Source organism: Lentzea alba (assembly GCF_047445655.1).
Taxonomy (GTDB): domain Bacteria; phylum Actinomycetota; class Actinomycetes; order Mycobacteriales; family Pseudonocardiaceae; genus Lentzea; species Lentzea alba_A.
Window position 1 is genome coordinate 115,344 of record NZ_JAJAEG010000020.1, and the last position, 57,671, is coordinate 173,014.

Genomic DNA, 57,671 nt, shown 5'->3' on the forward strand with positions numbered 1-57,671 from the left:
CCGGGCGCTCTACATGCCCAGCTTTCAAGGCCGACCAGCGCCTAGTAAGGGCCCCGAAGTCAAGCCCCAATCGCAATCGTCGCGAAGCGGCGATGACGCAACCAAAGCTCGTCCAAGGACCCGCCCGGCCACGCACGCAAGGCGACCGCCCGCACGCAAGACGACCCCTCCGCTGGAACGTGACCAGCGCACGCAAGCCGACCCGCCCACCAGGGAACCGGCGCCCGCCAACGCAAGCCAACCCACCTGCTCGGCTACCGCGGGCCGACCAACGCAAGGCGACCACCAGCCCCGCCACTGCACGCCCAGCCACTGCACCCGGCAACTGCGCACCGGCCCATNACCAGGGAACCGGCGCCCGCCAACGCAAGCCAACCCACCTGCTCGGCTACCGCGGGCCGACCAACGCAAGGCGACCACCAGCCCCGCCACTGCACGCCCAGCCACTGCACCCGGCAACTGCGCACCGGCCCATGGCCCCAGGGCGTGGACCCCGGGCCGTACACATTCCACCTGACGTGTGACACCCAAGACATGTGAACGGCCCCTGACCTCGAAAGATCAGGGGCCGTTCACACACCGTCTCAGTAGGCCTCAGCGGCCCAACTCAGTTGGAACCCTGCTGCCCGGCCTCGCCACTGGACCCAGGCGACTCAGACCCGGGCTCCGGCGCGGGCGGCGGAGGTGGCGGCGGCTCGCCGTTGGAGGTCGGGTCCGGCGGTGGCGGGGTCGACGACGTCGTCGAAGGCGGCTCGGACGTGGGCGGCTCGGACGACGGGGTCGTCGGCTGCGAAGACTTGGTCGGCCTCGGAGGCTTGGTCGACGTGGTCGGGTCCGGCGTGGTCGGCGTCGTGGCCGAGGTGTTGGTGTCGAGTTCCTGCTCGAGCTGCTTGTGGTCCTGCTCCAGCTCGGCCTTGCCGTCGGCGGTGGACACCGAGCCCAGGCTGGCCTCGACCTTGTCGAGCTTCTCGCGGGCCTCGTTGACCTTGCCCTCGCGCAGCGCGAGGCGTGCGGAGTCGAGGTCGCTGCGGACCACGGCGGCTGCTTCGATCGACTTGGCGTGCTCGGAGTAGAGCACTCGCGTCAGGCCCCAGAGTGCGTCGCCGGGCTGGGCGTCGCGGGCCACCAGGCTCACGCCGGTGAAGGCGATGGCCAGGACCGCGGCGGCGCTCGCCAGCGGGATAAGGAAGCGGTGCCTGCTCACCGGCTGCGGGCGGGCAGCCTGGATCGTGGCGATCGCGGTGTCGGTGTCGACGAGCTCGCCGAACGGCTCGGTCTCCACCTCGTGCCGCCACGCGAGCAGCAACGCGTTCAGATCGTCGTCGACCAGTGAGCCGGCCGCACCTGGCGTCGCGGACCCCAGTGCGTCCAGCAGCCTGTCATCGGCCTGTACAGCCGAAAGATCGTCTGCGACGGGTTCGTGCGGGGTTCTACCGTCCTGTCCGCGCACTTCCTCGTCGTCCTTCCCGTGCTCGTCGGCCACTCAGACCACCTCCTCCGCTGCCAGCGACTTGCGGAGCCGAGCCAGCGCACGGTGTTGCGCCACCCGGACCGCACCCGGCGTCGAACCGACCGCCTCGGCAGTTTCCTCGGCGGAAAGCCCGACCACCACCCTCAACAGCAGGATCTCCCGCTGCTTCTCCGGCAGGACGCGCAGTAGTACGGCCATCCGATCGGAGAGTTCGCCCTGCATCGCCCGCTGCTCCGGACCAGCCTCGGTCTCCGGCGCGTCGGGAACTTCGGGAACGGGCTCGGAGCGGTTCCTGGCGGCAGACCGATGTGCATCGGCAACCTTGTGCGCCGCAATCCCGTACACGAACGCGAGGAAGGGCCGACCTTGGTCGCGGTAGCTGGGCAATGCCGTGAGCACCGCGAGACACACCTCCTGGGCCACATCGTCCGCCGAAGCGAAGCTCCGCTCCTGCCTTCCAACTCTGGCGCGGCAGTACCGCACCACAAGAGGACGAATGGAGGCCAGCAGGCGTTCGATCGCCTGGCGGTCGCCGTCGACGGCCGCGCCCACTTCGGCGTCCAGTCCGTCCCCCAAGTTGGTCATCGCAGACAACAGCCCTGGTGTTACTTGTTGGCGTACCGACATGAAACAGCACGAGTCACTCACGGCGACTCGTTGCAGCAGCACTCACCGTACCGGTCTTCGCGCCGTCTGTTCATCAGTGGGGTATGGACACCCCCTGTGACCAGCCGACACGCCCGAACGGCTGCAGCCCGGCGACATTGTCACCGGGCTGGGCTAATTGCGCGACCTGAAGGACCACCCGCTGGGCAGGTGAGCCGTCTCACGCCACCGGCCCCGCTTCCCCACATGCGGCATATGAGGACGCGGGGCCGGTGCGGCGAGGTCGCGAACTACTGGACGAGACCGCGCCGGAAGCCGTGTGCGACCGCCTGAGCGCGGTCACGAACACCGAGCTTGCGGAAGAGACGACGGGCGTGCGTCTTCACCGTGTCCTCCGACAGGTAGAGCTCACGGCCGATCTGGCCGTTGCTCTTGCCCTGGCTCATGCCGCGCAGCACCTGGAGCTCGCGCTCCGTGAGCTGCACGCCGGGGTCGGAGGGCTGGCGCGGTGCCGGCACCGAGGTGCTGGCGAGCGTGTGCGCGAGGGCTGCCACAAGCTCGGGACGCGACGCGTCCCACCTCAGGTAGCCGCGAGCACCACCGGCGATCGCGGCGGCGATGCTGCCGGCGTCGTCAGGTGCTCCGAACACGATGACGTTTGCCTGCGGATTTGCGGAGACGAGCCGACGGGTAGCTTCAACCCCGGTCGGGACGGCGCGCTGGGTTCCCACCAGCACAACGTCGACCGGCTGCCTTGAAAAGCGAGCCAACAACTCGTCACCGTGCGCTACGCAGTCGATGCGGCTAACCCCGGGGACAGCCGACATCACGCGGGTGAGACCCTCCCGCACACTGCGCCGGTCGTCGCAAATAAGGACCGTGGTCACGGGGACTCCTTTCCTGCAGCCGAGTGACGTTCCATCTCCCCTATCGGACGCTCGTGGCCCAACCTTGACACGATCCGGTGCTTAATCCGTCAAGAAGTTCGCCTGAGGGTCTGCGTTCGGGGGTTCCCCGGAACGGAGCAGCCCACTCGGCACCCACGGGGAATCAAGAGCGACCTGACGGCTGACGGGATCAGCTCTCCGTAACACGCAGCTCAGAGCCTTCGTCGCCCGGTCGATGGCGGTTGCGCCCACCGTGGTGGCATGACCCACCAGGACAAGAGCGCTCGGCCAGATCAACGGATGAAGCCCCTTCGTGACACTGTGATTTAGCTCACACTCGACCAGTTCAACCCCTCTTGTCGACCCGTCGGGTGTCCCCCACACGACCAACGAGGTCCCCAGAACGAGGGCCGACTTGAGCTCGTGGCGAAGGGCCTTTCTGCTCGTCGCTACGCCGTACGCCTCCTCTGCGGGGGCCACCGCGGCGTGCGCCTGACCGGAGGCGAGCTCAACCTCAGCGGTTACCCATCCCTTCCGGACGTCACTCCTCCACGAGGCCGTCTCAACTCGTGCGAGCAACCTGCGGGCCTCGTCGAGGCGTTGAGCACCCAGCGAATCGGCGGCGAGACCGAGCAGAGCATCCGTTCGGGCACCGTCCGCGTCGATCCCGTCCGGATCGCCACCGCCGGTGGTCCGAACGCGCGCAAGGGCGGCGCCGTCGAGCGCGCGGGCGAGGTGATGAGCCCCGAGCTGGCGGTGGTGCGATGCCCGAGTCGACAGCGCCAACGACGCGATCACCGGGTCGGGGTCGTGACGGAGCGCATCCAGCACGGTGGCCGCGGCCGCGTAGTGCCCCTGACCGCCGAGGACGACGGCGGCGAGCCAGCGCACCCGCGAACTGGAGGACGACAGCGCGGACCAGACGTCGCGATCGGGTGAGTCACCGAAGGCGGCTCGGCGCAGCTCCTCTTCCACCGGCGAAGTCTGTCAGGTGACCGCGGCCTCGACGGCGGCGACAGCGTCAGCGAGGTCCTCCACGCGTTCGGCAGGAGCGGTGACCACACCCCGCCGCCACCCCGGCCCGCCCACGAACACCCGAACCTGCTGCCGGGTGCGGGGCAGCGCGGCGATCACCCCCGGATCGGCGTACCGCGGCAACTGCGCCCACAGCACCACCGCCGAAGGAGCGGTCCGGCGCACAGCAGCGGCCAGAGCGTCGAGAGGCAGCGCCGCCCCGAGCTGCCTGACGACCACACCGCGATGAGCCAGCTCGGCAGCCAACGGGTAGAGCGGAAGGTTGTGCCTCTCCTCCGGCATGCACGCCAGCAACACAGGCCGATGGTTGCGCCCGAGAGTGACCAGCGGCGTCGCGCGCACGAACGCTGCAAGCACGCACTCGTTGAGAAGGTGCTCCACCTCGACGCCGGCACCGGACAGCTGCCACCGCGCGGCAACGGCGGTGAGGGCCGGCCGCACGACCTCGTTCCAGGTCGCGATCACCCCGTCGGAGGCCAGCGAGTCGGCGAGCATCCCCTGCACGGCGATGGAGTCCATCGCGACCGCCGCCCGGCCGAGCCCACGCGCCAATCGAGACGCTCCGGGCATCTTCAATCCACGACCACCCGTTGGTGCGACGGGCACCTCTCCGTGGGTCATCGAAGATTTCGAGTCCAAAGCGAATCTGGCCGCTTCGGCCGACGACGCGCCACGAAGAAGAGCGCGCTGCATCAATTCCAGGCGGGCTACGTCGCGTGGCCCGTATTTGCGGTGCCGCCCGATGGTGTGACCGCTCGGCCCGAGCCCGTAGCGGCGGTCCCAGGTGCGCAGGGTGGCCGGAGCCACGCCGAGTCGCCTGGCCACCGCGGCCACTGAGAGAAGGGGCTCACTCGTGTGACCACCGGCAGATCTGTGCTCCGGATGTGTCATCACGAGAGCCATGTTCCGTTCACCTCATCCGGGCGGCAACTCCGGGCGGTGAGTGATCGAACACGCGTGCCGTCACCCATCAGTTGATAAGGGTCTTCAGCCTCTTGAACAAGTTTTGACGCGGTTCTACGGTGGATCATCGTTAAGCCGAATGGAGCAGTCGTCACGGAGGCGGTCTCGATGGCGGACACCCGAAGGCTCCCCGGTCCCAACGCAGACTTGTGGGACTGGCAGATGCGCGGTTCGTGCCGGGGTATGGACAGCGCGTTCTTCTTCCACCCGGACGGCGAACGGGGTCCGGCGAGATCCCGCCGGGAAGCTCGAGCCAAGGCAGTCTGCCTCGCCTGCCCGGTGCTGGAGATGTGCCGCAAACACGCGCTCGCCGTGCAGGAACCGTATGGAATTTGGGGCGGGCTCTCGGAATCGGAGCGCGACCACATCATCAAGGCGCGCAAGCGCCAGCTCGCAATCGTTTAGGCACAAAATGCCATGAGGGTGACATTCATGGACCTGAGGTCCATGAATGTCACCCTCATGGCTTTAACTCAGTGGCCGTGCCCGTGGCCGTGGCCGTGGCCACCGGCGGAGGCAGGCTCGTCCGCCTTCTTCTCGACGATGGCGCTCTCGGTCGTGAGCACCATGCGCGCGATGGAGGCGGCGTTGGCGACAGCGGAACGCGTGACCTTGACCGGGTCGATGATGCCCTGCTCCAGCAGGTCACCGAACTCGAGCTTGGCGGCGTTGATGCCGAAGCCCCAGTCACCCTCGCGGACCTTGTTCACCACGACGGCGCCTTCGAGGCCGGCGTTCGCGGCGATCCAGAACAGCGGCGCGGACAGGGCCTTCGCGACGAGCGCGACACCCGTGGCCTCGTCACCGGTCAGGCCCAGGCCGCCGTCCAGCACCTTGGAGGCGTGGACCAGCGCGGAACCACCGCCGGGCACGATGCCCTCCTCGACCGCGGCCTTGGTAGCGGCGACCGCGTCCTCGATGCGGTGCTTGCGCTCCTTGAGCTCGGTCTCGGTGGCGGCGCCGACCTTGATCACGGCGATGCCGCCGGAGAGCTTCGCGAGGCGCTCCTGGAGCTTCTCGCGGTCCCAGTCGGAGTCCGTGGCCTCGATCTCGCGGCGCAGCTGCTCCGCGCGGCCGGCGATGTCGGCCTTGGTGCCGCCGCCGTCCACGATCGTGGTGTCGTCCTTGGTCACGACGACGCGACGGGCGGAGCCCAGCTGGTCGAGCGTGGTCTCGGACAGCTTCAGGCCGATCTCCGAGGAGATGACCTCGCCACCGGTGACGACCGCGAGGTCGTCCAGGAACGCCTTGCGGCGGTCACCGAAGAACGGCGCCTTCACGGCGACGACCTTCAGGGTCTTGCGGACGGCGTTGACCACCAGCGTGGACAGGGCCTCGCCCTCGACGTCCTCGGCGACGATCAGCAGCGGCTTGCCGGACTCCGCGACCTTCTCGAGGATCGGGAGGACGTCGGCCAGGGCCGAGATCTTCTCGCGGTGCAGCAGGATGCGGACGTCTTCGTAGACGGCCTCCTGCGCCTCGAGGTCGGTCGAGAAGTGCGTCGACACGTAGCCCTTGTCGAACTGCACACCCTCGGTGATGGCCAGCTCGGTGGCGAGCGTCGAGGACTCCTCGACGGTGATCACGCCGTCCTCGCCGACCCGCTCGATGGCCTCGCCCAGCAGCGCGCCGATCGACTCGTCCCGCGAGGAGACGGTGCCGACCTGGGCGATGTTGTCGCGGCCCTTGACCGGGGTGGCCTTGCCCTTGAGCGCGTCCACGACGGCGTCGGAGGCGGCCTGGATGCCACGGCCGAGCGCGGTCGGGTTCGCACCCGCGGCGATGTTGCGCAGGCCTTCCTTGACCAGCGCCTGCGCCAGCACGGTGGCGGTGGTGGTGCCGTCACCCGCGACGTCGTTGGTCTTGGTGGCGACCGACTTGGCGAGCTGCGCGCCGAGGTTCTCGAACGCGTCGTCCAGCTCGATCTCACGAGCGATGGTCACACCGTCGTTCGTGACCGTCGGGCCACCGAACTTCTTGTCGAGGACGACGTGGCGCCCGCGCGGCCCAAGGGTGACCTTGACCGTGTCCGCGAGCTTGTTCACGCCGCGCTCGAGCGCCCGACGAGCGTCCTCGTCGAAGCTGATCTGCTTGGGCATTTAACTCAAAGCCTCTCTGGGTAGCGAAACGCCCCGGTAGCCCCGGATGGGGCGCCGGGGCGTCAGGCATGACTGTCGTCTTAGTTGACGACGGCCAGCACGTCGCGAGCGGAGAGGATGAGGTACTCCTCGCCGTTGTACTTGACCTCGGTGCCGCCGTACTTCGAGTAGATGACGACGTCGCCGACGGCAACGTCGACCGGAATGCGGTTGCCCTTGTCGTCGATGCGGCCGGGGCCGACCGCGAGGACCTTGCCCTCCTGGGGCTTCTCCTTCGCGGTGTCCGGGATCACGAGGCCGGAGGCAGTGGTCGTCTCGGCCTCGGAGGCCTGAACGACGATCTTGTCCTCGAGCGGCTTGATGTTCACGCTCACCGGGATGACCTCCACGGGTCGTTGGCAGGTTTCGTTGTTACGGCTCCTGCCACCCCGCCGTCGCGGGGGTCGGGGCGGTGCTGGTGCCGTGCAGCTAGCACTCTACCCACGAGAGTGCCAACGCTTCAACGAGACCCCCGAACCGTTCACCGGGTGGGAGCCGTATTCAGGGCATGCCCACCTTGACCCGCCGCACGCTGCTGCTCGCCGGCGTGGCGGGAGTCACAGCGTTCTCGGCCGCTGCATCCGCCCGGCCGACAGACCCTTTCACACTCGGTGTGGCCTCAGGAGACCCGACACCCGACGGAGTGGTGTTGTGGACGCGACTGGCCCCCGAACCACTCGCCGAAGACGGTCTCGGAGGCATGCCGAACCGCCCGATCGAGGTCCTCTGGCAGGTCGCCCACGACGAGAAGTTCACGAACGTGGTCCAGCAGAGCTCGACCTGGGCTCGACCGGAGGAAGGCCACAGCGTCCACGTCGAGCTCTTCGGACTCGAACCCGGCCGCGAGTACTTCTACCGCTTCAAGGCGCTCAACCACCTGTCCCGGACCGGTCGCACGCGCACCGCGCCCATCCAGTCCGCGCTGCACGTACCGCTGACCATGGCCTTCGCGTCGTGCGCGCAGTACGAGCACGGCTACTTCACGGCGTACCGCAGGCTCGCGGAGGACGAGCCGGACCTGGTGCTGCACCTCGGCGACTACACGTACGAGTACGAGAGCGGCATCCACGTCGCACCGCAGGGCAACATCCGCCGCGTCGAGGGACCGACGACGGTGACGCTCGCGAACTACCGCCAGCGGCACGCCCAGTACAAGGCCGACCTCGACCTGCAGGCCGCGCACGCCGTCGCGCCGTGGTCGGTGGTCTGGGACGACCACGAGATCGACAACAACTGGGCGGGCGAGCTGCCGGACAAGCCGCAGCCGGACTTCCTGAAGCGCCGCGCCGCGGCGTTCCAGGCCTACTACGAGAACATGCCCATCCGCAGGTCACCAAGGCTGTACCGGCGGATCCGGTGGGGCGCGCTGGCCAACTTCCACATGCTCGACACCCGGCAGTACCGGACGGATCAGGCCTGCGGGGACGGGTTGCAGCTCTGCCCGGAACGGCTCGCTCCGGAACGCACGATGCTCGGCGCCGACCAGGAGGCGTGGCTGTTCAACGGGTTCCGCGAGGCACCGGCGCGCTGGGACGTCCTCGGCCAGCAGGTGTTCTTCTCGCAGTACGACTACATCCCCGGCGACGTGGACAAGTTCCTGCTGGACGCGTGGGACGGCTACGTCGCCGACCGCGACCGAGTGGTGGCGGCCTTCGCCGATGTGCGCAATCCGATCGTGCTCACCGGTGACGTGCACGCGGCGTGGGGTGCGGAGGTCAAGCAACGGTGGGACGACCCGTCGTCGAAGACCTTGGCGACCGAGCTGGTGACCACGTCGATCACGTCCGGTGGCGACGGGTCGGAGGAGTACGGCGACACACCGCTGTGGCTGCGCGAGAACCCGCACGTGAAGTACTTCAACAACCGGCGCGGGTACACGCTGGCCCATTTCACGCCTGATGAGCTGCGCACGGACTTCCGCGGGGTGGACTACGTGACGCGGCCGGGTTCGCCCGTCCGCACCAAGGCGTCGTTCGCAGTGGAGGACCGCGTCCCAGGGCTTCACAGGCTTTAGGGGAAGCGTTCACCTGATATCCACCCTGGTGGGTGAGGGTCTCACCATGACTCGAGTGACGCGACGCGCACTCCTCATCGGGGGACTTGCGCTCACCACCGTCGGCGCGGGGTCGGCAAAGCTCACCGACCCGTTCACTCTCGGCGTCGCTTCCGGCGACCCGACCTACGACAGCGTGGTCCTGTGGACCCGCCTGGCACCCACCCCTCTCGCGGAGGACGGCATGGGCGGCATGCCGTCCCGCGTCGTCGAGGTGAAGTGGGAGATCGCACTGGACGAGCGGTTCCGGCTCGTCGTTCGACGCGGCAAGGCCTACGCACGGCCAGAAGAAGGCCACAGCGTGCACGTGGACGTGCGCGGTCTTCTGCCTGGTCGCGAGTACTTCTACCGCTTCTCCGCCGAAGGCCATCTCTCTCGTACGGGCCGCACTCGGACGGCGCTGGCGCCGTGGGCGGTGGGCAGCGGGCTCACGATGGCGTTCGCGTCCTGCTCGCAGTTCGAGCACGGCTACTTCACCGCGTATCGGCGGATGGCAGAGGACCAGCCGGACCTGGTGCTGCACCTCGGCGACTACCAGTACGAGTACAAGAAGGGCGTCTACGTGGCGCCGGGCGGCAACCCGCGTGACCACGAGGGCCCGGAGACCGAGACGCTCGCCAACTACAGGCAGCGGCACGCGCAGTACAAGTCCGATCTCGACCTGCAGGAAGCGCATGCCGTGGCGCCGTGGTCGGTCGTGTGGGACGACCACGAGATCGACAACAACTGGGCCGACGAGATCTACGAGAAGCCGGAGATCCCGCAGCCGAACTTCCTGAAGCGCCGCGAGGCCGCTTTCCAGGCCTACTACGAGAACATGCCGATCAGGAACAAGCCCGACGGCATCGATCTCCAGCTGTACCGCCGGATCCAGTGGGGCGGGCTGGCGAACTTCCACCTGCTCGACACCCGGCAGTACCGCGACGACCAGGCTTGTGGTGACGGGCTCAAGACGTGCCCCGAGCGGCTGAACCCGACGCGCTCGATCACCGGCGCGGAGCAGGAGAAGTGGTTGCTGGACGGCATGCGTCATTCGCGCGCGCGTTGGGATGTGTTGGGCCAGCAGGTGTTCTTCTCGCAGCTGGACTTCACGCCGGGTGCGGGCGAGCGCAACAACATGGACGCCTGGGACGGCTACGCGGCGAACCGCGACCGTGTCGTCGCCGGGTTCCGCCACACCCGCAACACGGTGGTGCTGACCGGTGACGTGCACGCCGCGTGGGGTGCGGACATCAAGGAACGCTGGAACGACCCGACATCGCGGACGATCGGCACCGAGCTGGTGTCGACGTCGATCACGTCCGGTGGCGACGGTTCGGAGGAACGTCCGGAGACGCCGGCGATCCTCGCGGAGAACCCGCACGTGAAGTACTTCAACAACCGGCGCGGGTACGTGCGGACGAAGTTCACCGCGCGTGAGGTGCGGGCGGACTTCCGCGGCTTGGACTACGTGCAGAAGCCCGGAGCTCCGGTGACCACGAAGGCTAGCTTCGTGATCGAGGACCGGAACCCCGGGCTTCAGCGCGTCTAAAGAATCTGGACCGTGCTGACCGGAAGGCCCGGCGTGGTCGAGATGTCCATCGGAGACGGCTTGGCGCCTGCCGCAACGAGGTGGGCGCCAAGTGCCGCGATCATCGCGCCGTTGTCGGTGCACAACCTGGGCCGCGGCACGCGGAGCTCGATGCCCGCTTCGGCACAACGTTCGGCGGCCAGCCCGCTCAGCCGCGAGTTCGCCGCCACACCACCGGAAATGACCAGGGTGTCGACGTCGAGGTCCTTCGCGGCGCGGATCGCCTTGGCGGTCAGCACGTCCGCGACGGCCTCCTGGAACGACGCGGCGACGTCGGCCAGCGGGATCTCCTCGCCGGCTCGTTCGGCGCGCTCGACCCAGCGGGCGACCGAGGTCTTCAAGCCGGAGAACGAGAAGTCGTACTTCGCGTCGCGCGGGCCGGTGAGGCCGCGCGGGAACGCGATCGCGCATCCGTTGCCCTGCTTGGCGAGCTTGTCGATGGGCGGGCCACCGGGGTAGGGCAGGTCGAGCAGCCGGGCGACCTTGTCGTACGCCTCGCCGGCCGCGTCGTCCACAGTGGACCCGATCTCGGTGATCGAGTTCGCCAGACCGCCCTCGACCAGCAGCAGCTGGGAGTGGCCGCCGGAGACCAGCAACGCCAGGCAGCGCTGCGGCAACGGGCCGTGCTGCAACGTGTCCGCGGCGACGTGGCCGGCCAGGTGGTTCACGCCGTAGAGCGGCTTGCCGAGCGCGGCCGCGTACGCCTTCGCGGCGGACACGCCGACCAGCAGCGCGCCGGCGAGACCCGGTCCGGCCGTGACGGCGATCGAGTGGATCTGCGAGAGCTCGACCTTCGCGGCGTCGAGCGCGCGGCGCATGGTCGGGACCAGCGCTTCGAGGTGCGCGCGGGAGGCGACCTCGGGCACGACGCCACCGAAGCGGGCGTGTTCCTCGACGCTGGAGGCGACCTCGTCGGCGAGCAGTTCGAGTGAGCCGTCCGGGCCGAGCCGGACGATGCCGAAGCCCGTCTCGTCGCACGAGCTCTCGATGCCGAGAATCAAACGGTCAGACACTTTGAGCTGGCCTTCCCATCGTGTACGCGTCGGCACCCGACGGCTGGTAGTAGCGGCGGCGCACGCCGAGGTGTTCGAAGCCGTGCGCCAGGTACATGCCGATCGCGGGCTCGTTGTCCGTGCGGACTTCGAGGTAGACCGGCACGTTGATCTCGTCGACGCGGGTCAGCAGGTCCTTGAGCAGCATCTTGCCGATGCCCCTGCCCTGCCAGTGCCCGATGACCGCGATCGTGTGGATGCTCGCCTCGTACGGGCTGGCGGCGAGCCCGGCGTACCCGATCAACTCGTCGTCGCTGTACGCGCCGATGTAGTAGTGGCCGTTGTCGAGCTCGCTGTGGAACGCGTTCTCGCTCCACGGGTCGTCACCGGGGAACAACGCCAGCTCGATCTCGTGGCACCTGGGCACGTCGGCGTGCTGCAGCGGCGCGAGCGTGACGGTGCCGGTGGTCATGCCCTGGTCACCCGCTTGCGCCCGGTGGGCTCGACCGCGTCCGGGCGGCGCAGGTAGAGCGGGGTGAGCGCGGCCGGGCGGGCCTTGGCGAGCACCTGGGCGGCCGCGGCGGCGACCAGGCCCTCCGGGCTCGGGTGCTTCGCCTGGAGGAGCTCCAAGCCGAGGATCTCCTGGTAGATCTCGGCACCCTCGCCGGTGGCGTGGTGCACGCCCAGGGCCGGCAGCTTCTCGGCGAGGTCCTGCGGGCGCTCGACGTGCGGACCGTCGGTGCGGCGGCCGGCGGCGTCGTACGCGGCCCAGTAGACCTCTTTGCGCCGCGCGTCGGTCGCCACGAGCAGCGGGTGGCCGCTGGCGGCGTCCTTGGCGATGGCGTCCGTGGTCGCGACCGGGTAGACCGGGCGGTTCAGCGCCTGGCCGAGCGCGGCGGCCGTGGCCAGGCCGACCCGCAGACCGGTGAAAGGCCCGGGACCAGCGCCGACGACGATCGCGTCGAGGTCGGCGAACGTCTTGCCGGCCTCTTCGAGCGAGTCGCTGATGTGCGGGGTGAGCAGCTCGCCGTGCGCCTTGGCGTTGAGCGTCACCCGCTTCGCGAGCAGGCGCGGCGGGGAGTCGGGCGCGAGTTCGACCACACCGGCGGTGACTGCGGGGGTGGCCGTGTCGACGGCGAGCACTAGCACGATTGTCCAGAGTAGTACGTGTGGCAGACCACACTTCCGATGCGTCCTCAAGGGATGGGTACGACCCTGGATTCATGTTCGCTGAACCGAGTTACCGCGAGGCCCTGCGCTTCGGTGAGAAGTCCCTGACCTACGCCGAGCTGCACCGGGCCGCGGGCACTCTGGCCGAACGGTTGCGCGGTCACACCCGCGTCGCCGTCTGGGCGACCTCCACGCTTGAAACGTGTGTCTCGGTCGTCGCGGGACTGCTCGCGGGAGTGGCGATCGTGCCGCTCAACCCCAAGATCGGCGAGCGCGAGCTGGAGCACATCCTCGGCGACAGCCAGCCTGACCTGGTTCTTCGCGACGAACCGATCATGTTCGACGAGCCGGGAACGTTCGACGAGCCTGGACCCGAGACACCCGCGCTGGTCATCTACACCTCGGGCACGACCGGGCCACCCAAAGGTGTGGTGCTGCCGCGCCGGTCGTTGACCTCGAACATCGACGCGCTGGCGAAGGCGTGGCAGTGGACGAGCGACGACGTGCTGGTGCACGGGCTGCCGTTGTTCCACGTCCACGGCTTGGGGATCGGCATCCTCGGTGCGCTGCGACTGGGCGGTTCGGTGCGGCACGTGAAGTTCTCGCCGGAAGCCATCGGCGGTGAGTTCGCGACCGGCGCCACGATGATGTTCGGCGTCCCGACGATGTACCACCGGATCGCCGAGGCCGTCGAGAACGACAGCACGCTCGCGGACCGGTTCCGGCCGGCGCGGTTGCTGGTCTCGGGATCGGCGGCGTTGCCGGCGAGCGACCACGAGCGGATCGCGAAGGCGACCGGGCAGGGCATCGTCGAGCGGTACGGGATGAGCGAGACGCTGATGAACGTCAGCGTGAGGTTCGACGGGGACCGCAGGCCCGGCGCGGTCGGGTTGCCGGTGGACGGCGTCGACGTGCGGGTGGTCGACGAGCAGGGCGACGACGTCGGCACCGGTGCGATCGGCGAGATCGAGGTGCGCGGGCCGAACCTGTTCCTGGAGTACCTGAACCGTCCTGACGCGACGGCAGAAGCGTTCCGCGACGGGTGGTTCAGGACCGGCGACATGGCGGTGCGCGATCCCGACGGCTACCTCCGCATCGTCGGGCGGCGGGCCACGGACCTCATCAAGAGCGGTGGCTACAAGATCGGCGCGGGCGAGATCGAGAACGCCCTGCTGGAGCACCCGGCGGTGGCCGAGGTGGCGGTGACCGGCGAGCCGGACGACGACCTGGGCGAGCGGATCGTGGCCTGGGTGGTGCCGGCGGGCGAAGCGCCGGAACCGTCAGCGCTCAGCGACCACGTTGCTCGACTGCTGTCGCCGCACAAGAGGCCGCGGGTGGTGCGTTACCTGGAAGCCTTGCCGCGCAACGAGATGGGCAAAGTGCTCAAGCGGGAGTTGTCCTAACAGGACTGCCGTGGGTGGCTGATGGGCTCGTTCAGCCACCCACGACGCCCCTCTATCAGCCAGCCGAGTTGCCGTTGCAGGCGACGTAGGACGGCGCGTGGTCGACCGTGAAGATCTCCAGCGGGCCGTTCCACTGCCACGGCAGCAGGCAGGCGTTGTTGGCGATGGAGATGTCCGAGCCACCGCCGGCGTGGTTGTCGTTGCACGCGGCGTAGCCGGGCGCGTGGCCCTCGTGCAGCAGCGAGAACGGGCCGTTCCACTGCCACGGGGCGGCGCACAGGTTGTCAGCGACGCTGATACCGCCGGAGCGGCCCTCGTCACCCGCGGAAGCAGGCGCGGCGGCGGCGAGCATGGCTCCACCGATGACAGCGGTCGCGAGAAGCGTCTTCTTGATCATGCGGATGTCATCGGCCCGTCACGCTCTGTCCTTAATGGACGTCACCCCATGCGTTACACATCGTCACACAGGCAGGGCACGTGAGCTCCACTCGCCGTGCGGGATCAGCTGAGCTGTGCGAACGTCGTCGATTCCGCGCTCGAGGCGGATGAGCAGATGATCTTCGCTCAGGCGTTCCGCGACGCCCTCGCCCCATTCGATCGCCACCACGGCGTCGACCAGGTCCGTGTCCAAATCAAGATCGTCTAGCTCGTCCAGGTGACCCCCGAGCCGGTATGCGTCGACGTGCACCAGCGGCACGCCACGGCCACCCTCCGCGGGCTCGTGGACGCGGGCGATGACGAACGTCGGCGAGGACACCCGGCCCTGCACGCCGAGGCCGCGCGCGAGTCCGCGCACCAGTGCCGTCTTCCCGGCGCCCAACGGCCCCGCGAGCAGCAGCAGATCGCCCGCTCGCACGACTTCACCCAGCTTGCGGCCGAACTCCTCGGTGTCCTCCACCAGGGGCAGTTCGACGGTCTTCACGCTCGCCGCCACCACTTCTTCCGACTCTCTCCGCGATCGGCCGCGCAGCGTTCGACGAGCGCGACCAGGTGGTCGTTGACCAGATCAGCCTGCTCCATCATCACCATGTGCCCGGCACCGGGGGCCCGGACGAGGGTGGCGTGCGGCATCTCCTCGGCCATCCGCTCGGCGTGCGAGAAAGGCGTGAGCTTGTCCGCGTCACCGCTCAGGATCAGCACCTCGCAGTGCCGCAGGCCCGCGAGCGCCTTGTAGCGGTCGTGCGTGCCGAGGGTCTCCAGGAACTCGGTGAGCACCTTCACCGTCGTCCCGTTGATCATCTTCTCCATCAGGTCCACAAGGGACGGAGCCACCTTGCGGTCACCGAACGCCAACGCCCGGATTCCGCTCCACGTCAGGCTTTTCGTGCCCTTGCGCACCCACTCGACGAGGCCCGGCTGCAGGCCCGCGAGACGGCCGACGCCCAGCGTCACCGGGTTGTACCGCGACAGCACGGACTTCGGCAGCCCCGCGCCGCCCACCGCACCGGCGGCCGTGCCGATCAACGCGACGCCGCGCACCCGTTCCGCGAAGAGCTCGGGCTCCTTCTCGGCGAGCGCCATGATCGTCATGCCGCCCATCGAGTGGCCGACGAGCACGAGCGGCCCGTCCGGCACGACCGAGCGGATCACCGAGTCGAGGTCGAGCGCGAGCTGGTCGATGGTGCTGTTCTCCACCGAGGACCGCCCCGACCGGCCGTGCGAGCGCTGGTCGTAGAGCACCTGGTGGACGCGCGGGTCGATCAGTTCTTCGAGGTCCCGGCGCTGGAAGTGCCAGCAGCGGCGGTCCAGCGCGAACCCGTGCACCAGCACGACGGTGATGTCGGCCTCGCCACCGTCACCGGGGTCGACCTCCTCGACGGAGATCGGCACGCCGTCGTCCGCGGCCACGGTCGACTCGCGATCGGGCCGCAGCTGGCCTAACGGCTCGTCAGCAAGGCTGTCGATGGCCTTCTTGCGTTCGTGCGACACCTTCGCGGTCTGCGCGACGGCAGCACCGGCGACGGCGGCACCTAGCGCACCGCTGACCCACCCGACGACCTTCCACACCGGCTTCACGTGTAGATCCTCCGCACCCGCGGCCGGTACATCCCGCAGACGATCTCGTAGTCGATCGTCCCGGTCAGCTCCGCCCACTCCGTCGCAGTCGGCTCCCCCCGGCGCCCGTCGCCGAACAGGACAACTTCCGCACCCTCGTCGATCGGGTCGTCTCCGCAGTCCACGACGATCTGGTCCATGCAGACACGCCCGACCACCGGGCGGCGCTTCCCGTCCAGGAGCACCTCCATCCGGCCGGAGAGTGCCCTCGGAACGCCGTCCGCGTACCCGGCCGGCACCAGTGCCAGCGTCGTGTCCTTCTGCGCGGTCCATGTCATCCCGTAGGAGACCGACTCGCCGGCGGGGATACGTTTCGTGAGCGCCACGTGCGACCGGTAGCTCATGACCGGCCTGAGGTCGTGGTCGGTCGGCACGGGGTTCAGCCCGTAGATCGCGATGCCGGGCCTGACGATGTCGAAGTGCAGGTCGGGCCTGGTCAGCAAAGCCGCGGAGTTCGCGATGTGCCGCAACGGGTTGAGCCCGTGCGACTTGGCGACCTCGTACGCGTCGTCGAACCGCTTGGCCTGCAGGTCGACCGACGGGTGGCCGATCTCGTCCGCGCAGGCGAGGTGCGACCAGATGGCGACGACCTCGTGCTTCTTGGCCTGCTCGACGAGTTCCGGCCAGTCCTGCGGCTGGCAGCCGTTGCGGCTCAGGCCGGTGTCGATCTTCAGGTGCAGCCGCGGGCGGGCGTCCGCCTCCTCGGCGGCCTGTTCGACCCGGCGCAGGTCGGAGAGCGACGACACCGACAGGTCCACATCGGCCGCGATGCCGGCGGCCAGGTCCTCGTCCGGGGCGTCGAGCCAGGCCAGGATCGGTGCGCGGATGCCTGCTTGGCGCAACGCCAGGGCTTCCTGCGTGGAGCACGAGCCGAGCCAGCTTGCGCCGGCTTCCAGGGCCGCTCGCGCCACCTCGACCGCGCCGTGGCCGTAGCCGTCCGCCTTGACGACGGCCATGGTCTCCGAGGACGGAGCAAGACCGGCTAGCAGTGCGACGTTGTGCCGCAACGCACCGAGGTCGACTACCACTTCTGAACGGGCCATAACCTGTTCATCGTGCCATGAGTTCGCAGCTCACCAGGTGTGAGCGAGCGCTCAGAGCTTTCTGATCGCGTCCGGAATCGCGCTCATCAGCCCCGAAGCGGGCACAGGCGCACCGTCGGCCCCCAACTCCGCCGCCAGAACGTGCAGATAGGCCGCGTGTCCCGCAGCCAGGAACGGGTCCACACCCCCGGCCAGCAGCGCACCGATGATGCCCGACAGGACGTCGCCTGAACCCGCCGTCGCGGGCCACGACGACGTCGCCGAGTTGACCAGCGCCCGTCCGTCCGGAGCCGCCACCACGGTCCGATGGCCCTTCAGCAGCACCACGGCGTTGAAGCGCTGAGCGGCCTTGCGCGCCGCCGCAACGCGATCCGCGCCCACCGGCCCGGCCAGCCGTTCGAACTCCCTGTCGTGCGGTGTGAGGACCAGCGGAGCGTCAGGATCGCGGGCGTCCCACAGTTCCGGGTGCTGGGCGAGCAACGTGATCGCGTCCGCGTCGGCGATCACCGGCACCCCGGCGTCCAGCACGAACCGCAGCACCTCGGCGGAGGAGCTTCCCGTTCCCATGCCGGGACCGACCACCCAGGCCTGCACGCGGCCCGCGTCCGTGATCGAACCCGTGCAGATCGTCTCGGGCCACCGCGCCCGGATCGCGTCGGCGGCGGGACCGGCGTACCGGACCATGCCCGACGTGGCCAGCACGGCGGCGCCGGTGGAAAGCACTGCGGCGCCTGGATAAGTGGCGCTGCCCGCCGCCACACCCGTGACGCCCTGGGTGTACTTGTCGTCGGACGGCCCCGGCACCGGCCAGGCGATGTCCGCCCGGTCCAGCAGCACGAAGTCCGGATCCGTTGGCCGCAAACCGATGTCGACCAGGTGCACCTCGCCGCAGTCGGCCAGCGCGTGCACCGGCTTCAGGCAGCCGAACGTCACCGTGGTGTGCGCCGAGACGTGCGGTCCGGAGATCTCACCGGTGTCCGGGTCGATACCGCTGGGCAGGTCCACGGCCAGGATCGGAGCCGTCACGGTCTCGACCAGAGCGGCGGCGTCCGGACGGAGCGGACCACGTGCGGACAGGCCGACGATGCCGTCGATCACCAGGTCGGGGTTGCCGACCTCGTCGACGATCCGGCCGCCGGCACGACGGAAGGCTTGCAGCCCTTCGGTGTGGGCCTTGGCCGGGTTGAGCAGCACGGCGGAGACCGCGACACCGCGGCGGCGCAGGAAGTAGCCGGCCCACAGGGCGTCGCCGCCGTTGTTGCCCGCACCCACGAGCAACGTGACACGGCGGCGGCCCTGCAAGAGCCTGAGGGCGTGGGTGGCCACACCGAACGCGGCTTTTCGCATCAACGAGCCCGGCGGTACCACCGCCATGAGCTCTTCTTCAGCGGACTTGACGCGTTCGGTGTGCCAGACGCCTCTCACTCACTCGACGGTAACGGACTTCGCCAGGTTGCGAGGCTTGTCCACGTCGTAGCCGCGGGCGGACGCGATCTCGGCGGCCAGCACCTGCAACGGGATCGTCGAGATGAGCGGCTGCAGCAGCGTCGGGACGGCCGGGATCTCGATCAGGTGGTCGGCGAACGGACGGACCGTCTCGTCGCCCTCCTCCGCGATCACGATCGTGCGGGCGCCACGGGCCTGGATCTCGCTGATGTTCGACACCAGCTTCGAGTGCAGGACGGCGCGGCCCTTCGGCGAGGGCATGACCACGACGACCGGGAGGTCCTTCTCGATCAGCGCGATCGGGCCGTGCTTGAGCTCGCCGGCCGCGAAGCCCTCGGCGTGCATGTAGGCGAGCTCCTTGAGCTTGAGCGCGCCCTCCAGGGCCACCGGGTAGCCGACGTGGCGGCCGAGGAACAGCACGGCCTTCGAGTCGGCGAGCTCGCGGCCCAGCGCCTTGACCTGGTCGATGGTGCCGAGCACGCGCCGCACGGCCTCGGGCATGGCCTCCAGCTCGTGGAACTCGCGGGCGACCTCGTCCGGGTACTTGGTGCCGCGGGCCTGCGCCAGGGCCAGACCCACCAGGTAGTTCGCGGCGATCTGCGCGAGGAACGCCTTCGTCGACGCGACACCGATCTCCGGGCCGGCGTGCGTGTAGAGCACGGCGTCGGACTCACGCGGGATCTGCGCGCCGTTCGTGTTGCAGACGGCCAGAACCCGGGCCTTCTGCGCACGGGCGTGGCGCACGGCCTCCAGCGTGTCCGCGGTCTCGCCGGACTGCGACACGGCGACGACGAGCGTGTCGCGGTCGAGCACCGGGTCGCGGTAGCGGAACTCGGAGGCCAGCTCGACCTCGACGGGCAGGCGGGTCCAGTGCTCGATCGCGTACTTCGCGACGAGACCGGAGTGGTAGGCGGAACCACAGGCGATGACGAAGACCTTGTCGACGTCACGCAGGTCCTGGTCGGACAGTCGCTGCTCGTCGAGGACGATCCGGCCGTTCGCGAAGTGGCCGCGCAGCGTGTTCGCCAGCGCCTCCGGCTGCTCCTCGATCTCCTTGAGCATGAAGTACTCGTGGCCGCCCTTCTCGGCGGCGCTGAGGTCCCAGTTGACCGTGAACGGCTTGGCCTCGGCGGGCTCGCCGGCGAAGTCGGTGACCTCGTACCCGTCGCGGGTCAGCACGACCATCTGGTCCTGGCCCAGCTCGACGGCTTCCTTGGTGTGCGCGATGAACGCGGCGACGTCGCTCGCGACGAAGTACTCGTTCTCACCGACGCCGACGACCAGCGGGGAGTTGCGGCGCGCGGCGACGACCGTGTCCGGCTCGTCGGCGTGCGTGAAGACGAGCGTGAACGCGCCCTCGAGGCGGTTCACGATCTTGCGCACGCTGGCGACCAGGTCGCCCTTCGTGTCGCCGTCGTTGTAGGCGAAGGACACGAGGTGCGCGACCGTCTCGGTGTCGGTGTCGGACGTCATCTCGACGCCGAGACCCTCGAGCTCGGCGCGCAACGCCAGGAAGTTCTCGATGATGCCGTTGTGCACCACGGCGACGCGGTTCGTCGCGTCGCGATGCGGGTGCGAGTTGCGGTCGATCGGCGCGCCGTGCGTCGCCCACCGCGTGTGGCCCATGCCGACGGTGCCCGCGAAGTTGTCGCGGCCCACCTCGTCGAGCCTCGTCTCCAGGTTCTGCAGCCGCCCCGCTTTGCGTTCGACGGCGAGTTCTTCACCTGTGACGACCGCGACGCCTGCCGAGTCGTAACCCCGGTACTCGAGCCGCCTCAGCCCGTCCAGCACGACGTCGAGCGCCGACTGGTGACCCACGTATCCCACGATTCCGCACACGGGAAACAGGGTAGCTAGACCACGCCGCTAACCCTAATGAGTGAGGGCGCTCCGTTTGCGCAGGTCAAAGCCTCATGTGGTGTAGACCAATCTCGGGTGTGGTGTGCGCGACAGGATCGACTACGGTTCAGCACATGGCTCGCCGCGTGATCACGCTGACCGCGAAACAGGCTCTGGAGCAGCTCAGCAGGCCCGGCCCGCACGAGGTGCTGCGCGGCGACCTGGCGCTCGTCGGCCTGCCGGGAGTGATCTTCACGCCGTCCGCCGGCCTGGGTCTGCCCGCCGTCGCGTTCGGACACGGCTGGATGCAGCCCGTTCGCCGCTACCACGGGCTTTTGCGCCACCTGGCGTCCTGGGGCGTGGTCGCCGCCGCGCCTGCCGTGGAACGCGGACCGCTGCTGTCGTCACGCGTGCTGGCGGCGAACCTCCTGACCACTTTGGACATCTGCACCGGCGTGCGGCTGGGCTCCGGCGAGATCAGCGTGGATCCCGCACGGGTGGCGCTGGCGGGCCACTCGATGGGCGGCGGCGCGGCCGTGCTGGCGGCTTCGGAGGCCTCACGGGTTCGAGCCGTTGTGACGTTGGCCGCAACGGAGACGCGTCCCTCGGCGCTGGACGCCGCGCGCTCGGTCCGGGTGCCGGGCCTGCACCTCGCGGCCGGCGAGGACCGCATCGCGCCACCCGTCGGGCACTCCGAGGCGATCGCGCAGGCCTGGGGCGGTCCGGTGCAGTTCCGGCTGCTGCCCAAGGCCTCGCACCTCGGGTTCACCGAGGGCCGGCACTGGAGCGAGCTCATGCTCGACGGCCGGGGCGAGCGGGGCTCGCAGAAGCTCGGCCGGGCGTTCGTGACGGCGTTCCTGCTGCGGGTGCTGACCGGTGAGCGCATGTACGACGAGCTGCTCGACAGTGACCTGAAGAACGCGAACCTCGTCTTCCAGCGGGAAGCGCTGCGTCAGCGCTAGGTTGCTCGGTGTGATGCCGAACCAGGGCTTTCCGCCCCAGCCAGGACAGTTCCAGGGACCTCCGCCGGACAACAAGGGCATGCGCATCGGCCTCGTCGTGGTGGTCGGGGTCCTCGCGCTGGCGTGCAGTGGCGGCGTTGTCGTCAAGGCCGTCGACCGCCTGCTCGCCGGCATCGACAAGGGCGACTTCCTGCGCATCGCCGTGGGCGGCACGCTCGCGATCGGTGCGCTGACGTTGCTCGTGGGCGCCCTGATGGTCGCGATCGGTGTGGCCGCGAGCAGGTTCGTCGTGGGAGCCGCCGCCGCGCTGTACCTGATCGCGTTCCTGCTGAGGTCGATCGACGGCGCGTTCGACGGCGAGCTGCTGGCCGCGCTGGTCGGTGTGCTGATCGCGGCCGGGATCACCTGGTCGCCTCCGCTGGCCGCCCACTTCAAGGTTCGCCAGACCGCGCCGCAGCAGCCGGGATGGGGACCGCCGCCTGGCCACGGTCATCAACAGATGCCGCAGCAGTACGGTCCTGGGCCACAGCAGGGCTACGGCCCGCCGCGCACCCGCTAGGTTGCTGTCGTGATGCCGAATCAGGGTTGGCAGCAGAACCAACCACCACAGCAGCAGTGGGGCCCTCCGCCGCCTCAGCAGCCCAGGGGCGGCAGCTTCGTGATGGCGATCATCGTCGCCGTCGGCGCGCTCGGGGTAGCCCTGTTCTGGGCAATCCTCGGGGTGAAGGAACTGCTCACCGAGGACATGCACGAAGTCGACCCGGAAGGCATCGCGATCCGACTCGCGAAGGTCGGCGGCAACGGCGATCTGCTCACGCCGCTCAGCATCGCGGGCAACGTGCTGGACCTGATCACGGCGGCGGCCCTCGTGGTCGGCGCATTGCTGATCCTGTTGCGGAAGCTGCCGGGCGCCTTCCTCGTCGCGGGATCTGTCGTGGTGGCGATCCTCGCCGCCGTCTGCCGCATCGTCTACTACATGCAGCTCGACTGGAGCGCGCCCAGCGAGTCGTTCATCGCGGCCGTGCTCACGTTGATCGTCGGAGTGCCGGCGATCCTGCCGCCTGTGACCAAAGCGCTGAAGCCCGCCGCGCAGCCGCAGTTCGGCCACCCGCAGGGCGGGTATCACCCACCGCAGCAGTTCCCTCCGCAGGGACCGCCACCCGGCTACGGGCCTCCACAGGGTCCTCCGCCGCCCGGCTACGGGCCGCCGCGCTGACCAACTGAGAACGCCCCCAGGTCCTCGGACCTGGGGGCGTTCTTCGCGTCAGGACAACCAGCTCTGGTTGCTCAGGTCGTCGTCATCGTCGACGGCCGGGCGCTGCGACCGCCGAGGCGGCGGAGGCTGGCGGACCGGCGGCGGAGGCGGCACCGGCGGTTGCTGGACGGCAGGCGGCTGGTGAACAGGCTGCGGCGCCTCGTTCGACCCGCCCACGAAGCCCTCGGACTGCTTGCGCAGGTCCATCGCCCGCCATTCCTTCGCGATCTGCTCGACCTCCTCGTCGAGCTCGGACTTCGCGATGGCCGTGTCGTCGTCGAGGCCGAAGGAGAGTTCCTTGTTGAGGTTCTTCTGCTGGCCGTCGCCACGCTGTGCCTTTGCCATCTCGCGAAGGCGAGCGGCGAGCGCCTGCTTGTGGCCGGCGAACTTGTCGTGGCTCTCCTGAGTCTGCTTGGTCGACTCGTCGAACTTGTGCTTGGCCTCGGCCATCCGCGAGGAGTGCTCGGACTGGATGCCAGAGAGCTTCGCCTTGAACGCGGCGAGATCGAGATCGCTCACCACTGACCACCCCGGTTGCCGTCATCGCCGCTGAGCACGCCCTGGGCGCCGCTCAGCGGGTTGTTGTTGTCCTCGTCGAACAGCGAACCGGTGGTGCGCCACTGGCTCGCGCCGCGCTCGGTGTCACCGCCCTGCTGACCACCGGCGCCGGCACCACCACCCATCATGCCGCCACCGCCCATCATCCCGCCGCCGCCCATCATCCCGCCGGACTGAGCACCGGACGTGGGCTGGCCGTGCGCGTCCTGCATGGTAGGCAGGTTCGCCGAACCCGCCTGGCCGGCTTCGGAGGCGTTCGTGTTGAACGAGCCGTTGTCGCCCTGGGACGGCGCGCTCCACGCGCTGTCCGCAGACGAGCCACCCAGCACGGACTCGCTGGACGAACCACCGCCGGTGAACGAGACACCGGACGTCGTCGTGCTGTCCGAGGCCGCGGTCTGCGCGTACAGCGGGCCCTCGCTGGGGATCCGCGGCTCGCCGACGTTCGGCATGATGCCGTTGTCCTCGATGTAGCTGCGGCCCATCGACTCCTGGAAGCGCTCGCCGATGTTCGGCGTGGCCTCCTGGCCCGGCGGGCTCCAGGGGTTCTCGCCCGGCGCGGGCATGGCCTGGAACTCGCCCTGCGCGGGTGCGGGCATCGTCTGGAAGTCGCCCTCGACCCGCTGCGGGAAGTCCTGCTCCGGGATGTTCAGCGGCTGGTCGATGCCCAGATCCCCGCTGATGCCACCGGAACCGCCGGAGCCGGCGCCGGAGAGGCCGGTGTCCGCGGCGGGGTTGTCGTCCTCGCCGAAGCCCACGCCGATCTGGTCGGGCGTGCCGTCGCCGTTGTCCGCGGTCAGGTTGATCTCGCCGGTCTGCGCGTTCACCTCGGCGGTGAAGTTGACGCCGTCCTGCTCGATGTGGATCTTGCCGTCGGCGCCGACCTCGACCGGGATCGGGTTCGACTCCGAGCCCATCGGACCGGCGGTGGGCGGTGCGCCGCCACCGGGCGTCGGCGTGCCACCCGTCGTCGGGGCGGGTGCGCCGGGCGCCTGCGAACCCTGGGTGGGCGTGCCGGTGAGCGAGTTGGCCATGTTCGTGATGGCCTGCGTGCCGTTCTGGCCCATCAGCGCCTTGGCGGCCTCGGGGTTCTTGCTGAAGTCCAGGTCGTAGGTCTTCGGCTCGCCCTTCGGCGTGTCGATCGTCATCTTCACGTGCCCGTTCGAGTCGGGCTCCGTGACCTTGATCGTGTTGTCGCCGGCCTTGACCGTGACGGTCTCGAGCTTCTCCTCCGGCTTGGGCTGGTCCGGCTTGCCGTCGCCGTCCGCGTCGTCCTTCTTGCCGTCACCGTCGAGGTCGTCGATCTTGCCGTCGCCGTCGGTGTCACCGGGGATGTCCGGCTTGCCGTCGCCGTTCTTGTCGAGCGGGTTCTCCGGCTTCGGGATCTCCGGCATGCCACCGCCGCCGCCGCCGCCGCCACCCGACGGGCCACCGCCACCGCCGCCACCACCGGGCGGCGTGTTCTTGCCGCCGCCACCACCGGTGCCGTCACCCGGCTTGTCGGCGGGCTTCTCCTCCTTGGCGGGGTCGAACGGCTTGGTGTTGATCTTGTCGATCTCGGCGCCGAGCACGTTCCACGCGTCGTCGACGGCCTTCTTCGTGTCCTTGCAGAGCTTCTCGAAGTTCGTGAACTTCGTGTCGACATCGGTGTGGAAGGTGCCGTTCAGCCACTGGCGGCAGCCCTTGGTGACCTCGCCCTTCCACTTGTCGCCGTCGCACGCCTCGTCGTCGATCTGGATGCCGACGTGACCGGCCGCGCGTTTGAGCAGGCCCTCGTCCTGGCTGTCCGCAGCCTGGATGATCTCGCGGATCTGCGCCGGGGTCTTGCCCGCGATGTCGAAGGGACTGCCCACGCCGTTCAGCACGGCGTTCGCCTTGTCGTTCACCAGCTGCGAGACCGTGTGGCACGCCGCACGCGTCGCGTCGGCGATGTGGTTGATGCCGTCCGCGACGGCGGCGCCCTTCTTCGAGAAGTCGGCGACATAGGCGCGCGAGTTGTCGGCGGCCTTTCCGTCCCAAGTGGACCAGAGCTTGCCCATCGACTTCTCGGAGTCGGCTTGCTGAGTGCGCAGATCGGTGGAGATCTGCCGCATCTCCTTGATGTCTTCGTCGATCTTGTGGAAGTCGATGTCGCGCTGCTCGTCGTAGAGCGTCTTGACGTTCTTGAAGTCGGTGTTGAAGGTCCCGGGGACGAGGTAGGCCGCCTTCGCCTCCTGGTAAACCGGGAGGAAGTTCTCGAAGTACTTGAGACCGGGCTCGCCCGCGTCCATCAGGAAGTTCGAGTTGCCGACGCCCGCACCGCCGTCGGCCGCACGCTGCTCGGACTGGTCCAGCGTGTTCTGGCCGCCCTGCTTGGCCTTGTTGTGGTCGTCGATCTTCTTCTGACCGGCGTCACCGGACTTCTTCGCGATGTCGTAGGCGTTGTTCAGCCGGTCTTCCGAGCTGTCCGCCCACGGCATGGCGTCCTTGGTGGCCTGCCACTGACCATCTCCCCAGGAGATGTCGTAGTTGTCGAGGTAGACCTCGAGCTCGTCGTTGTGCGTGCCGAACGCGTTGTCTTTGGACTCGTTGGCGTAGTAGGCCTCGAGCAGGGCCTTCTTCTGGTCGGGCGGGACTTCGGGGTTGTCGCAGAGCTTCTTGACTTCTTCCCAGCTGGGCATCCGCGACTACCTTCCCTGCTTGTTCATCTTGACGGCGTTGGCCTCTTCGGACCACGCGTAGCCGTTCGCGGACTCGCGCAGCTTGTCCGAAAGGCCCTTCATCGCCGCGGAGTAGGCAGCGATCGCCTCGCCCAGCTTCGGCAGGCCGGCTTTGTACTTGGCGCCACCGGCGGTGTGCGCGCGACCGAAATCCTTCTCGGACACGGCACTGGCGGTGATCTTGGCCTTGTAGTTCTCGATCTCGGTCGCGATGCCCTGAATGGTCGTCGCGGACGACATCATCTCGCCGGCGTTCGCCTGATAGCCAGACATGTGCTCCTGCCTCCCCTTGTCCCCGATCTGACGCAGTTCGGCTCAGCGGGGTTCCGCCATACAGTGCCAGCTCAGGTCACACGCCGACCGGAGCTCTGTGATGTCGGTTGCCTTAGTAAACAGCCATTCGGCGGCACCCGCCGATGATCACCACTGATTGGGTGGCGGCGGCTGTTGACCAGGTGGTTGCTGTGGCCACTGCTGACCGGGCGGTGGCTGCTGAGGCCACTGCTGCCCCGGAGTAGGACCCTGCGGAGGCCACTGCTGGCCGGGTGGCGGGCCCTGCGCCGGGTACGGGCCTCCTGGAGGAGGCGGGTAGCCCTGGTGCGGCGGGTACGGCGGCTTGTTCCGCCGGGAGGTCACGACCGCGACCACGACAACGCCGATGGCCAGCACGAACAGGATGATCAGCAGCTCGAGTGGGCCGATGTTCACCACCTGTTACCAGCCGTTCTGCGCGGGAGGCTGCTGGCCTGGCGCCGGCTGACCCTGTGGTGGGTACGGCTGCTGCGGGTAGCCCGGTTGCTGCGGATGCCCCTGCGCTGGGTACGCCTGCTGCGGGTGACCTGGCTGCTGCGGATGACCCTGTGGCGAGCCGAACTGCTGCGGGTAGCCCTGACCGGGCGGGTACGGGGGCCGGGCGGCGTTCTTCCTCTTCGCCGAGGTGACGACCGCGATGATGACCGCCGTCACACCTCCCAGCAGCACCAGGAGGATCAGCAACATCATCATGGTCATCATCGGCCCCCGTGTCCGTCCTCAGTGCACTGAGGAAACCACACCCGCGAGTCGTTGCGCCGCCGACTCCGCCTGTTCGTGACTGGTGGCCTCGACCATCACCCGCACGAGCTGCTCGGTGCCGGACGGGCGCAGCAGCACGCGGCCGGTCTCGCCCAGCTCGGCCTCGACGGCGGCGACGGCCTCGCTGACCGAGGCGGCCTTGGCGACCGCGGCCTTGTCGGAGACCTTCACGTTGATCAGGACCTGCGGCAGGCGGCGCATCACCGAGGCGAGGTCGGCGAGCGACTTGCCGGTCTCGGCCATGCGGGCCATCAGGCGCAGCGCGGTGAGCAGGCCGTCGCCGGTGGTGGCGTGCGCGGGCAGCACGACGTGGCCGGACTGCTCGCCGCCGAGCGAGTAGCCGCCGGCCTTGAGGTCCTGCAGCACGTAGCGGTCGCCGACGGCGGTGGTGCGCAGCTGGATCTTGGCTTCCTTCATGGCGATGTGCAGGCCGAGGTTGCTCATCACCGTGGCGACGAGCGTGTCCTCGTACAGCTCACCGGCGTCGCGCATGGCGAGCGCGAGAACCGCGAGGATCTGGTCGCCGTCGACGGGGTTGCCCTCGGCGTCCACGGCCAGGCAGCGGTCGGCGTCACCGTCGTGCGCGATGCCGAGGTCGGCACCGTGCTCGCGGACCGCCGCCGCGACGACGTCGATGTGGGTCGAGCCACAGCCGTCGTTGATGTTGAGGCCGTCCGGGGTCGCGTTGATCGCGATGACCTCGGCGCCGGCGCGGCGGTAGGCGTCCGGTGCGGCCACCGACGCGGCACCGTTCGCGCAGTCCACCACGACCTTGAGGCCGTCGAGGCGGTGCGGCGTGACCTTGAGCAGGTGCTCGACGTACTGGGTCTCGGCATCGGGGACGTCGCGCACCCGGCCGATGGAGGCACCGGTCGGGCGGTCGAAGCCCGTGCCCATGTGCTGTTCGATCTCGTCCTCGACCTCGTCGGGCAGCTTGTGGCCGCCGGCGGCGAAGAGCTTGATCCCGTTGTCCGGCATCGCGTTGTGCGAGGCCGAGATCATCACGCCGATGTCGGCGCCGAGCGCGGACACGAGGTGGGCGACGGCGGGTGTGGGCAGCGCGCCGACGCGCAGCACGTCCGCACCGGCCGAGGTGAGGCCCGCGGTGACGGCGGCGTCGAGCATCTCGCTGCTCGCCCTGGGGTCGCGGCCGACGACGGCGACCGGGCGGTGGGAACGGTCGTGCTCGGCGAGCACGCGTGCCGCTGCGGCGGCGACGGACATCGCGAGCTCGGGGGTGAGATCGGCGTTGGCGAGACCACGCACTCCGTCGGTGCCGAACAGGCGGGCCATGAATCCTCCGAAATGGACACTGCAAGGCGGCGGGGACAGACCCGGAAAACCCAGAAGGCCTTGAAACACTGCGGGAGCAGCAGTTCGTGTTGAACTGCTGCTCCCGCAGGTACAGCTGGTGCGTTAGATCAACGCTTGGAGTACTGAGGCGCCTTGCGGGCCTTCTTCAGACCGTACTTCTTGCGCTCCTTGACCCTCGGGTCACGGGTGAGGAAGCCGGCCTTCTTCAGGGCCGGGCGGTCCTCGGAGTCGACAGCGATCAGCGCACGCGCGATGGCGAGACGCAGCGCACCGGCCTGGCCGGTGATGCCGCCGCCACGCAGGTTGGCGATCACGTCGAAGGTCTCGGGCTTCTCGGTGGTGACGAGCGGCTCCTTGATGAGCTGCTGGTGCACCTTGTTCGGGAAGTAGTCCTCGAGGGCCTTGCCGTTCAGCGTGAACTTGCCGGTGCCGGGCACGAGGCGGACGCGAACGACGGCCTCCTTGCGGCGGCCGACGGTCTGCGCGAGGTGCGCGGCGCCGTTCAGCGAAGGAGCGACGACCACCGGCGCGGAAGCTTCTTCCTCGACGACCTCGGCCTCAGCGGCCTCGGCCTCGGGAGCAGCCTCGACGACCTCGGCCTCGACAACCTCAGCCTCGACCGCGGGGGTCTCGACCTCAGGGGTCTCGTTCTCAGGGGTGGTCACAGGAACTTCCTCGATGTTCTCGTCGCTCACTGGGCGATCTTCTTGATCTCGAAGGCCTGCGGCTGCTGCGCCGCGTGCGGGTGGTTCGGTCCGCTGTAGACCTTCAGCTTGTTCGCGATCTGACGGCCAAGGCGGTTCTTGGGCAGCATGCCCTTGATCGCCTTCTCCACCAGGCGGTCCGGACGCGTGTCCAGAACCTCGCCGAAGGACTGCTTGCGCAGACCACCGGGGAAGCCGGAGTGGCGGTACTGGAACGCCTGGTCGCGCTTCGAGCCGGTCAGAGCGACCTTGTCAGCGTTGATGATGACCACGAAGTCACCAGTGTCAACGTGAGGCGCATAGGTCGGCTTGTGCTTGCCGCGCAGCAGCGTCGCGGCCTGGGTGGCGAGCCGGCCGAGCACCACGTCCTGGGCGTCGATCACGTGCCAGGTGCGGGTCACCTCACCGGGCTTCGGGCTGTACGTGCGCACGGATCTACCTCGTCGTCACTTGCGTCTGGGGTCACTGCGGCGGTTGCCCCAGACCGATCTTGGACGAACCAAGCGGTGGTTCCGAGACAGGCGCGGCACACACGGGCGCCAGCTACCGCACAACAACGTAAGAAGATACCGGATGGGTGGTGCCGGGACCAAAACGGCCCCTCCAACGCACCTTCCTCCGGACGTACGCGAGCCCCGGACCACGTGGTTCCGGGGCTCGCGAGGGTCTAGCTCAGCCGCTGCGGACTTACCAGCGGCCCTCGTTCTTCTTCTCAGCGGCCTGGTACGCCTCGCCGGCCTGCTGCACGGCGGTACCGATGGCGGCCATGACCGACTGCAGGTCGGCGGCGGCCTGGGCCCACTTTTCCTGCGCTTGCTGGTAGGCGCCCGAGTTGGAACCTTCCCACTGAGCGAGAGTCTTGGTGACCTGGTCCTTCAGGTCACTCAACTGCTGGTCGACCTGCGACGCGCCGCTGCTGATCTCCGCGGCCGCGGCCGCGATCTCGCCGAAACCAACCCTCATGTGTCCAGCCATTGTGAATCTCCCCTAGAAGTTCTTGAAAGCGAGTAAACGGAGTCGAATGCGGAAGCGAGATCAGAGCCGGTTGGACAGGCTGCCGATGTTCTGGTTCTGCGCCTCTTCCTCGGCTGAGTAGGTCTTCGACGACTCGGAGATCTGCTCGGCGATGCTGCGCAGCGCCTCCTGCACCTTCGCCGCGTCCTCGTCCAGCCGCATCATGAGGTTCTGGAAGGCGGTACCCGCCTGCCCCTGCCAGTTGGCCTGCACGGTTTCCGCGGCACCGCGCACCCGGCGGAGCGTGCCCTGCGTCTGGTGGTCGATGTCCAGGATGTGCTTGGCCAGCGCGTCGAGGTCGTCGGTGCTAAGGCTAAAAGCGCCCATTGGGAGATGCCCCCTTCATAGAACTTCAGGTCGTACTTCTTGGTTCGTACGCCTCTTCCGACGAGGACCCTGCCACGTCGGTTCCACCCTGTCGCGACTTCTTTGGAAGTAGTTGCTCTAGTAAACGGCTCCGGGTGAAACCAGGAGTCAGTAGAGGATTCGCGACTGCGAAAAGTCCTCGTCATCGTCACTCACACGAGGAAGCTGACCACTCGGACCGGCGACAGCAGCGGAACCGAGAGTGGTCGACGGAACCGGTTCTGCGACCACAGGAGGCTGCGATGTAGTCAGTTCAGCTGCATCCGGCAACTGTTCGACAGGCAGTCCACGATCGGTGCGGAACCCGGACGCCGCCTCCCGCACGTCAGCGGGGGTGGCCTGAGAACCAGGCTCGACCCTGCGCTCTCGGGCCTGCGCGGCGAGTTCACGGGTGCGTTCCCGCAGCTTGGCGTTGCGTTCCCCGATCTCACCTGCGGCGCGACGGGCTCGGGTGACGGCGGCTCCGACCTCGGCGCGGAACCGGCCGAGGACCTCGGTGGCAGACATCGAAACTCCCTGACGTTGCTACGGCGACTTGATGACCAGCGTGCGGACGACCTGCTCACAGGCGGTGCGGACGCGGTCGGCCTCAGCAGCTGTCGCCTGACATCCCACGCTCACCTGGACCTTGCCGACGAACTGGATGTACCAGTCGACATCGGTACCTTCGACCACTTCGCGATAGTGAACTACAGACTTCTCCGCGAATGTGGCGTTGTCGGCGAAGTCGGTGACCTGGTCGCCACCTTCCTTGCGCTCCTCGTACTTCTTCTTCAGCTCACTCAGCGCGCGAACGCGATCCCGGCCGCTGTCGTACTCGAGAGTTTGCTCCTGCACAGCAATTCGCGCTTCCGGTGATTTGCCTTCGGAATTCTTGCGCTCAATCGGTTGCAAAAGCACCTGCCGGTCTTTTGCCGCGCCTCCGGTCTGTTCCCATCCGTCCGGGCGAGTGAAGCCGTAGTCGTACACGGCGACCTGATTGCCGGGTGGCGTTGGTTGCTGCTGCGTTTTCTCGCGGTTCAGCCAGAAGTAACCACCAGCGCCGGCTGCAGCGAGTACGACGACGACACCGAGCGCGATGAACAGCGGCGCTTTGCTCTTCTTCTTCGGCTCCGGCGCCGACTGGAACGCCATGGGGAACTGCGCGGCCGGCGGCGGGGTGATCCGCCTGGTGATCTTGCGCGTCGCGTCGTCGGTCACCCGGAGGTTGTGGGTGACGTCACCCGGACCGCCCTTCGGCGGCGTCTGGAGCGCGCCCTGTGGAGCCACGCCGCCCGTCCGCTCCGGATCGAGACTGACAGCACGCAGGGCTCCTCGGGCGACCACCGTCTCTGGTTGGTCGATGCTCGTGGGCACCACGCGGGTGTGTTCGTGCACGAGCCGCGCAACGAGTGGAATCCGACTCGACCCGCCGACCAGGAAGACTCCCGCGAGCTGTTGCGGAGCGAGACCAGCGTCTCGAACGGCGGCACCGACCAGCGCGGCCGCCCGGCTCAGCGGCGCGGTGATCAGCTGTTCGAGGTCCGAGCGCGTCACATGGGCGTCGGGGAACGGCGGTGGCATCGGCACATCTGTGTAGGCGTGCCGGGACAGCGTCTCTTTCGCGCCCCGAACGTCCTGTCTGAGGACCCGCCGCTTGCGACGGTCTGCCATCTCACGGCCTTCAACGAGCTGACGCCACGCTTCTGGGTCCTTCGCTCCGACCAGACTGCCGACGTGCTCCAGCAACGCCTGGTCGATGTCCGCCCCACCGAAGGTGGGATCGCCCTTGGTGGCGAGCACCCGGAAGCTCTTGCCTGTGCGCGTCACCACACTCGCGTCGACCGTGCCGCCGCCGAGGTCGAGCACAGCGAGAGACGCGCCATCCGGAATGGAGTGGCTCGCAGAGTGGAAGACGGCAGCGGCCACCGGCTCGGGCACGAGCACCAGCTCACGACCGAGCCCGCGGGCTGCCTGGATCAAGACGCGGGTGCGGACAGTGCCCCAGTCCGCGGGGTGGGTGAGCACGAGCAGATCAACGGGAGCGCCGCCGCCAACGCGGCGTGCCTCGCCGACCGCACGCGTGAGAACAGCGCGCACGACGTCCACTACGGGCAGCACTGAGCTGCCGAGCAGCAGCTCGCCCTCGTCGACGCGGCGCTTGGGGTGTGGCTCGTAGCGGGCAGGGTCGACCGCAGCCTGGCGCTCGGCCTCCTGACCCACGAACAAGGTCCCATCGGCGGCGGCGAAGACGGCGGACGGCACCAGCGGTTGGCCGTCGAACACGACGACCTGTGGCTCCCGGCCGTGCGCCGAAACAGCTACACAGGTGCTCGACGTGCCGAAGTCGACCGCGACGTGCAGGCTCATGCACCATCCCCTCTTTCGCGCACATGCTTACCCGATGCGGCAGGCCTGGACGACACGGATGGCGAACCTCGCCCCGGTCATACCCTCCGACGAGCCTCCTCCAGCGCGGCCCGCAGTCGTTCTTCAGCCTTGGCGTCACCCGCGTCGGCGTAGTTCTTCAGCCCAGCGCTCGCCACGTCGATGACCTCTTCTGCCAGGCCAAGCGCAAGTTGTGCCTCCACCATCGCAGCGAGCGCGCGCACGGCCCCGAAGTGCTCTCCCCGCGACTCAAAGACGCTCAAGGCCTTCTCCGCACCGACCAGCGCGGCGGTCGCGTTGCCCTACGCAAGATCGACCTGGGACACCAGAACCGCGCAGTAGGCGGTGCCGCGGTCGTCCTCGATCGGGATCATCAGATCCAGCGCTTCGCGGCTCGCCGCCCCCGCCCGCTCCAGATCGCCATGCGCCAACCCGGTCGACCCGATCCGGGCCAGCGTGCCCGCGATCTCGTGTGGCATGTCCAGCTCGCGACTGATCGCCAGTGCGTCATCCATGACCTGCACGCAGTCTGCATAACGCCCTTCGTTCGCGAGCATCGTGCCCAACTCGCGCAATGCGCTCAGCTGGATGAGCGGCTCACCGCTCTTCTTCGCGGCTGCGACCGCACGTTCCGCGATCGCCAGCTGAGGCTCCCCGTTGTGGGCCGTGTTGTAGTAGGCCAACGCACCCAGCACGATCGCGAGTTCGGCCTGAGCTCCGACTTCCTCGAATCCGGCCGCGCAGCGCGCAAGCTCTGCAAGGACCTCGTCAGTGACACCACGCAACAAGATCTGCACCTGCAGCTGGAAGTGCGTGCGCCACATGATCAGCTCGTCACCGTTGGCGAACGCGGCATCGCGAACGAGGGTCCACTGATGTTCGAGCCGCTCCTGCGGGTAGAAGCTGTCGAGGTAGGAGAACGAGCGCTGCGACAGGTTCTCCGCGGGGTCGGCCCAACCCCGATCCAGGCAGTGGACGACGGCCCGATCGATGTTGACCATCTCCGCGAGCAACCACGCCTCTGGACTGCTGGTCAATCGTTCGATCTCGGACCTGTCCAACGCACTGGAAGGGGTGAGAGGTCGCGGTGGCAGGTCGTCGGCTGCGAACGAGACTCTGGTCGCCTCTCCGACAACGGTCAGCAACAGGTCGATGTAGTCGCGCAGCGCTGCTGTGACCAGCTGCTGATCTTCACCGCGAACCAGTTCGGCCGCGTACACCGCCAGCAGGTCGTGCAGCCGGTAGCGCGGTTCACCGGTCGCGTCGAGGCCGACCTCGTCCAGCAGGTTCGCCTCGACCAAGCGTTCGACGAGTCGCTCACCGTCGCCGCCGGCAAGCACACCGACCGTCCAGGACGCGACGTCCGTTGCCCCGAGCAGGCCCAGCCGGCGGAAGGCGGTCGCCGCGTCATCGGACAGAGCTTCATAGCTCGGGCCGAACGTCGCCCTGACCTCCAGATCGCCGGCGGCCAGCTCATCCAGCCGACGGTGCTCGTCCGACAGCCGTCTGGCCAGCGAACTCAGCGGCAGTGACTCGCGGGCGGCAAGTCGAGCACCGACGACCCTCAGCGCAAGTGGCAGGCCACCACACGCCTCGACGATCGCGCTGACGGCGGTCTGGTCGGTGGATGCCCTCGACTTGCCGATGATCCGTGACAGCAACGAAGTGCCGTCCTCGACCGACAACGGCGGTACTCGCACGCTGTGCGCACCCTCGATCTGGACCAGGCGCTTCCTGCTGCTGATCAGCACCGCGCTGCCGGCCGTTCCCGGCAGCAGCGGCCTCACCTGCTCCGGGCCTGCCGCGTCGTCCAGCACCACCAGCATCGCGCGGTCTGCCAGCTGCGTGCGAAAGGCCGCGCTGCGCGCCTCCAGTCCGTCCGGCATCGCTGTGACCGGAACGCCCAGTGCGACCAGCAGCTCGCCCAACACCTCAGCTGGATCGCGCGGCGCGGCACTGGCACCGTTGAGGCGGGCGAACAGCTGACCGTCGAGGAAGCGGCCACGCAACCGGTGCGCGGCCCTGATCGTGAGCCCGCTCTTGCCCACACCAGGAGCGCCGCTCAGCACGATGACAGGCACGCCGTCCGCCGACGCGAGCTTCTCCTCCACCTGACTGAAGAGGCGCTCACGGCCCACGAAGGTGCCGGAGTCAGGTGGCAGCTGACAGATCGTCTGGCGCGGCTGCGCGGTCGACGCGATGTCCTCGCCGGAGAGCATCGCGCTGTGCAGCCGGCGCAGTTCGGGTGACGGATCGACGCCCAGCTCGTCGACCAGCAGCCTGGCGACTTCGCGGTAGCACTCAAGGGCCTCGGACTGGCGGCCTGAGCGGTAGAACGCGGATATTCGCTGAGCCCAGAAGCGTTCCCGGAGTGGGTGTTGCTGAGTCAGCGCGCTCAACTCGCCGACGAGTTCACCCGCCAGGCCGCGGTCCAGATCGGCTTCGATCCTGCGCTCGAGCACGCCGAGGCGTTCGTCGTCCAGCTGCGCCGCCTCGTCCCGGTGCAGCAGCTCCGAGCCCACGTTCGCCAGCGCTGGACCACGCCACAACTTCATCGCCGCTGCGAAGTCGCCGGCTCGCGCCAACTCGCGGAACCGCAGCAGATCCAGCTCATCCGGCCCCACCTCGGCCAGGTAACCGCCGCTCATCGTGCGCACGCAGTTGGCCGCCCCCAGCGACTGTCTCAGCCGGACGACGGTCATCTGCAACGTCTTGTGCGCGCGATCAGTGGTCGGCGCGTCGTTGCCCCACAGCCGTTCGAGCAGCTCGTCCACCGACACGAACTGGTTGGGACGCAACAGCAACGTCGCGAGCAAAGCTCGGCACCGACCCGCAGGGACAGCCACGGGCTCGTCGTCCAGCAACACTTCTACCGGGCCCAGCACCCGGAACTCGACGCTCAACGCTCACACCCTCCGCTTGGCTTCCGCCAGCGCGGCCCTCAGTCGTTCTTCTGCCGCGGTGTCACCCGCATCCGCGTAGTTCTCCAGGGCGGTGGTCGCCAGGTCGATCACCTTCTCGACCATGCCGAGTGCGAGGTCCGCCTCTGCGGCCACGGCGAGCGCTCGAATGCTCCCCCGGCGCTCGCCCAGCGCCTCGAAGATGCTCAGGGCCTTCTCCGCTCCGATCAACGCCGCACTCGCGTCACCCAGCGCCAGATCGACCTGGGACACCAGGACGGTGCAGTAGGCCGCGCCCCGATCGTCGCCCAGCGCGGATATCAGGTCCAGCGCCTCACGACTCGCCGCGCTGGCTCGCTCGAGATCACCGCTCGCCAACGTGCTCGACCCGATCCTGTTCAGCACCATCGCCAGGTCGTTGCGATCGCCGATCTTCCTGCTTAGCACCAGCGCCTCGTCGAAAACCCGGACCGACTCGACGTGGCGCCCTTCGGTCGCGAGCATCGTGCCCAGCTCGCGCAAGGCGCTCGCGTGTGTGCGGGGCTCGCCGCTCGCCCGCGCGGCGGCCACCGCGCGTTCGGCGAGTGCGATCTGCGGCTGTCCGGTGTGGAGCATCTTGTAGTAGGCCAACGCTCCCAGAGCGACCGCGAGTTCGGCCTGGGCTCCGGCGGCCTCGAACCCATCCACGCACCGCGCGTACTCGGCGATGACCTCCTCGGAGACGTTCCTCGTCACCAGCTGGCTCGTCAGCCGCAGGTGGGAGCGCCACGCGATCAGGTCGTGGCCTTCGGCGAGCGCCACCTCGCGGACGCGCTCGCACACCTGCAGGATCCGCTCGTGAGGGAGGTAGACGTCGAGATAGACGAGAGCGCGGTGCAGCAGGTTCTCGGCCGACTCGACCCAGTGGTGGTCGAGGCAGAGCGCGATTGCGCGGTCGATGTTGAGCATCTCGGCGAGCAGCCACTTGCCCCGGCTCTCGGTCAGCCGCTCGATCTCCGCGGGCTCCAGCAACTTCGACCGCGTGATGGGGCGCTTCGGCGTGTCATCGGCGGCGAACCAGTCCTGAGCCGCCTCGTCGGCGAGAGTCAGCAGCACCTCGACGTAGTCGCGCTGAGCAGCGGTGACGAGTTCCTGATCCTCGTCGCGAACCAGCTCGGCCGCGTACACCGCGAGCAGGTCGTGCATGCGATAACGCGGTTCACCGGTCGGGTCGAGGCCGACCTCGTCGAGCAGGTTCGCCTCCACCAGCCGTTCGACCAGCCGCTCACCGTCGCCGCCCGCCAGCACCCCGACCGCCCATGACGCCACGTCGGTCGAGCCGAGCAGTCCGAGCCGCCGGAACGCGGCCGCCGCGTCCGCCGGCAGGGCTTCGTAGCTCGGCCCGAACGTCGCGCGGATCTCCAGGTCACCGGTGGTGAGCTCGTCAAGCCGGCGCCGCTCGTCGGACAACCGGCGCGCCAGCGAACGCAGGGGCAACGACTCACGGGCAGCGAGCCGGGCACCGGCGACCCGCAATGCAAGCGGCAGACCACCACACGCGTTGACGATGGCGCCGACAGCATCCCGGTCGGTGGCCGCTCGAGACTCACCGATGACACCCGCCAGCAGCGAGAACCCGTCCTCGCGGCTCAACGGCGGCACGCGCAGACCGTGCGCGCCTTCGATCTGGACCAGGCGTTGCCGGCTGCTGACCAACACCGCACAGCCGGGAATGCCCGGCAGCAGTGGTCTGACCTGCTCCGGCCCGACTGCGTCGTCCAGGACCACCAGCATCGAGCGATCGGCCAGCTGGGCCCGGAAGGCGGCGGTCCGGGCTTCCAGACCATCAGGCATACCGGTGATCGACACGCCCAGAGCGACCAGCAGTTCGCCGAGCACCTCGGCCGGATCGCGCGGAGCGGCACCGGCTCCGTTCAGACGGACGAACAGCTGACCGTCGGGAAAACGATCACGCAACCGGTGCGCGGTCCTGATCGTGAACGCGCTCTTGCCCACGCCGGGAGCACCGCTCAACACGACCACCGGCACGCCGTCGTCCGACGCCGTGAGTTTTGCCGCCACCTCCCGGAACAACGACTCACGCCCCACGAAGTTCGCGGTGTCGGGTGGCAGCTGGCAGATCACCTGCCGCGACCGTTCCGTCTGGGCCGTGGCCTCGCCGTTGAGCATGGCGAGGTGCAGTTGGCGCAGTTCCGGGGATGGATCGACGCCCAGTTCGTCGGCCAGCAGCGCGGTGATCTCGCGGTAGCACTCCAGAGCTTCGGCCTGCCGGCCTGAGCGGTAGAGCGCCGACATGCGCTGGGCCCAGAAGTGTTCGCGGAGCGGGTGTTGCTGGGTGAGCAGGCTCAGTTCGGCGACTAGCTCGCTCGCCAGGCCGCGGTCCAGGTCGGCGTCGATCCGGCGTTCCAGCACGACCAGTCGTTCGTCTTCGAGCAGCGGTACCTCGTCGCGGTGCAGCGACTCGGATGCCACGTTCGCCAGCGCTGCGCCGCGCCACAGCTCCGTCGCGGAGGCGAAGTCGCCGGACCGCGCCAGCTCGCGGAACCGCAGCAGGTCCAGCTCGTTCCGCCCGACCTCGGCCAGGTAGCCACCGGCCGTCGTGCGCACGCAGTTGGCCGCGCCCAGAGCCTGGCGCAACCGCAGCACGGTCTGGTGCAACGTCTTGTTAGCACGGTCGACCGTCGGCGGCTCGCCGTCCCACAGGCGGTCGACAAGCTCGTCTACCGAGACGAACTTGTTGGGGCGCAACAACAAAGTGGCCAGCAGCACTCGGCAGCGACCGGCCGGGACGGGGACCGGTTCGCCGTCCAGCAGGACTTCCAACGGGCCGAGCACACGGAACTCGACGGTCACCGGTCACCCCCTCGCAGGTCGGCGGTCAACGAGTCTGACATTTCCGCAAAAGTCTGCCGATCACCAACCGAGTTCCGCGATTCGGGCACGTAGCTGGACCGTCGCCGGCTCGTTGCCCTGCGCCTCACGCAGCCGCAGCGCCTCCCGCAGCACGGCCACCGCGTCTGCTGGGCGTCCGCGGCGCAGGTGGGTGTCGGCGAGGTTCTCCAGCGTCACGAGGCGGACCGAGGTGGCGACCTGGTCCTCGGGCAGCGCGAGGGCGCGGTGGAAGGTCGCGATCGCCTCGCTGATCCTGCCCAGTTCGGCCAGGAGCATGCCTCTGGTGTCCAAAGTGGAGGCGAGCAGGTAGTCGAGGCCCGCCGTGGTGATGGTGGCGTAGGCCTCCTCGTTGGCGGCCAGGGCGGTTTCGTGTTCTTTGAGGCCCACCAGGGTCATGGCGTAGTTGTTCAGGGCCGTGGTGAGGCCTGCGGGTTCGCCCTGGACGCGGCGGAGTTCCACGGCTCGTTCGTGCAGCGGGCGTGCTGACTTCAGGTCGCCGCGGCGGCCGTGGTTGACGGCCCACTGGTCGAGAGTGACCGCGATGCCGTGCAGGTGGCCGATGTTCTCGCGCACTGCCAGCGCCTCGGCGTAGCAGTCGTCGGCCTCGTCGTAGCTGCCGGTGGCGCTGAGAGCGTTGCCGAGCGAGTGGAGGGTGTTGCCGACGGCGAACGGGTCGTTGGCCGCTCGGGCGGCATCCAGGGCGATCCGGCACAGCTCCACACGTTCGGAGGGGACCTGGCGGACGTTCAGGTAGCCGAACATCGTCGTGGGGAGCTGCCACGCGTGCTGGTACAGGCCGTGCCCGCTGGCGAGGCGGGTGGCGGCCATGAGGTTGCGGTGCTCGGTTTCGGACCACTTCAGGGCTGCGGCGCGGTCGGCCAGCGGGGTCGGGGTCACGCCGGTGGAGATCTCCGGCAACGTCAGCGCCACCCGGCTGCGACGCAGCAGGCGGTCCGCGCCTTCTGCGGTGTGGAGGTAGAAGTCGAGCAGTCGTCGTACGGCTGCTGGGCGTTCGGCGTCCTCGGATCTGGCCAGCGAGAACGCGCGCAGCAGATCGTGGAACGAGTAGCGGTTCGGCGTGCGTTCGGTCAGCAGGTGCATGCGGGTCAGGTCTTGCAGCGACTTGCGGACCTCCGTGCGAGGCCTGCCGTCCAGGGCGGAGGCGGCGTCCAGCGAGATGTCCGGGCCGGTCGCGAGAGCGATCAGCCGGAAGAGGCGGGCGGTGGCGGGGTCGAGCGTGCGGTACGAGCTGGTGAAGACCGTTTCGACGCTGTCCGGCAGGTCGCTGGCGGCCAGTTCGTCGGCGAGCGCGCGCAGGGTGAGTGTGGGGTCGTCGGCTGCTCTGGAGGCCAGTACGGCGAGCGCGAGGGGCAGGCCGGCGCAGAACGCGATCAGGTCGGCAACGGCGTCCGGTTCGGACTGGACGCGCTCCTCGCCGAGACGGGCGGTGAGGAGGGCGGTGGCGTCCTCGGCGGTGAGCAGGTCCAGCGTCACCGGGACGGCGCCTTCGCGGACGACCAGGCCGGTGAAGCGGTTTCGGCTGGTCACGACAGCCAGGCAGCCGCGGCCGGCAGGGAGCAGTGGGCGGACCTGTTCGACGTCCCGGGCGTTGTCGAGCAGTACGAGGACGCGGCGGTCGGCGATCACGCTGCGGTAGAGCGCGGCGCGTTCGGGCAGGTCGGCGGGGATCCGACCGCCTGGCACGCCGAACGCGTCGAGGAACCCCGCCAGCACGTCGGCCGGGGCGACCGGGTCTGCGGACGGGTCGAAGCCGCGCAGGTCGGCGTAGAGCTGGCCGTCCGGGAACTTCGCGGCGATGGTGTGGGCCCAGCGGACGGCCAGCGCGGTCTTGCCGATGCCCGCGGTGCCGTCGATCGCGGTGATCACCACGGCCGCGCCACCGATGGCGAGGGCGCTCAGCCTGGTCAGTTCGCGGTCGCGCCCGGCGAAGTGTTCGGGTGGTGCGGGCAACTGCCTCGGTACGCCGGCCGGGTCGAGCAGGCGTTCGTGCAGCTCACGCAGGGGCTGGCCGGGTTCGACGCCCAGCTCATCGGCCAGGTGGGCGCGGATTCGTTCGTACGCCGCGAGCGCCTCTTCCGGCCGGCCTGCCCGGTGCAGTGCCTGCACGAGCTGGGCCCAGAAGCCCTCGCGCAGCGGGTGTTGCCCGGTCAGTTCCTGGAGTTCGGCCACCAGCTCCGAGCTGCGGCCGCGCGCCAGGTCGGCGTCGATGCGCCTGCCGGTCGCGACGAGCAGTTCCTCGACCAGCTGCGGCACGTCCTCGCGGTGCAGGTGCGGTGAGTCGACGTCGGCGGCCACCGGACCGCGCCAGTGGGCCAGCGCGGCGGCGAACTCGCCCTCGGCGACCAGGCGCCGGAACAGGGTCAGGTCCAGGCGGTCCGGGTCGACCTCGGCGAGGTAACCGCCGGTCGTCGTGCGCACGCAGTTGGCGTCGCCCAGTGCCATGCGAAGCCGCCGCACGACCATCTGCAACGTCTTGTGCGCCCGGTCGACAGTGGGCGGCTCTCCGTCCCAGAGCCGGTCGACCAGCTCGTCGACGGACACGAACTCGTTGGGGCGCAAGAGCAACGTGGCGAGCAGCACACGTCCGCGACCGGCGGTCACCGGGACCTGGACGCCGTCGCGCAGCACCTCCAGCGGTCCGAGGACGCGGTACTCGACGTTCATGACCCCTTCAACGGTTCTGTCCACGTGAGACGTTGAGTGTGAGTGAAGTGTGAGCGGAGGTTGGCAAGGTGGTGACCAGCCGAGGACGAGAGCGGCAGTTGCACCTGGGGGATGCCGCTCTCGTCCCCGGCTAGCCAAGCTCTGCCAGCCGCTGGGCGACTCTCTCCGCGTGCTCATCACCGAGATCACGCCAGAGGCGCTCTGCGCGTTGCCATGCGGCGGCAGCTTCTTCATGCCGATTGAGGCCGGCCAGCGCTATGCCGATCGATTCCTGCATCGCCGCTTCGGCGTCGGCGTCGCCGAATTGCTGAAGCTCCGCGACGACCGACGGGAGTTCCGACAGCGCTTCGTCGTACCTACCCAGATTGGCGAGAGTCGCGGCCCACATACCGTGAACACGAATCGTCAGGTACTCATCGCCCAGACCTGAGGCGGCGGCGACAGCCAGTTCGGCGTCCAGCAACGCCTCGGCGTGGCGACCTTGAAGATTCCACGTTCCGGCAAGATTGAGTCGGCAGACAGCCTCCAGGTACCGATCGCCGATCTTGACCGCGATCGAGAGCGCCCGCCGCAGGGAGTTCGCCATGTCATCCGTTCGACCAAGCCTGCGGTACAGCACGGATACGTTGATCAGACCTGCTGCCTCCGCGTAGGGCTCTTCCGCCACGTGCGCGAGTGGCAGTGCGGTCTCGAAGCTGTACAACGCGTCGTCCCGCCGACCTACGTCGTCGTAGAGCGATGCCAGCTTGAGCTGCAGGATCATCTGCTCCCGAGCAGTGCCGAAGCCCAGCACGGCCTCGAACATTTCAACAGCCTCGCGCCGGTGGTCTGGCTGGATGAGGAGGTATCCGTGCAGGTGCAGCGGAACCAGCCAGGCATGCCGGTCCCAGCCTCGGGCAATCGCTGCGGACACGACGGCTCTCAAGTTCGCCCACTCCTGGCGCCGCCACATCAGCGAGTCGGTCCACGACGAGAACTGCTGCGGCATCACTCCGGTTTCCACCGCGCCGGCTCGGGCCAGCATTTGCTGCCGTCGAGAGACGTGGCGTTCTCCAGCGTGTGGACGTACCACTCGGTCAACCTCAACGCCGCTGCCTCGTCATCGCCACAGAGCTCCACCGCGTAGGCGCGCAACAGGTCGTGGAAGTCGTAGCGACCCGGCGAGCGCGACTGCACGAGGTGGTCGGCTACCAGGCGCTCCAGCAACCGCCGGGCCTGAGCGACTGAGACTCCTGCCAAGGCCGCAGCTGCACTCACGTCGAAGTCTGGACCGGGATGGACGGACAACAGCCGGAACATGCGCGCGGACTCGTCGTCCAGCGCTCGGTACGACCAGCTGAACACCGCACGCACGTCGACGTCCTCGAAGTCGCTCAACGCATCGAGACGCGCCGCACCCAGTTCGTCGACGAACTCCCGCAACGACGTGTCCGGGAAACGTGAGACCCGCTCAGCGAAGACCCGCAGTGCCAGCGGGAGCCCGGCGCAGCACTCCACGATCTCGCGCGCGGGCTCCGGTTCCGCGTCGAGCCGCTGTTCGCCCAGCACAGCAGCGAGCAACGACCGTGCCGCGTCGAAGTCCAACTGCTGCAAGCCGATCGTGGCCGCGTCGTGCTGCGAGACGAGCGCACGGAGCTGGTTGCGACTGGTGATCACCACTCGCACCCCGGCCGACCCAGGCAGCAGCGGAAGGACCTGACGCGGCGATGCGGCGTTGTCGAGGACGAGCAGCAACCGCCGGTCGACCAAAGTTGTGCGCAGCAAGGCAAATCGAGCCTCTGCACCAAGCGGGACGTCCTCCACGCCGAGGCCGACGAGGAGCATCTCGGCCGCGACCGCCGGATCGATCGGCTGGGCCTCGGGGTCGAACCCGCGCAGGTTCACGTAGAGGTCGCCGTCCGGGAACTCCTCCCGCACCTCACGAGCCCAGCGCAGCACCAGGGCCGTCTTACCGACCCCGCCGACACCGTGCACGACGGTGACAGCGGACGGCTTGGCGAGCAGCGCGAGTTCGGGATCGCGGCCGACGAAGTTCCGCACACCCGCCGGCAGCTGACGCGGCACCTGACGTCGCCCAGGAGACACCTCGGCACGCAGGATCTGCTGGTGCAGCTCCTGGAGCTCAGGACCGGGGTCGATGCCGAGCTCGTCGGCCAGCTTCTCGCGAACGTCCTGGTAGGCGGCGAGCGCCTCGGCCTGCTGCGCGGACCGGTACAGCGCGAGCATCAGGTGCCGCCAGAACGGCTCCCGCAGCGGGTGCTCGGCACACAACGACCGCAGCTCGGCCACCAGCTCACCGGCGAGCCCGCGGTCCAGATCGGCGTCGATGCGCCGTTCGAGCACCGTGAGCCGCTCGTTGACCAGCTGCGGCACGTCCTCGCGGTGCAGCCGCTCGGACGGCACGTTGCCGAGCACCGACCCACGCCACAACGCCGAGGCCGCGCCGAAGTCTCCAGAGCCGACCAGCGCACGGAACCGCAGCAGATCGAGCTGATCGGGATCCACCGCGGCCTGATAGCCCCCAGGCCGGGTCCGCACGCAATCAGCCTCGCCCAGCGCCACCCGAAGCCGGCGAACCACCATCTGCAACGTCTTGTGCGCGCGAGCTGCGGAAGGCGGCTCGCCTTCCCACACGCGGTCGATCAGGTCGTCGGCCGAGATGAACTGGTTGGGGCGCAACAGCAACACAGCCAGCAGCACGTGGCAGCGACCTGCCGGAACAGCCACCGGCACGCCGTCGAGAAGCACTTCCAACGGCCCCAGCACGCGGTACTCGACTCGCAACATCCCTCCAGGTCAGGGGCAGTGTAGACGCGGAGTGATCGCGGTGTGAGCAAAGTGTGAGCGGGCTCCGGCAGAGTTCTTCCCAGCGGTGCTGGTGGCAAAGTTTCCTGGGGGGCCACCAGCACCGCTCAGTACTTGAAGGCCTGGTCAGGGCAACGAAGCGAGTTGTGTCCGCACGAGCTCGGCGTAGGGGTGCTGGTGGAACTCGAAGGCTTCCAGCGCCACGATCCAGCACCGACGAGCTTCCTCGAAGTCGGAGAGGCCCTGGTGCGCCTCGCCGAGCATCCTCCTCACGATGGCGATGTCGAACCAGCTTCCGAGCTGTTCGTACCCGGCGAGTGAACGCCCCAGGACCTCGATCGACTGCTCGAACTCCCCCAGCCTCAGGTGGATGGTCCCCCTGGTCAGGGAGCAGCTGGCCAGGTCATAAGGGCTTTCGAGGTCCTTTCTCAGCGCGAGCATCTCGGTGCAGAGCTCCAGCGCCTGCTGGTAGTCGCCGATGGTGAGCAACGCCTCCACGACCGGTTGGATGGCCAGGGCGATCTGTTCGGCGGTCGCACCGGGATCAGTTCGTTGCAGGTCGAGGGCGGCCTGCGCCACCTGCAGCGACTCGTGCGCGCGATCAAGGACGACCAACGTCCACGCGAGCCCGCTCTGGCCGCGCACCTGCCCGTGCACGTCGCCGAGTTCCGCGTACGTGCGGCTGCTCGCGTCGAACCTGCTCCCGGCCTCCTCGTACCGGCCGAGCCTGGTGATGGCCACGGCCTCCAGGAACATCATCTTCGCAGCGCGTTCGTGCTCGCCGACCCTTGTCGCGGCACGTTCGGCACTGCCGAGCGCCCACGCCCAGTCGCGCCACGGGCCGATCCGGTCGATCAGGTCGAACGCGATCCACACCAGTTGCCAGGTGTGGCGGTCGAAGCCCTGGGCCTCGCTCTGGGCGATCACGGCGCGCAGGACGCCCGCCTCCGCGCGGAACCAGTCGTGCACCGCCGCGAGCTCGGCGAACTCCTCCGGAACCGTCCCCGGCGCCGAAGGAGGCTTCTTCGAGAACTGCCGGTGTCGCGCGTGATGGGTCTCGTCGACTGCGATCAGAGTGTGGATGTAGTGGTCGAACGTCCGCTCAAGAGCCCCGTCACGAGCCTCGGGTGACTCCTCCGCTGCCGCACGATCGGCCGCGTAGACGCGCAGCAGGTCGTGGCACGTGAACCGGCCGGGCACGTGCTCGGACAACAGGTTCGCCTCGACCAGTTCCCGCACGCACTCCTGCGCCTCGTCGACGGACAGGGCCGCCAGGCTCACGGCCGCGGCCACCGTGATGTCCGGTCCAGGGTGAACCCCGATCAGCCGGAACATCCGCGCGGCCGCGGGACCGAGCTGCTGGTAGGACCACTGGAAGACCGCCCGCACGCTGGTGGCCACGTCGCCCGTGTCCAGTGTGTCGAGACGGGTGCGTTCGTCGGCCAGCTCCGCGACCAACGCGGACAACGGCCGCTTCGGGGACTGTGCGGCACGGGCCGCCACGATCGCCAGAGCCAGTGGCAACCCTCCACACCACCTGATCAGCTCGTCGGCCGCGTCGACCCGTTGCGCGCCGAGCCTGCTGATCAACAGCGTGTGCGCCTCGGCGTGACTGAGCACGTCCAACGCCAACGGCTGCATGCCTTCGTTGACGGTCAGCCCCGTCAACCGGTCGCGACTCGTGATCAGCACCAGACCGGGAGAAGGCCCCGGCAGCAGCGGGCGGACGTGCTCGGGGTCGCGGGCGTTGTCCAGCAACACCAACATGCGCCGATCGGCGACCAGGCTGCGGTACAGCGCCGAGGCGGCTTCGAGGTCGACCGGCACGCGGTCAGGGGCGATGCCGAGCGCTTCGAGGAACCGGCCGAGCGCGTCGCCCGGCGACATCGGCTCCCGATGCCGGTCGAACCCCCGCAGGTTCACGTAGAGCTGCCCGCCAGGAAAACGATCAGCGACACCACGAGCCCAGTGCACGGCCAAGGTCGTCTTGCCCACGCCCGCGGTACCGGTGATCCCCGCGATCACCAACGAGTCACCACCTGCGAGGCAGCTCAGCTCGTCCAGCTCGGCTGACCGCCCGACGAAGCGCGACACGACCGTGGGCAACTGCCGGGGCACCGGCCCCCGCACGCGAACCGAACCCGACAACACCTGCTGGTACACGGCCTGCAGTTCCGCACCCGGATCAACACCGAGCTCGTCGGCCAGCGACGAGCGCACCTCCTGGTAGGCGGCCAGCGCCGCAGCCTGCTGCCCGGACTCCGCCAGCGCCAGCATCAGCTGTCCCCAGAACACCTCCCGCAACGGGTGCGAAGCCGTCAACCCGCGCAGCTCAGCGACAAGATCAGCGGCCTTCCCCGTCTCCAGGTCGGCACCGATCCGCCGTTCCAGCGCCAGCAGCCACTCCTCGGTCACCGGCGGCACGTCGTGCTGGTGCAACGCGTCCGATCGGACGTCCGACAACATCGGCCCGCGCCACAACCGCGTGGCGGCGGCGAAGTCACCGACCGCGACCAACGAGCGAAACCGCAGCAGGTCCAAAGAGGAGACATCGGCGCGATACCCGCCGCGCAACGTGTGCACGCAGTTCGCGGCACCCAACGCCTGGCGCAACCTGGTCACGATCATGTGCAACGTCTTGTGCGCGCGATCCGGCGATGGCGGTTCACCGTCCCACAACCTGTCGACCAGCACGTCCATCGACACGAACTTGTTGGGGCGCAACAACAGCGTGGCCAGCAGCACTCGACATCGACCGGCCGGCACCGGCACCGGGGTGCCGTCGAGCAGCACCTCCAGCGGGCCGAGGACCCGGTACTCAACTGGCACTGGCCGCCTCCCGAGTGGCATGTGACCGAAGTGTGAGCGGTGTCGAAGACCCTATGCGTGGCCGGTCCGACCGCAGCTACCTCCCTCTTCGCTGTGGCCGGACCGGTCTCTCAGCCCAGGCGGGCCAGCAGTTCGCGCAGGTCGTCGGCCTTGGCGAAGCCGAGATCGTCGTAGATGTCGAGCGCCGCGTGGTAGTAGCCGCGGGCCGCGTCACGTTCGCCGAGCTCCAGCTTCATGTCGGCCAGCCGCACCAGCGTGTCGGCCTGGTTGTGCCGGTACGACAGGGTTGCCTGCAGTTCGACGGAGCGGAGGTAGTTCGCCTCCGCCTCCTCGTAGCGGCCCAGCGCGCGGTAGATGCTGCCGAGCGTGTCCCGGTTCGAGGCGACGACCGTGTCCCGTTCGTCCGGCACCAGTTCCAGGAAGATGTCGCGTGCTCGCACGGCCCAGGTCGCGGCCTCGACGTGGTCGCCGAGTTCGTTGTGGACGAACCCGAGTGATGCCGCGACGCTGGCCAGTTCGATCTGGTCGCCGCTCGCCATGGCCACCTCCAGCGCACGCGCGAGTGGATCCAGGGCGTCGGCGTACTTGCCCTGGCGGCCCAGCAGGTAGGCGAGGCCGCGCAGGTCGTTCGAGAGGCCGATCTGGTCGCCCAGCAACGAGTCCAGCGCTACGGCCGCGCGCAGGTGTTCTTCCGCCTCGTCGAACTTCTGCTCCGGCACCAGCAACGACACCAGGCCGCGACGCGAGCGGCACTGGCCCTCGACGTCCCCGGCGCGTTGGGCAGCTGCCAAAGCCAAGCGCTGCAGGCGTTCTCCTTCTCGCCGGCGGCCCGTTGCCAACAGGAAGTGGCGCATCGCCCAGACCGTGCGCCACACGTGCCCGTCGAATCCCGTCTCGCCGGCCGCGGTCACGGCCGAGCCGAGCACCGCGCGTTCTGTCGCGTACCAGCGATCGGCGTCGGTGTTCGTCTCGAACGTGAGCACCACGGCACCAGAAACAGCAGCAGGCGTGGTGATCGGCTGGCGCAACGGGTCGGAGCGGGCCGTCGCGGCCAGCGCCGAGTGCAACAAGTGGTCGAAGATCCGTTGCCGACCTGCAGCACGTTCATCCGCAGACAAGCGATGAGCTGCTTCTTCCGCCGCGTACGAACGCATCAGGTCGTGCAGGCGATAACGGCCGTCAAAACTGATCAGGCTGTAGCGGACCAGTTCGTCCAACGCCTCGGCCGCGGGCGCCGCCATCAGGCTGGTCGCGGCCGCCTCGGTCACGTCCGGGCCGGGATGCAGGCCGAGCAGCACGAACAACCGCGCCGCCGCCGGGCTCAGGCACCCGAACGTCCACGAGAACACCGCCCGCACGCTGGTCAGCGGATCGTCGGTGTCCAGCGCGTCCAACGCGGCATGCTCCAGCTCCTGCACGAGCATGCTCAACGGGTGTTGGTCGAGCGTCGCCCGTGCGGCCACCACGCCAAGTGCCAACGGGAGTCCCGCGCACAGTTCGACCAGCCGGGTGGCCGCCGCAGGCTCGGCCGCGACCCGGTCCGCGTCCACCCGGCCGCTGAACAGCACCATCGACTCGTCCTGGTCCAGCACGTCCAACGGGAACGCGCGGTTCTGCGTGACCAGGCCGCGCAAGCGGTTGCGGGACGTGATCACGACCAGGCTGCGCGAGCCGCCCGGCAGCAACGGCCGCACCTGGGCGAGGTCGCGGACGTTGTCGAGCAGCACCAGCACCCGGCGCCGGGACAGCAGGGCGCGGTAGCTCTGCAGCATCGCCTCGGTGGCGACCGGGATCTCGTCCGCCGGCACGCCGAGGGCCAACAGGAAGTCGCGGGCCGTGCTGTTCGGGTTCACCGGCGCGCCGGTCGGGTCGAACCCGCGCAGGTCGGCGTAGAGCTGCCCGTCGGGGAACCGGCCGGCGACCCGGTGCGCCCACTGCACCGCGAGCGACGTCTTGCCGATGCCGCCGCTGCCGTTGATCACCGCGATCGGCTGCCGCGTGCCGAGAACGCCGTCGAGCCGGGTCAGCTCGGCTTCCCTGCCGACGAAGTGCGGCAACGCCGTGGGCAGCTGACGAGGCACCTGATGGGCCACCCGAACCGGCGCGTCACCGGCCAGGACCTGCTGCTGCGCCTCCCGCAACCGCTGGCCCGGCGTGACCCCGAGCTGCTCGTCCAGCACGACCGCGACCTCGTGGAACGCCGCCAGCGCGTCCGCCTGCCGGCCGCTGCGGTGCAACGCGAGCATCAGCTGTGCCCAGAACACCTCCCGCAACGGGTGCTGCGTGGTGAGCGTGCGCAGCTCGGGCACCAGCTCCGCCGCGACACCTCGCGCGAGGTCGGCGTCGATCCGGTGTTCCAGCGCGGTCAGGCGTTCGACGGCCAGCGCGGGCACGGCGTCGCGGTGCAACGACTCCGAGCTCACGTTCGCCAGCACCGGCCCGCGCCACAACGCGGTCGCCTCCGCGTGCTCGCCGGCGTTGAGGTGGGCGCGGAACCGCAACAGGTCCAGCTGGTTCGCGTCGACGACCGCCGCGTAACCACCTGCACCGGTCTGCACGCAGTTGGCGGCACCGAGCGCCTGCCGCAGCCGGGCCACGACCATGTGCAACGTCTTGCCCGCGCGGTCGATGCTGGGCGGTGACCCGTCCCAGAGCCGTTCGACGATCTCGTCCGCCGACACGAACTGGTTGGCGCGCAACAGGAGTGTGGCGAGCAACACGCGGCACCGTCCGGCCGGGACACCGACCGGGACGCCGTCGAGCAGTACCTCAAGCGGCCCCAGCACGCGGTACTCGACTGCCACGTCGTCCCCTCCCCCAGGTGACCGAGCGCCGAGTGTAGAGGCGTGGACTCGGTGTGACCGAAGTGTGAGCGCCGCAGTGCAAAGTAGTGATCAGCCGGAAGGTGAGAGTGACAACGCGAGTATGGGGGGTGTCACGATCGCCTGTTCCCGCCCTGTTCGGCCCTCCCCAGTGGGTCGGCCAGGGAGGAGATCCGGTCATGGGGGAACCGGGCAGTCCCCTGCTGTTCGGTGGGCCCGCGGCTTCGGCTGCGGGCCCTTTTACTTTGCGCGCGAACGGTTCCGCCGGCGTTGTCATCCATCTGTGAGCGATGCGAGAGCGGCGTGCGGCAGAGTCCACGTCAACCGGTTCGGCGGACACGAAAGCCTGGGGGCGTCTCCGGCGAAACAACCCAACCGGTGCGGTCTTCTCCCTCTTGACCGCACCGGACGGGTCCGGCCATGGGGGGCGGCAGGTAGAACCCCTGCTACCTGAGAAGGGCCCCGCGGCTGCTGCCGCGGGGCCCTTCGTCATGTCCACTAGTCGGGCTGGATCCAGGCGAACTGGATGCGCTGCTGACCGAGCTTTCGGGTCACCATCGTGCCCCGGCCTGGAGGCTGCGGCGACGGCTTGAGGTTGCCGACGATGTTGCCCTCCTCCTTGGAGCCGGACCCGACGAAGATCGGCGCCGAGATCTCCTTCAGCTTGCCCATCACCGGGTCGTACATCGCGCGGGACGCACCACCCATGCGGCGGGCCAGGATGATGTGCAACCCGACGTCCTTGGCCTGCGGGATGAACTCGGCCAGCGGCTGCAGCGGGTTCGCGCCACCCTGAGGAGCGACCAGGTCGTAGTCGTCCACGACGATGAAGACGTCGGGGCCGGTCCACCAGGAACGGTTCCTGAGCTGCTCCTGCGTCACGTCCGGGCCGGGCATGCGCTTGGTCAGCGAGCCCTTGATCTCCTGGATGTTCTGCGTGAGCTGCGTGGCCGACACCGCGTAGCTGAGCAGGTGGTCGGTGTCGATGAAGCCGAGCAACGTGCGGCGGAAGTCCGCGAGCAGGATCAGCCCCTCGGACGAGGTGTAGCTGGTCATGATGCCGCGGATGATCGTGCGCAACATGTTCGTCTTGCCGGCCTCGCCGTCGGCCAGCGCGAAGAAGTGCGGGTCCGCGTCGAAGTCCATGTAGACCGGCGCGAGCTCGTCCTCGTTGACGCCGACCGGGACCAGGTGGCCGCGGTTCGGGTTGAGCTGCTGGACCTGCGCCATGAACTGGCCGTAGTCCAGCAGGTCGGGCAGCATCCGGACCTGCGGGGCACGCGGGCCCTGCCACGCCTGGTTGAGCTTGGCGCTGAGGTCCTGGACACCCGCCGAGATCGTCTGCGGGTCCTGCGAGGTGTCGATGCGCGGCAGGCCGGTGAGGAAGTGCAGCTTGTCACCGGTCAGACCGCGGCCGGGACGACCGGGCGGGACGTTGACCGCGACCTTGCGGTCGATCTCGGACTCGCTCGGGTCACCGAGGCGCAGCTCGAACCGCGTGCCGAGGAGGTCCTTCATCGCGGGCCGGATCTCCGCCCACCGGTTCGCGGCGACGATCACGTGCACGCCGTAGGACAGACCCTGGGCAGCCAGCGCCTGGACCTGCGGCTCGACCATCTCGAACTCCTGGCGGAAGTTCATCCAGCCGTCCACGATCAGGAACGCGTCACCGAAGTTGTCGTCCTTGATCTCACCGCGGCGCTTGCGGTTGCGGAACTCGACCATCGAGTCGATGCGCTGGTCGCGCCACCGCAGTTCGCGCTCGGTGATCAGGGTCTGGAGCTCGGCCACCATGCGGCGGACCTTGTCGACGTCGAGACGACCGGCGAACCCACCGACGTGCGGCATGTCCTCCATCGAGGCGAGCGTGCCACCACCGAGGTCGATGCAGTAGAACTGCGCCTCCTCGGGCGTGTGCGTCAGCGCCATCGACGCGATCATGGTCCTGAGCAGCGTCGACTTGCCCGACTGCGGACCACCGACGACCGCGCCGTGACCGGCGGCACCGGAGAAGTCCGCCCACAGCAGGTCGCGTCGCTGCTCGAACGGCTTGTCGACCACGCCGACCGGGATCTGCAGCACGCCGTTCGCCGGGTAGCCCGGCGAGGTGAGACCGCGGTCCGGCGTCACGTCGAGCGGCGGCAGGATCGTGTCCATCGTCGGCGGCTCGTTCAGCGGGGGCAGCCACACCTCGTGCGCAGGCGGGCCCTGGCCGACGAGACGTTCGACGATCAGTTCGAGCTGGGTCGGCTCGTTCGCGTCTTCCTTGACCGGCGCGGCCGCGACCGGCACCGGTTCGATCGGCCGCTCAGGCTCCTTCGGGATCTCGATGAAGTCCGGCACGAAGAACCGCGGACGCTTGTCGCTGCGGACCGCCACCGACTCACCGGCGGACTGCATGCCCGACGGCCGGTAGGTGCCCGAGACGTAGAGCGCCTTGAACCTGGTCAGCGGCATGCCCTGCACGCTGAGGTAACCCGAACCCGGGATCGGCGGCAGCTCGTAGGCGTCCGGCACACCGATCGCCGCACGCGACTCGGCCGCGTTGAACGTCTTCAGACCGATCCGGTACGAGAGGAACGTGTCCAGACCGCGCAGCTTGCCTTCCTCGAGTCGCTGCGACGCGAGAAGCATGTGCATCTGCAGCGACCGGCCGACACGACCGATCTGGAGGAAGATGTCGATGAAGTCCGGCTTCGCGGTCAGCATCTCGGAGAACTCGTCGATGCAGATGAACAGCGCGGGCAACGGGTCGAGCTGGGCGCCGTTCTCACGGGCCTTCTCGTAGTCCCAGACGTTCTTGTAGTTGCCCTTCGCCAGGACCTCCTGCCGGCGGGAGACCTCACCGGCGATGGCGTCCTTCATGCGGTCGACCAGCGTCAGGTCGCCGGCGAGGTTGGTGATCGTCGCGGCGACGTGCGGTGCCTTGTCCAGACCGAGGAACGTCGCACCACCCTTGAAGTCGACGAGGATCATGTTGAGCGCCGTCGACGAGTGCGAGGCCAGCAGACCCAGCACCAGGGTGCGGAGGAACTCCGACTTACCGGAACCGGTCGCGCCGATGCACAGGCCGTGCGGGCCCATGCCGTCCTCTGCCGCTTCCTTGATGTCGAGCTCGACCGACTGGCCGTGCTCGCCGATGCCGAACGGGATGCGGTAGCGGTCGCGCTTGGGCCGGGGCCGCCACGCCTGCTGCACGTCGAACGTGATCGGGTCGCCGGGGATGCCCATGAACTCGAGCAGCGGCGGGTTGTTGCTCATCGCCAACGGGTCTTCACCGCTGTCGCCACCGGCTTCACCGGCGGCACCCATGCGGTACGGCGAGAGCCTGCGGGCCAGGGCCTCGGCCTCCACGACGGAGAGGCGGTCCGGCGCGCCGAACCACTCGACACCGCTCGCGGAACGAGCACCCAGCTGGTTGTTCTCGACGACGAGCCGCAGACCGCGCCGCGCCGTCAGGTTGCCCAGGCACTCGGACAGGTCCAGCAGCGTGACGCCGACCAGACCCTCCTCCAGGATGATCATCTCTTCGCGGCTGATGTCGCCGTCGTCGATGACGATCACGATGTGCGGCTGGTCGGGCGGCGGCGGGGCGTTGCGGGTGAACCGCTGCCGGTCGCGCAGGTTCTCGTCCAGCATCGCCTCGATCTCGGCGAGCGAGTTCGCCATCATGCGGCGCTGGCCGATGCCGTCGATGTCGGTGGGGTGCTGCGCGTGCGGCAGCCACTTCGCCCACTCCCACAGCTGCTTGGTGCGGCCCGCGCTGACGACCGCGATCAGCAGGTCGTCCGGGGCGTGGAAGGTGACGAGCTGGGCGAGGAGGGCACGCGCGAGGTCGCGGCGGTCCTCCATCTCGCCGAGCAGGCCGACCGCGGCGAAACCGCGCAGCGCGATGGAGATCGGCAGATCGGGCACGAGCGAGTGGGCGCGCACGAACCGGCGCAGCGCCAGCGTCGCGATCGGCTCCAGCTCCTCGACCGGACCGGTCTGCGGCGGCACCAGGCGGGTGGCGAGGCGCTGCGAGCCCCGGCCGGCGCGCAGGTGGCAGAAGTCGGGGTCGTTCTGACGTCGTTCCCACATGCGGCGCGTGGTGGCGAGCGACCACAGCATCTGCGGGTCCGGGTGGACCCACTCGCGCTCGGCGCGCTGCTCGTCGGCCGCCTCGCGGGCGCGGTCGCGCATCTGGCCGAGGTACCGCAGGTAGTCCTTGCGGTCCTCGTTCATCTCGGCTTTCTTCTGGCCCTTGCCGGAGCCCATGCCGCTCGCCATCATGCCGATGGTCGAGATCATCATCATGCCCGGCATGATCATCGCCGCGGGCTGCCGCGGCATGAAGACCATCATCATCGCCATCATGCCGACGGACGCCACGATCATGACGACGGGCATGGCCTTCATCATGATGTTGCCGGGGATGATCCGGGGGACCTCGGGTGGCGGCTCGAGGTGTACCTCACCGCCGGGAGGCCGGGGAGCAGCAAGGCGTGCCGTTCGCTTGAACTGCAGCGTGCTCAACTGACAGGCACCTCTTCGACTCTCGTTACGCCACCAGTAGCAACCGACACTATTGCGCATCTGCGCGCGCCACGAAGGTGGGTCTGGAAAAAACCCAGTCGAACGTGTTCTGCGAACAACACGTGCAGGAGCCGTCGGTCCGGCCATACTAGGGCCGCCCGGCGAGCGTCCGAGTGGACCAATAGGGTCGGGCACATTGTTTGCAAGCGCTGATCTGACTTAGGGGGCCCTGGTGGCGACCGGTACGACGGTGTTCAGCCGTGTCACGGTGGTGGCACCTCGAACGCGTATCGACGTCGCGCTACCTGCCGACGTGGCGGTGGCCGATCTCTTGCCGATGCTGCTGGACATGGCGAGAGAGGCCACTCCGGACGGTGGCGTCCGGCACGGCGGCTGGTGCCTCGCCAAGCTCGGCGACAGCCCGCTCGACCCGGCGCGCACGCTGGCATCGCTGGGCGTCGTCGACGGTGAGCTGCTGCAGTTGCGGCGGCGCAACGAGAATCCGCCGCCGCCGCTGTACGACGACGTGGTGGACGCGATCGCCGAGTCCGATCCGGACTCGTTCCGGCCGTGGACGAAGGAGACCGCGCAGAAGTTCGGTCACCTCGCCGGCGCGCTCGCGCTGATCGCCGCCGCGGTGGCGCTCTTCCTGTCCGGCCCGATCGCGCAGGGTGACTCCGGCAGCGGTCTGGCCGCGGCCATCGCCGGTGCCGTCGCCGCCATCGCCGCGCTCGCGGCGGGCGCGACCATCTCGCGGGCCTACGGGTCGACGTCGACGGGTGTGCTGATCGCCGCGTGCGGTTCGCTGCCGATGGCGTTCGTCGCGGGCTTCCACGCGGTGCCGGGTGTCGGCTTCAACCCGAAGATGCTGCTCGCCTCGGCGTTGCTGATGATCTTCGCGTGGGGCGGCATCCTGCTGATCGGCCAGGGCGTCACGGTGTTCATCGCTGCGGCGACCGGCGGCACGCTGGTGGCACTCGCGTTCCTGGTGGCGACGTTCGTCGAGCACCCGCTGGCCGGTGTGGCCGCGGGGACCGGAGCCGTGGCACTCGCCGCGCTGTCGTTGCTGCCCAGGCTGACGCTGCAGCTGGCCAAGATCCCGCCGCCCGTCGTGCCGACGAACGCCGAGGACCTCAAGGAGGACAGCGGCTTCCCGGAGTACGCGGTGATCGAGCGCCGCACCGCCGTGGCGCACGAGTACCTGACCGGCATGATCGTCGGCACCGGCCTGGTCGCGGCGCTCGCCGCCATCGTCGCCGCGGGTGCCGACACCGTCTGGGGTCCGATCTACGGCGTGGTCGTCGCGATCGTGCTGATGATGCGCGGCCGGGCGTACGCGAACGGCGCGCAGGCCGTGGCGCTGCTGACCACCGGCATGTTCGCCGCCGCCGGCATCCTGCTCGGCTGGCTGATCTCCTCCACCGAGTTCAACCGCATCGCCTTCGTGTTCGGCACGCTGGTGATCCTGGGCGCCGCCTCGCTGGTGCTCGGTGTGGTGTTCCCCGGCCAGAAGTTCTCGCCGCCGCTGCGCCGCACCGTCGACATCATCGAGGCGATCCTGATCGCCTCGGTCGTACCGCTCGCGCTGGCCGTGATGGACATGTACTCGGTCTTCCGGAGCCTGATCACGCTATGAGGACCGGTCTGAAGCGCACCACGGCGGCAGCGACCGCCGGACTGCTGCTGCTGACGGGGGCGTTGCCGCCCAACGCCTCCGCTCAGCAACCGTCCTCGTCGCCGTCGTCCTCACCGAAGGTGAACTCGGTGCCGCCGCCGCTGCCGCCCGGCGTCGGGCCGCCCAGGGACGACGCCAAGCCGGACGTCCCGTACGTGCGCACCAACAAGGAATGCGTGCAGTCGGACACCAAGAGCAACCTGATCGAATACATGCCCTGGGGCCAGGTCTATCTGGACCTGGACCGGGCGCACAAGTTCGCGACCGGCAAGGGCACCAAGATCGCGATCATCGACACGGGTGTCGACCCGCGGAACAAGCGCTTCGGCGGCCGCGTCGTCCCGTCCGGTGAGTACGTGGCCGGCAACCTGAACGGTGCCGACGACTGCGACGGCCACGGCACCGAGGTCGCCGGAGTCGCGGCGGCGCAGAAGACCGAGGGCGACTTCGTCGGCGCCGCACCGGAAGCGCAGATCCTGGCGATCCGCCAGACCAGCGACCGGTTCGAGTACAAGAGCCAGACCGAGAACCGCGCCACCGCCGGCAAGGTGATCACGCTGGCGCAGGCCATCGTCCACGCGGCGAACCTGGACGCCGACGTGATCAACATCTCGCTGACGAACTGCGGTTCGCCCAAGGGCTTCAGCGCCGACGACGAGAGGCTGCAGGCCGCGATCAAGTACGCGGTGGACGTCAAGGACTCCGTGATCGTCACGGCGGCCGGCAACCTCGGCGACGGCAACACCGGGTGCAAGGACCAGAACAACAACCTGGACCCGGCCAACGTGAACTCGGTCTCGTCGCCGGCGTGGTTCGCGGACGACGTGATCTCGGTGGCGGCGATGAACCGCAAGGGCGAGGTCTCGAACTTCAGCGTGTGGGGCCCGTGGGTCACCCTCGCGGCGCCGGGCGAGGAGATCATCTCCGTCGACCCGAAGAGCGACAACGGCCTGACGAACGCGAACGTCACCGCGCAGGGCTCCGGCGACATCAAGGGCACGAGCTTCGCCGCGCCGTACGTCTCGGGCATCACGGCGCTGGTGCGTCAGCGGTTCCCGGAGCTCAAGGCGCGTCAGGTGATGGAGCGGTTGAAGGCGACCGCGCTGCACCCCGGCAACGTGTCCGGCCGGGACAACAAGATCGGCTACGGCATGGTCAACCCGGTCGCGGCGCTCACGGCCGTGCTGCCCGCGGAGGCGTCCGGGTTCAAGAAGCCGCAGCAGAAGGAGCTCAACACGGCTGTCACGCCGCCGGCCGGGTACGACTGGCCGCCGATCATCGTGGCGCTGTCGGGCATCGGTGCCGGTGCCGCACTGCTGATGCTGACGTTGTTCGTGCGCAACTCGCTCAACCGCAGGCGCGGCAGCCCGGTGTAGTTGTTGCCTGGAACCGCAAAACGGCCCCGCTGGAGATCTCCAGCGGGGCCGTTCTCGTTGTCCTGGAAGGAGCTCAGTCCTCGCCGATCACCTTCGGCGCCGCCTTCTTGGGCTTGCCGAGCAGGTCGTCGATCGACCCGGTGATCCGCTGCTTCGACTTGTGCTCCTTGTCACCGCCCTGCTGGCCG

General features: G+C 68.9%; 47 protein-coding genes (1 of these 47 only partly in view). 9 read left to right on the plus strand and 38 right to left on the minus strand.

Annotated elements, in window-relative coordinates:
* Positions 1-607: 607 nt before the first annotated feature.
* The 5 genes from LFM09_RS30810 to LFM09_RS30830 all read right to left on the minus strand — a co-directional run bounded on the left by LFM09_RS30810 (position 608) and on the right by LFM09_RS30830 (position 4,890).
* Positions 608-1,483: an anti-sigma-D factor RsdA gene (locus LFM09_RS30810; RefSeq protein WP_414100079.1), complete on the minus strand. Its 876-nt coding sequence runs from the start codon at positions 1,481-1,483 to the stop codon at positions 608-610.
* Entirely contained in the window at positions 1,484-2,056 is a 573-nt protein-coding gene (locus LFM09_RS30815) for a sigma-70 family RNA polymerase sigma factor (RefSeq protein ID WP_030471987.1), read from the minus strand.
* 311 nt (positions 2,057-2,367) lie between these two features.
* A complete protein-coding gene (locus LFM09_RS30820; RefSeq protein ID WP_030471988.1) occupies positions 2,368-2,964 on the minus strand; it encodes a response regulator transcription factor in 597 nt (198 codons plus the stop codon).
* An 81-nt stretch (positions 2,965-3,045) separates the two neighbouring features.
* Positions 3,046-3,939, minus strand: a complete 894-nt coding sequence (locus tag LFM09_RS30825; RefSeq protein ID WP_414100080.1) for a hypothetical protein — start codon at positions 3,937-3,939, stop codon at positions 3,046-3,048.
* A 12-nt stretch (positions 3,940-3,951) separates the two neighbouring features.
* On the minus strand, positions 3,952-4,890 hold the full coding sequence (locus LFM09_RS30830) for a MerR family transcriptional regulator (protein WP_414100133.1): 939 nt from the start codon (positions 4,888-4,890) through the stop codon (positions 3,952-3,954).
* A gap of 180 nt (positions 4,891-5,070) precedes the next feature.
* Between LFM09_RS30830 and LFM09_RS30835 the strand changes: the two genes are divergently transcribed.
* The gene (locus LFM09_RS30835; protein ID WP_112262300.1) at positions 5,071-5,367 is read left to right on the plus strand and encodes a WhiB family transcriptional regulator; all 297 of its coding nucleotides are present in this window, start codon (positions 5,071-5,073) and stop codon (positions 5,365-5,367) included.
* 68 nt (positions 5,368-5,435) lie between these two features.
* Here the strand turns inward: LFM09_RS30835 and groL are convergent, their stop codons facing one another.
* Together groL and groES are read right to left on the minus strand one after the other, a co-directional pair.
* Positions 5,436-7,061, minus strand: coding sequence for a chaperonin GroEL (groL, locus tag LFM09_RS30840; RefSeq protein WP_414100081.1), 1,626 nt, complete (start codon positions 7,059-7,061; stop codon positions 5,436-5,438).
* A gap of 80 nt (positions 7,062-7,141) precedes the next feature.
* The gene (gene groES / locus LFM09_RS30845; protein WP_030471993.1) at positions 7,142-7,435 is read right to left on the minus strand and encodes a co-chaperone GroES; all 294 of its coding nucleotides are present in this window, start codon (positions 7,433-7,435) and stop codon (positions 7,142-7,144) included.
* 173 nt (positions 7,436-7,608) lie between these two features.
* Between groES and LFM09_RS30850 the strand changes: the two genes are divergently transcribed.
* Both LFM09_RS30850 and LFM09_RS30855 read left to right on the plus strand, forming a co-directional pair.
* Positions 7,609-9,114, plus strand: coding sequence for an alkaline phosphatase D family protein (locus LFM09_RS30850; RefSeq protein ID WP_414100082.1), 1,506 nt, complete (start codon positions 7,609-7,611; stop codon positions 9,112-9,114).
* A gap of 46 nt (positions 9,115-9,160) precedes the next feature.
* The gene (locus LFM09_RS30855) at positions 9,161-10,684 is read left to right on the plus strand and encodes an alkaline phosphatase D family protein (RefSeq protein WP_414100083.1); all 1,524 of its coding nucleotides are present in this window, start codon (positions 9,161-9,163) and stop codon (positions 10,682-10,684) included.
* On the opposite strand, the gene tsaD is transcribed toward LFM09_RS30855, so the two are convergent.
* From tsaD to tsaB, 3 genes are read right to left on the minus strand one after another with little or no spacing between them, the layout of a single operon-like run.
* On the minus strand, positions 10,681-11,736 hold the full coding sequence (gene tsaD, locus LFM09_RS30860; protein ID WP_414100084.1) for a tRNA (adenosine(37)-N6)-threonylcarbamoyltransferase complex transferase subunit TsaD: 1,056 nt from the start codon (positions 11,734-11,736) through the stop codon (positions 10,681-10,683). The genes LFM09_RS30855 and tsaD overlap by 4 nt on opposite strands.
* Positions 11,729-12,187, minus strand: coding sequence for a ribosomal protein S18-alanine N-acetyltransferase (rimI, locus tag LFM09_RS30865; RefSeq protein ID WP_414100085.1), 459 nt, complete (start codon positions 12,185-12,187; stop codon positions 11,729-11,731). Before rimI ends, tsaD begins: the two co-directional genes overlap by 8 nt.
* Entirely contained in the window at positions 12,184-12,864 is a 681-nt protein-coding gene (gene tsaB / locus LFM09_RS30870) for a tRNA (adenosine(37)-N6)-threonylcarbamoyltransferase complex dimerization subunit type 1 TsaB (protein WP_414100086.1), read from the minus strand. The genes rimI and tsaB overlap by 4 nt, the downstream gene beginning before the upstream one ends.
* Positions 12,865-12,938: 74 nt before the next feature.
* Between tsaB and LFM09_RS30875 the strand changes: the two genes are divergently transcribed.
* Positions 12,939-14,288, plus strand: coding sequence for an acyl-CoA synthetase (locus LFM09_RS30875; protein WP_414100087.1), 1,350 nt, complete (start codon positions 12,939-12,941; stop codon positions 14,286-14,288).
* 55 nt (positions 14,289-14,343) lie between these two features.
* On the opposite strand, the gene LFM09_RS30880 is transcribed toward LFM09_RS30875, so the two are convergent.
* The 6 genes from LFM09_RS30880 to glmS form a co-directional block, all read right to left on the minus strand.
* Complete coding sequence (locus tag LFM09_RS30880; protein ID WP_414100088.1) at positions 14,344-14,685, minus strand: hypothetical protein; 342 nt, start codon at positions 14,683-14,685, stop codon at positions 14,344-14,346.
* 63 nt (positions 14,686-14,748) lie between these two features.
* Entirely contained in the window at positions 14,749-15,210 is a 462-nt protein-coding gene (gene tsaE, locus LFM09_RS30885) for a tRNA (adenosine(37)-N6)-threonylcarbamoyltransferase complex ATPase subunit type 1 TsaE (protein ID WP_414100089.1), read from the minus strand.
* Complete coding sequence (locus tag LFM09_RS30890) at positions 15,207-16,304, minus strand: alpha/beta fold hydrolase (RefSeq protein WP_414100090.1); 1,098 nt, start codon at positions 16,302-16,304, stop codon at positions 15,207-15,209. Before LFM09_RS30890 ends, tsaE begins: the two co-directional genes overlap by 4 nt.
* Positions 16,301-17,386, minus strand: a complete 1,086-nt coding sequence (alr, locus tag LFM09_RS30895) for an alanine racemase (RefSeq protein ID WP_414100091.1) — start codon at positions 17,384-17,386, stop codon at positions 16,301-16,303. The genes LFM09_RS30890 and alr overlap by 4 nt, the downstream gene beginning before the upstream one ends.
* A 51-nt stretch (positions 17,387-17,437) precedes the next feature.
* Positions 17,438-18,811 carry an NAD(P)H-hydrate dehydratase gene (locus tag LFM09_RS30900; RefSeq protein ID WP_414100092.1) on the minus strand — a complete coding sequence of 458 codons (1,374 nt, stop codon included), beginning with the start codon at positions 18,809-18,811 and terminating at the stop codon, positions 17,438-17,440.
* Entirely contained in the window at positions 18,812-20,671 is a 1,860-nt protein-coding gene (gene glmS, locus LFM09_RS30905) for a glutamine--fructose-6-phosphate transaminase (isomerizing) (protein WP_414100093.1), read from the minus strand.
* A 134-nt stretch (positions 20,672-20,805) separates the two neighbouring features.
* On the opposite strand from glmS, the gene LFM09_RS30910 reads away from it, so the two are divergent.
* The 3 genes from LFM09_RS30910 to LFM09_RS30920 are packed head-to-tail and all read left to right on the plus strand — an operon-like array spanning position 20,806 to position 22,849.
* Positions 20,806-21,633: a dienelactone hydrolase family protein gene (locus LFM09_RS30910; protein WP_414100094.1), complete on the plus strand. Its 828-nt coding sequence runs from the start codon at positions 20,806-20,808 to the stop codon at positions 21,631-21,633.
* 10 nt (positions 21,634-21,643) lie between these two features.
* Positions 21,644-22,192: a hypothetical protein gene (locus LFM09_RS30915; RefSeq protein ID WP_414100095.1), complete on the plus strand. Its 549-nt coding sequence runs from the start codon at positions 21,644-21,646 to the stop codon at positions 22,190-22,192.
* A 9-nt stretch (positions 22,193-22,201) separates the two neighbouring features.
* On the plus strand, positions 22,202-22,849 hold the full coding sequence (locus LFM09_RS30920; RefSeq protein ID WP_414100096.1) for a hypothetical protein: 648 nt from the start codon (positions 22,202-22,204) through the stop codon (positions 22,847-22,849).
* A 48-nt stretch (positions 22,850-22,897) separates the two neighbouring features.
* Here LFM09_RS30920 and LFM09_RS30925 read toward each other — a convergent pair whose 3' ends face one another.
* From LFM09_RS30925 to eccCa, 21 genes are all read right to left on the minus strand, one after another.
* Positions 22,898-23,407, minus strand: a complete 510-nt coding sequence (locus tag LFM09_RS30925) for a hypothetical protein (protein WP_414100097.1) — start codon at positions 23,405-23,407, stop codon at positions 22,898-22,900.
* Positions 23,404-26,106, minus strand: a complete 2,703-nt coding sequence (locus tag LFM09_RS30930) for a WXG100 family type VII secretion target (RefSeq protein ID WP_414100098.1) — start codon at positions 26,104-26,106, stop codon at positions 23,404-23,406. Before LFM09_RS30930 ends, LFM09_RS30925 begins: the two co-directional genes overlap by 4 nt.
* A 6-nt stretch (positions 26,107-26,112) precedes the next feature.
* Positions 26,113-26,418, minus strand: coding sequence for a type VII secretion target (locus tag LFM09_RS30935; RefSeq protein ID WP_414100099.1), 306 nt, complete (start codon positions 26,416-26,418; stop codon positions 26,113-26,115).
* Between the two features lie 147 nt (positions 26,419-26,565).
* A complete protein-coding gene (locus LFM09_RS30940) occupies positions 26,566-26,853 on the minus strand; it encodes a hypothetical protein (protein ID WP_414100100.1) in 288 nt (95 codons plus the stop codon).
* 6 nt (positions 26,854-26,859) lie between these two features.
* Positions 26,860-27,147 (minus strand): hypothetical protein, encoded by a 288-nt coding sequence (locus LFM09_RS30945; RefSeq protein WP_414100101.1) that lies wholly within the window; start codon positions 27,145-27,147, stop codon positions 26,860-26,862.
* A gap of 30 nt (positions 27,148-27,177) precedes the next feature.
* Positions 27,178-28,512: a phosphoglucosamine mutase gene (gene glmM / locus LFM09_RS30950; RefSeq protein ID WP_414100102.1), complete on the minus strand. Its 1,335-nt coding sequence runs from the start codon at positions 28,510-28,512 to the stop codon at positions 27,178-27,180.
* Between the two features lie 128 nt (positions 28,513-28,640).
* Positions 28,641-29,198, minus strand: a complete 558-nt coding sequence (gene rpsI / locus LFM09_RS30955; RefSeq protein ID WP_414100134.1) for a 30S ribosomal protein S9 — start codon at positions 29,196-29,198, stop codon at positions 28,641-28,643.
* Positions 29,199-29,224: 26 nt separating this feature from the next.
* The gene (rplM, locus tag LFM09_RS30960) at positions 29,225-29,668 is read right to left on the minus strand and encodes a 50S ribosomal protein L13 (RefSeq protein ID WP_414100103.1); all 444 of its coding nucleotides are present in this window, start codon (positions 29,666-29,668) and stop codon (positions 29,225-29,227) included.
* Between the two features lie 256 nt (positions 29,669-29,924).
* Positions 29,925-30,200 carry a WXG100 family type VII secretion target gene (locus LFM09_RS30965; protein WP_414100104.1) on the minus strand — a complete coding sequence of 92 codons (276 nt, stop codon included), beginning with the start codon at positions 30,198-30,200 and terminating at the stop codon, positions 29,925-29,927.
* 72 nt (positions 30,201-30,272) lie between these two features.
* On the minus strand, positions 30,273-30,578 hold the full coding sequence (locus LFM09_RS30970) for a WXG100 family type VII secretion target (RefSeq protein WP_414100105.1): 306 nt from the start codon (positions 30,576-30,578) through the stop codon (positions 30,273-30,275).
* A 147-nt stretch (positions 30,579-30,725) separates the two neighbouring features.
* Positions 30,726-31,124 carry a hypothetical protein gene (locus LFM09_RS30975; RefSeq protein ID WP_414100106.1) on the minus strand — a complete coding sequence of 133 codons (399 nt, stop codon included), beginning with the start codon at positions 31,122-31,124 and terminating at the stop codon, positions 30,726-30,728.
* Positions 31,125-31,142: 18 nt separating this feature from the next.
* Positions 31,143-32,966, minus strand: coding sequence for a type VII secretion-associated protein (locus LFM09_RS30980; protein ID WP_414100107.1), 1,824 nt, complete (start codon positions 32,964-32,966; stop codon positions 31,143-31,145).
* A 77-nt stretch (positions 32,967-33,043) separates the two neighbouring features.
* Entirely contained in the window at positions 33,044-33,247 is a 204-nt protein-coding gene (locus LFM09_RS30985) for a hypothetical protein (protein ID WP_414100108.1), read from the minus strand.
* 39 nt (positions 33,248-33,286) lie between these two features.
* Positions 33,287-35,887 carry a BTAD domain-containing putative transcriptional regulator gene (locus LFM09_RS30990; protein ID WP_414100109.1) on the minus strand — a complete coding sequence of 867 codons (2,601 nt, stop codon included), beginning with the start codon at positions 35,885-35,887 and terminating at the stop codon, positions 33,287-33,289.
* 3 nt (positions 35,888-35,890) lie between these two features.
* On the minus strand, positions 35,891-38,737 hold the full coding sequence (locus LFM09_RS30995; RefSeq protein ID WP_414100110.1) for a BTAD domain-containing putative transcriptional regulator: 2,847 nt from the start codon (positions 38,735-38,737) through the stop codon (positions 35,891-35,893).
* A 60-nt stretch (positions 38,738-38,797) separates the two neighbouring features.
* Complete coding sequence (locus tag LFM09_RS31000; RefSeq protein WP_414100111.1) at positions 38,798-41,461, minus strand: BTAD domain-containing putative transcriptional regulator; 2,664 nt, start codon at positions 41,459-41,461, stop codon at positions 38,798-38,800.
* 130 nt (positions 41,462-41,591) lie between these two features.
* Complete coding sequence (locus LFM09_RS31005) at positions 41,592-42,449, minus strand: hypothetical protein (RefSeq protein ID WP_414100112.1); 858 nt, start codon at positions 42,447-42,449, stop codon at positions 41,592-41,594.
* Positions 42,449-44,248, minus strand: coding sequence for a BTAD domain-containing putative transcriptional regulator (locus LFM09_RS31010; protein ID WP_414100113.1), 1,800 nt, complete (start codon positions 44,246-44,248; stop codon positions 42,449-42,451). The genes LFM09_RS31005 and LFM09_RS31010 overlap by 1 nt, the downstream gene beginning before the upstream one ends.
* Positions 44,249-44,392: 144 nt before the next feature.
* Complete coding sequence (locus LFM09_RS31015) at positions 44,393-47,095, minus strand: BTAD domain-containing putative transcriptional regulator (RefSeq protein WP_414100114.1); 2,703 nt, start codon at positions 47,093-47,095, stop codon at positions 44,393-44,395.
* Positions 47,096-47,205: 110 nt separating this feature from the next.
* A complete protein-coding gene (locus tag LFM09_RS31020) occupies positions 47,206-49,899 on the minus strand; it encodes a BTAD domain-containing putative transcriptional regulator (RefSeq protein WP_414100115.1) in 2,694 nt (897 codons plus the stop codon).
* A 516-nt stretch (positions 49,900-50,415) separates the two neighbouring features.
* Positions 50,416-54,432 carry a type VII secretion protein EccCa gene (gene eccCa, locus LFM09_RS31025; RefSeq protein WP_414100116.1) on the minus strand — a complete coding sequence of 1,339 codons (4,017 nt, stop codon included), beginning with the start codon at positions 54,430-54,432 and terminating at the stop codon, positions 50,416-50,418.
* Between the two features lie 232 nt (positions 54,433-54,664).
* Between eccCa and eccD the strand changes: the two genes are divergently transcribed.
* Both eccD and mycP read left to right on the plus strand, forming a co-directional pair.
* A complete protein-coding gene (eccD, locus tag LFM09_RS31030; protein ID WP_414100117.1) occupies positions 54,665-56,068 on the plus strand; it encodes a type VII secretion integral membrane protein EccD in 1,404 nt (467 codons plus the stop codon).
* Entirely contained in the window at positions 56,065-57,483 is a 1,419-nt protein-coding gene (gene mycP / locus LFM09_RS31035; RefSeq protein ID WP_414100118.1) for a type VII secretion-associated serine protease mycosin, read from the plus strand. Before eccD ends, mycP begins: the two co-directional genes overlap by 4 nt.
* A 73-nt stretch (positions 57,484-57,556) precedes the next feature.
* Here mycP and LFM09_RS31040 read toward each other — a convergent pair whose 3' ends face one another.
* Positions 57,557-57,671 carry the end of a WXG100 family type VII secretion target gene (locus tag LFM09_RS31040; protein WP_414100119.1) on the minus strand. 956 nt of this gene lie beyond the right edge of the window, so only the last 115 of its 1,071 coding nucleotides appear in the window; the start codon falls outside the window, past its right edge; it ends in the stop codon at positions 57,557-57,559.

Coding starts and splice junctions, on each gene's coding strand:
- LFM09_RS30815 (WP_030471987.1), bottom strand. CDS start 2,056: ATGACCAACTTGGGGGACGGACTGGACGCCGAAGTGGGCGCGGCCGTC.
- LFM09_RS30830 (WP_414100133.1), bottom strand. CDS start 4,890: ATGACACATCCGGAGCACAGATCTGCCGGTGGTCACACGAGTGAGCCC.
- LFM09_RS30835 (WP_112262300.1), top strand. CDS start 5,071: ATGGCGGACACCCGAAGGCTCCCCGGTCCCAACGCAGACTTGTGGGAC.
- groL (WP_414100081.1), bottom strand. CDS start 7,061: ATGCCCAAGCAGATCAGCTTCGACGAGGACGCTCGTCGGGCGCTCGAG.
- LFM09_RS30850 (WP_414100082.1), top strand. CDS start 7,609: ATGCCCACCTTGACCCGCCGCACGCTGCTGCTCGCCGGCGTGGCGGGA.
- LFM09_RS30855 (WP_414100083.1), top strand. CDS start 9,161: ATGACTCGAGTGACGCGACGCGCACTCCTCATCGGGGGACTTGCGCTC.
- rimI (WP_414100085.1), bottom strand. CDS start 12,187: ATGACCACCGGCACCGTCACGCTCGCGCCGCTGCAGCACGCCGACGTG.
- LFM09_RS30875 (WP_414100087.1), top strand. CDS start 12,939: ATGTTCGCTGAACCGAGTTACCGCGAGGCCCTGCGCTTCGGTGAGAAG.
- LFM09_RS30880 (WP_414100088.1), bottom strand. CDS start 14,685: ATGATCAAGAAGACGCTTCTCGCGACCGCTGTCATCGGTGGAGCCATG.
- alr (WP_414100091.1), bottom strand. CDS start 17,386: ATGGCCCGTTCAGAAGTGGTAGTCGACCTCGGTGCGTTGCGGCACAAC.
- LFM09_RS30910 (WP_414100094.1), top strand. CDS start 20,806: ATGGCTCGCCGCGTGATCACGCTGACCGCGAAACAGGCTCTGGAGCAG.
- LFM09_RS30930 (WP_414100098.1), bottom strand. CDS start 26,106: ATGCCCAGCTGGGAAGAAGTCAAGAAGCTCTGCGACAACCCCGAAGTC.
- LFM09_RS30935 (WP_414100099.1), bottom strand. CDS start 26,418: ATGTCTGGCTATCAGGCGAACGCCGGCGAGATGATGTCGTCCGCGACG.
- LFM09_RS30945 (WP_414100101.1), bottom strand. CDS start 27,147: ATGATGTTGCTGATCCTCCTGGTGCTGCTGGGAGGTGTGACGGCGGTC.
- glmM (WP_414100102.1), bottom strand. CDS start 28,512: ATGGCCCGCCTGTTCGGCACCGACGGAGTGCGTGGTCTCGCCAACGCC.
- LFM09_RS30965 (WP_414100104.1), bottom strand. CDS start 30,200: ATGAGGGTTGGTTTCGGCGAGATCGCGGCCGCGGCCGCGGAGATCAGC.
- LFM09_RS30970 (WP_414100105.1), bottom strand. CDS start 30,578: ATGGGCGCTTTTAGCCTTAGCACCGACGACCTCGACGCGCTGGCCAAG.
- LFM09_RS30975 (WP_414100106.1), bottom strand. CDS start 31,124: ATGTCTGCCACCGAGGTCCTCGGCCGGTTCCGCGCCGAGGTCGGAGCC.
- LFM09_RS30980 (WP_414100107.1), bottom strand. CDS start 32,966: ATGAGCCTGCACGTCGCGGTCGACTTCGGCACGTCGAGCACCTGTGTA.
- LFM09_RS31000 (WP_414100111.1), bottom strand. CDS start 41,461: ATGAACGTCGAGTACCGCGTCCTCGGACCGCTGGAGGTGCTGCGCGAC.
- LFM09_RS31005 (WP_414100112.1), bottom strand. CDS start 42,449: ATGCCGCAGCAGTTCTCGTCGTGGACCGACTCGCTGATGTGGCGGCGC.
- LFM09_RS31010 (WP_414100113.1), bottom strand. CDS start 44,248: ATGTTGCGAGTCGAGTACCGCGTGCTGGGGCCGTTGGAAGTGCTTCTC.
- mycP (WP_414100118.1), top strand. CDS start 56,065: ATGAGGACCGGTCTGAAGCGCACCACGGCGGCAGCGACCGCCGGACTG.